At 65.6% G+C, this 57,671-nt stretch carries 49 protein-coding genes (2 of these 49 running past the window's edge); 24 read left to right on the top strand and 25 right to left on the bottom strand.

The features are described from left to right. Nucleotides 1-1,698 carry the 3' portion of an Hsp70 family protein gene (locus tag BH93_RS27830; protein ID WP_197914472.1) on the top strand. Its footprint begins 351 nt before the window's first position, so 1,698 of the gene's 2,049 nt are visible here — the last part of the coding sequence; its start codon lies off the left edge, out of view; it ends in the stop codon at nucleotides 1,696-1,698. 6 nt (nucleotides 1,699-1,704) lie between these two features. Here BH93_RS27830 and BH93_RS23400 read toward each other — a convergent pair whose 3' ends face one another. Further along, nucleotides 1,705-2,229 (bottom strand): Lrp/AsnC family transcriptional regulator, encoded by a 525-nt coding sequence (locus tag BH93_RS23400; protein ID WP_037172859.1) that lies wholly within the window; start codon nucleotides 2,227-2,229, stop codon nucleotides 1,705-1,707. 116 nt (nucleotides 2,230-2,345) lie between these two features. On the opposite strand from BH93_RS23400, the gene ald reads away from it, so the two are divergent. Next, the gene (ald, locus tag BH93_RS23395; protein ID WP_037172858.1) at nucleotides 2,346-3,428 is read left to right on the top strand and encodes an alanine dehydrogenase; all 1,083 of its coding nucleotides are present in this window, start codon (nucleotides 2,346-2,348) and stop codon (nucleotides 3,426-3,428) included. A 74-nt stretch (nucleotides 3,429-3,502) separates the two neighbouring features. Here the strand turns inward: ald and BH93_RS23390 are convergent, their stop codons facing one another. Further along, nucleotides 3,503-4,849: a YibE/F family protein gene (locus BH93_RS23390; RefSeq protein WP_052064972.1), complete on the bottom strand. Its 1,347-nt coding sequence runs from the start codon at nucleotides 4,847-4,849 to the stop codon at nucleotides 3,503-3,505. 229 nt (nucleotides 4,850-5,078) lie between these two features. Next, the gene (locus BH93_RS23385) at nucleotides 5,079-6,329 is read right to left on the bottom strand and encodes a pyridoxal phosphate-dependent aminotransferase (protein ID WP_032376196.1); all 1,251 of its coding nucleotides are present in this window, start codon (nucleotides 6,327-6,329) and stop codon (nucleotides 5,079-5,081) included. A gap of 102 nt (nucleotides 6,330-6,431) precedes the next feature. On the opposite strand from BH93_RS23385, the gene BH93_RS23380 reads away from it, so the two are divergent. Beyond that, nucleotides 6,432-7,136: an SOS response-associated peptidase gene (locus tag BH93_RS23380; RefSeq protein WP_032376197.1), complete on the top strand. Its 705-nt coding sequence runs from the start codon at nucleotides 6,432-6,434 to the stop codon at nucleotides 7,134-7,136. Between the two features lie 7 nt (nucleotides 7,137-7,143). On the opposite strand, the gene BH93_RS23375 is transcribed toward BH93_RS23380, so the two are convergent. Further along, a complete protein-coding gene (locus BH93_RS23375) occupies nucleotides 7,144-7,371 on the bottom strand; it encodes a DUF3263 domain-containing protein (protein WP_032405525.1) in 228 nt (75 codons plus the stop codon). A gap of 101 nt (nucleotides 7,372-7,472) precedes the next feature. Here BH93_RS23375 and BH93_RS23370 point away from each other — a divergent pair, with 101 nt between their 5' ends. After that, nucleotides 7,473-9,386 (top strand): prolyl oligopeptidase family serine peptidase, encoded by a 1,914-nt coding sequence (locus BH93_RS23370; protein ID WP_037173392.1) that lies wholly within the window; start codon nucleotides 7,473-7,475, stop codon nucleotides 9,384-9,386. Here the strand turns inward: BH93_RS23370 and BH93_RS23365 are convergent. From BH93_RS23365 to BH93_RS23355, 3 genes are all read right to left on the bottom strand, one after another. After that, the gene (locus BH93_RS23365) at nucleotides 9,379-9,648 is read right to left on the bottom strand and encodes a hypothetical protein (protein WP_141215907.1); all 270 of its coding nucleotides are present in this window, start codon (nucleotides 9,646-9,648) and stop codon (nucleotides 9,379-9,381) included. The genes BH93_RS23370 and BH93_RS23365 overlap by 8 nt on opposite strands. 162 nt (nucleotides 9,649-9,810) lie before the next feature. Next, nucleotides 9,811-10,731 (bottom strand): hypothetical protein, encoded by a 921-nt coding sequence (locus BH93_RS23360; RefSeq protein WP_037172856.1) that lies wholly within the window; start codon nucleotides 10,729-10,731, stop codon nucleotides 9,811-9,813. Nucleotides 10,732-10,931: 200 nt separating this feature from the next. Further along, nucleotides 10,932-14,375 (bottom strand): (Fe-S)-binding protein, encoded by a 3,444-nt coding sequence (locus tag BH93_RS23355; protein WP_037172855.1) that lies wholly within the window; start codon nucleotides 14,373-14,375, stop codon nucleotides 10,932-10,934. Between the two features lie 592 nt (nucleotides 14,376-14,967). On the opposite strand from BH93_RS23355, the gene BH93_RS23350 reads away from it, so the two are divergent. Continuing rightward, complete coding sequence (locus BH93_RS23350) at nucleotides 14,968-15,630, top strand: hypothetical protein (protein ID WP_037172853.1); 663 nt, start codon at nucleotides 14,968-14,970, stop codon at nucleotides 15,628-15,630. A gap of 65 nt (nucleotides 15,631-15,695) precedes the next feature. Here the strand turns inward: BH93_RS23350 and BH93_RS23345 are convergent, their stop codons facing one another. The 6 genes from BH93_RS23345 to BH93_RS23320 all read right to left on the bottom strand — a co-directional run bounded on the left by BH93_RS23345 (nucleotide 15,696) and on the right by BH93_RS23320 (nucleotide 25,384). Then, on the bottom strand, nucleotides 15,696-16,823 hold the full coding sequence (locus BH93_RS23345; protein ID WP_037172852.1) for a S1 family peptidase: 1,128 nt from the start codon (nucleotides 16,821-16,823) through the stop codon (nucleotides 15,696-15,698). Between the two features lie 78 nt (nucleotides 16,824-16,901). Further along, nucleotides 16,902-18,200, bottom strand: a complete 1,299-nt coding sequence (locus BH93_RS23340; protein WP_032405530.1) for a S1 family peptidase — start codon at nucleotides 18,198-18,200, stop codon at nucleotides 16,902-16,904. 75 nt (nucleotides 18,201-18,275) lie between these two features. Continuing rightward, a complete protein-coding gene (locus tag BH93_RS23335; RefSeq protein WP_037172851.1) occupies nucleotides 18,276-19,916 on the bottom strand; it encodes an Hsp70 family protein in 1,641 nt (546 codons plus the stop codon). Next, nucleotides 19,913-21,034 carry a hypothetical protein gene (locus tag BH93_RS23330; RefSeq protein ID WP_052064970.1) on the bottom strand — a complete coding sequence of 374 codons (1,122 nt, stop codon included), beginning with the start codon at nucleotides 21,032-21,034 and terminating at the stop codon, nucleotides 19,913-19,915. The genes BH93_RS23335 and BH93_RS23330 overlap by 4 nt, the downstream gene beginning before the upstream one ends. 59 nt (nucleotides 21,035-21,093) lie before the next feature. After that, on the bottom strand, nucleotides 21,094-23,601 hold the full coding sequence (locus tag BH93_RS23325) for a helix-turn-helix transcriptional regulator (protein WP_052064969.1): 2,508 nt from the start codon (nucleotides 23,599-23,601) through the stop codon (nucleotides 21,094-21,096). Nucleotides 23,602-23,608: 7 nt separating this feature from the next. Then, nucleotides 23,609-25,384 (bottom strand): Hsp70 family protein, encoded by a 1,776-nt coding sequence (locus tag BH93_RS23320; RefSeq protein ID WP_052064968.1) that lies wholly within the window; start codon nucleotides 25,382-25,384, stop codon nucleotides 23,609-23,611. A 261-nt stretch (nucleotides 25,385-25,645) separates the two neighbouring features. Between BH93_RS23320 and BH93_RS28160 the strand changes: the two genes are divergently transcribed. The 3 genes from BH93_RS28160 (at nucleotide 25,646) to BH93_RS23305 (ending at nucleotide 31,576) form a co-directional block, all read left to right on the top strand. Further along, the gene (locus tag BH93_RS28160) at nucleotides 25,646-28,198 is read left to right on the top strand and encodes an IniB N-terminal domain-containing protein (protein ID WP_037173386.1); all 2,553 of its coding nucleotides are present in this window, start codon (nucleotides 25,646-25,648) and stop codon (nucleotides 28,196-28,198) included. Between the two features lie 112 nt (nucleotides 28,199-28,310). Next, entirely contained in the window at nucleotides 28,311-30,119 is a 1,809-nt protein-coding gene (locus BH93_RS23310; protein ID WP_037172850.1) for a dynamin family protein, read from the top strand. Then, a complete protein-coding gene (locus BH93_RS23305; protein ID WP_037172849.1) occupies nucleotides 30,116-31,576 on the top strand; it encodes a dynamin family protein in 1,461 nt (486 codons plus the stop codon). Before BH93_RS23310 ends, BH93_RS23305 begins: the two co-directional genes overlap by 4 nt. A 17-nt stretch (nucleotides 31,577-31,593) precedes the next feature. Here the strand turns inward: BH93_RS23305 and BH93_RS23300 are convergent, their stop codons facing one another. Next, nucleotides 31,594-32,169 (bottom strand): hypothetical protein, encoded by a 576-nt coding sequence (locus BH93_RS23300; RefSeq protein ID WP_037172848.1) that lies wholly within the window; start codon nucleotides 32,167-32,169, stop codon nucleotides 31,594-31,596. An 83-nt stretch (nucleotides 32,170-32,252) separates the two neighbouring features. Here BH93_RS23300 and BH93_RS23295 point away from each other — a divergent pair, with 83 nt between their 5' ends. Continuing rightward, nucleotides 32,253-32,636 (top strand): bleomycin resistance protein, encoded by a 384-nt coding sequence (locus BH93_RS23295; RefSeq protein WP_037172847.1) that lies wholly within the window; start codon nucleotides 32,253-32,255, stop codon nucleotides 32,634-32,636. Nucleotides 32,637-32,652: 16 nt separating this feature from the next. On the opposite strand, the gene treS is transcribed toward BH93_RS23295, so the two are convergent. Then, nucleotides 32,653-34,833 carry a maltose alpha-D-glucosyltransferase gene (gene treS, locus BH93_RS23290; RefSeq protein ID WP_037172846.1) on the bottom strand — a complete coding sequence of 727 codons (2,181 nt, stop codon included), beginning with the start codon at nucleotides 34,831-34,833 and terminating at the stop codon, nucleotides 32,653-32,655. A gap of 295 nt (nucleotides 34,834-35,128) precedes the next feature. On the opposite strand from treS, the gene BH93_RS23285 reads away from it, so the two are divergent. The 6 genes from BH93_RS23285 to BH93_RS23260 all read left to right on the top strand — a co-directional run bounded on the left by BH93_RS23285 (nucleotide 35,129) and on the right by BH93_RS23260 (nucleotide 41,644). Further along, nucleotides 35,129-35,626 carry a Pro-kumamolisin, activation domain family protein gene (locus BH93_RS23285; protein WP_032376211.1) on the top strand — a complete coding sequence of 166 codons (498 nt, stop codon included), beginning with the start codon at nucleotides 35,129-35,131 and terminating at the stop codon, nucleotides 35,624-35,626. A 304-nt stretch (nucleotides 35,627-35,930) separates the two neighbouring features. Continuing rightward, entirely contained in the window at nucleotides 35,931-37,775 is a 1,845-nt protein-coding gene (gene dnaK / locus BH93_RS23280; RefSeq protein WP_032376212.1) for a molecular chaperone DnaK, read from the top strand. After that, nucleotides 37,772-38,419: a nucleotide exchange factor GrpE gene (gene grpE / locus BH93_RS23275; protein WP_037172845.1), complete on the top strand. Its 648-nt coding sequence runs from the start codon at nucleotides 37,772-37,774 to the stop codon at nucleotides 38,417-38,419. The genes dnaK and grpE overlap by 4 nt, the downstream gene beginning before the upstream one ends. 31 nt (nucleotides 38,420-38,450) lie before the next feature. Further along, nucleotides 38,451-39,626: a molecular chaperone DnaJ gene (gene dnaJ, locus BH93_RS23270; protein ID WP_032376214.1), complete on the top strand. Its 1,176-nt coding sequence runs from the start codon at nucleotides 38,451-38,453 to the stop codon at nucleotides 39,624-39,626. Beyond that, nucleotides 39,626-40,042, top strand: a complete 417-nt coding sequence (locus tag BH93_RS23265; RefSeq protein ID WP_052064967.1) for a heat shock protein transcriptional repressor HspR — start codon at nucleotides 39,626-39,628, stop codon at nucleotides 40,040-40,042. The genes dnaJ and BH93_RS23265 overlap by 1 nt, the downstream gene beginning before the upstream one ends. Before the next feature lie 855 nt (nucleotides 40,043-40,897). Next, entirely contained in the window at nucleotides 40,898-41,644 is a 747-nt protein-coding gene (locus BH93_RS23260; protein WP_037172844.1) for an FAD-binding oxidoreductase, read from the top strand. A 17-nt stretch (nucleotides 41,645-41,661) separates the two neighbouring features. On the opposite strand, the gene BH93_RS23255 is transcribed toward BH93_RS23260, so the two are convergent. After that, nucleotides 41,662-42,063 (bottom strand): MarR family winged helix-turn-helix transcriptional regulator, encoded by a 402-nt coding sequence (locus BH93_RS23255; RefSeq protein ID WP_037172841.1) that lies wholly within the window; start codon nucleotides 42,061-42,063, stop codon nucleotides 41,662-41,664. Then, complete coding sequence (locus BH93_RS23250) at nucleotides 42,060-43,475, bottom strand: DHA2 family efflux MFS transporter permease subunit (RefSeq protein WP_037173385.1); 1,416 nt, start codon at nucleotides 43,473-43,475, stop codon at nucleotides 42,060-42,062. Before BH93_RS23250 ends, BH93_RS23255 begins: the two co-directional genes overlap by 4 nt. Nucleotides 43,476-43,629: 154 nt before the next feature. Here BH93_RS23250 and BH93_RS23245 point away from each other — a divergent pair, with 154 nt between their 5' ends. Further along, complete coding sequence (locus BH93_RS23245) at nucleotides 43,630-43,860, top strand: hypothetical protein (protein WP_037172831.1); 231 nt, start codon at nucleotides 43,630-43,632, stop codon at nucleotides 43,858-43,860. Between the two features lies 1 nt (nucleotide 43,861). On the opposite strand, the gene rsgA is transcribed toward BH93_RS23245, so the two are convergent. From rsgA to BH93_RS23230, 3 genes are all read right to left on the bottom strand, one after another. After that, entirely contained in the window at nucleotides 43,862-44,878 is a 1,017-nt protein-coding gene (gene rsgA / locus BH93_RS23240) for a ribosome small subunit-dependent GTPase A (protein WP_037172830.1), read from the bottom strand. 157 nt (nucleotides 44,879-45,035) lie between these two features. Then, nucleotides 45,036-46,487: an alpha,alpha-trehalose-phosphate synthase (UDP-forming) gene (locus BH93_RS23235; RefSeq protein WP_032376219.1), complete on the bottom strand. Its 1,452-nt coding sequence runs from the start codon at nucleotides 46,485-46,487 to the stop codon at nucleotides 45,036-45,038. Between the two features lie 53 nt (nucleotides 46,488-46,540). Next, the gene (locus BH93_RS23230) at nucleotides 46,541-46,714 is read right to left on the bottom strand and encodes a hypothetical protein (protein ID WP_008710019.1); all 174 of its coding nucleotides are present in this window, start codon (nucleotides 46,712-46,714) and stop codon (nucleotides 46,541-46,543) included. Between the two features lie 104 nt (nucleotides 46,715-46,818). On the opposite strand from BH93_RS23230, the gene BH93_RS23225 reads away from it, so the two are divergent. The 4 genes from BH93_RS23225 (at nucleotide 46,819) to BH93_RS23210 (ending at nucleotide 51,438) form a co-directional block, all read left to right on the top strand. Continuing rightward, nucleotides 46,819-48,567 (top strand): ABC transporter ATP-binding protein, encoded by a 1,749-nt coding sequence (locus BH93_RS23225; protein WP_242459043.1) that lies wholly within the window; start codon nucleotides 46,819-46,821, stop codon nucleotides 48,565-48,567. Further along, nucleotides 48,564-50,312: an ABC transporter ATP-binding protein gene (locus BH93_RS23220; protein WP_037172828.1), complete on the top strand. Its 1,749-nt coding sequence runs from the start codon at nucleotides 48,564-48,566 to the stop codon at nucleotides 50,310-50,312. The genes BH93_RS23225 and BH93_RS23220 overlap by 4 nt, the downstream gene beginning before the upstream one ends. Before the next feature lie 69 nt (nucleotides 50,313-50,381). Next, nucleotides 50,382-50,948, top strand: coding sequence for a TetR/AcrR family transcriptional regulator (locus BH93_RS23215; protein WP_037172825.1), 567 nt, complete (start codon nucleotides 50,382-50,384; stop codon nucleotides 50,946-50,948). Between the two features lies 1 nt (nucleotide 50,949). Then, nucleotides 50,950-51,438 (top strand): FBP domain-containing protein, encoded by a 489-nt coding sequence (locus tag BH93_RS23210; RefSeq protein WP_037172823.1) that lies wholly within the window; start codon nucleotides 50,950-50,952, stop codon nucleotides 51,436-51,438. Here BH93_RS23210 and BH93_RS23205 read toward each other — a convergent pair whose 3' ends face one another. Beyond that, nucleotides 51,439-52,206, bottom strand: a complete 768-nt coding sequence (locus tag BH93_RS23205; RefSeq protein WP_037172822.1) for an NAD(P)H-dependent oxidoreductase — start codon at nucleotides 52,204-52,206, stop codon at nucleotides 51,439-51,441. Between the two features lie 89 nt (nucleotides 52,207-52,295). After that, complete coding sequence (locus tag BH93_RS23200) at nucleotides 52,296-52,475, bottom strand: hypothetical protein (protein ID WP_143545235.1); 180 nt, start codon at nucleotides 52,473-52,475, stop codon at nucleotides 52,296-52,298. Nucleotides 52,476-52,601: 126 nt separating this feature from the next. Here BH93_RS23200 and BH93_RS23195 point away from each other — a divergent pair, with 126 nt between their 5' ends. Both BH93_RS23195 and BH93_RS23190 read left to right on the top strand, forming a co-directional pair. Beyond that, the gene (locus tag BH93_RS23195) at nucleotides 52,602-53,558 is read left to right on the top strand and encodes a GlxA family transcriptional regulator (protein WP_197914470.1); all 957 of its coding nucleotides are present in this window, start codon (nucleotides 52,602-52,604) and stop codon (nucleotides 53,556-53,558) included. A 103-nt stretch (nucleotides 53,559-53,661) separates the two neighbouring features. Next, a complete protein-coding gene (locus BH93_RS23190; protein WP_052064966.1) occupies nucleotides 53,662-54,960 on the top strand; it encodes an HNH endonuclease signature motif containing protein in 1,299 nt (432 codons plus the stop codon). Nucleotides 54,961-55,049: 89 nt separating this feature from the next. On the opposite strand, the gene BH93_RS23185 is transcribed toward BH93_RS23190, so the two are convergent. Together BH93_RS23185 and BH93_RS23180 are read right to left on the bottom strand one after the other, a co-directional pair. Further along, nucleotides 55,050-55,703: a hypothetical protein gene (locus BH93_RS23185; RefSeq protein ID WP_032405548.1), complete on the bottom strand. Its 654-nt coding sequence runs from the start codon at nucleotides 55,701-55,703 to the stop codon at nucleotides 55,050-55,052. A 30-nt stretch (nucleotides 55,704-55,733) separates the two neighbouring features. Then, nucleotides 55,734-56,261 carry a hypothetical protein gene (locus tag BH93_RS23180; RefSeq protein ID WP_037173378.1) on the bottom strand — a complete coding sequence of 176 codons (528 nt, stop codon included), beginning with the start codon at nucleotides 56,259-56,261 and terminating at the stop codon, nucleotides 55,734-55,736. A 92-nt stretch (nucleotides 56,262-56,353) separates the two neighbouring features. On the opposite strand from BH93_RS23180, the gene BH93_RS23175 reads away from it, so the two are divergent. Together BH93_RS23175 and BH93_RS23170 are read left to right on the top strand one after the other, a co-directional pair. Continuing rightward, a complete protein-coding gene (locus BH93_RS23175) occupies nucleotides 56,354-57,163 on the top strand; it encodes an alpha/beta fold hydrolase (RefSeq protein ID WP_032376225.1) in 810 nt (269 codons plus the stop codon). Between the two features lie 90 nt (nucleotides 57,164-57,253). Further along, nucleotides 57,254-57,514 (top strand): MbtH family protein, encoded by a 261-nt coding sequence (locus BH93_RS23170; RefSeq protein WP_032376226.1) that lies wholly within the window; start codon nucleotides 57,254-57,256, stop codon nucleotides 57,512-57,514. Between the two features lie 8 nt (nucleotides 57,515-57,522). On the opposite strand, the gene BH93_RS23165 is transcribed toward BH93_RS23170, so the two are convergent. After that, nucleotides 57,523-57,671, bottom strand: the 3' end of a protein-coding gene (locus BH93_RS23165; protein ID WP_032376227.1) for a threonine/serine ThrE exporter family protein. The gene runs 1,315 nt beyond the window's last position; 149 of the gene's 1,464 nt are visible here — the last part of the coding sequence; its start codon lies off the right edge, out of view; it ends in the stop codon at nucleotides 57,523-57,525.

The following is a 57,671-nucleotide window of genomic DNA, read 5'->3' as shown; positions in this document are numbered from 1 at the left end:
GGCGAGGCCCGTGACCACAGATCGGTCGCGTTGTTCGATCTCGGCAGTTCCGGACTGACGGTCAGCGTCGTCGACCTGGTGCAGCGCACCGTCACCGCCTCGCAGCGATCGGGTGAGTACAGCGGCGATCTGCTCGACGCCTACGTACGCAACAACCAGCTCCAGCGTCTCGGCAAGAAGACGACGGACCCCGACATCGCACTGTTCGAGAAGCGCTGCCGAATCGCCAAGGAACGCCTGTCCACCCAGGATGCGGTGTGCCTGCCCGATGCGAGCGGAATGATTCTGCTCTCGCGCGAGAATTTCGAGCTGTTGATCACCGACCTGCTCGACGAAGCCATCGAATTTGCGCGCGGAGTGTTGATCGGCGCGAACGTGCCCATCGACGCCGTCGTGCTGATCGGTGGAGGCGCACGCATGCCGATCGTGCAGAATCGCGTCGGGCCGCTGCTGGAACTGCCGTCGATCGTGCCTCCCGAGCCCGAGACCGTCGCAGCGCGTGGAGCGGCTCTGGCCGCGCGACCTCACTCGCGCACTCGAACCGATCCGCGACGGAGCCTCGACGCGAACCGGCAGGTGGTACCGCAACCCTCGGATGGGGTCGACCCCGCGACTCGAGTCGACTCGGCCCTCACATCTGCGCCGGTTCCACAGCACCGACCGGCACCGCCGCGTCCGCCGCAGTCTCGGGTGGCGCGGCCTCGGCCCCCGCAACCTACTCCGCCGCCGGCGGCGCCGGTCCGACCGATTCCGGCTCGCACCGAATCGATGCACGCCGCACCGCCGGTGCCTGCTCCGGCTCCGATCGCAACCCGTCCGGTGCCCGCGCGTCCCTGGGTCGCGTCGGCTCCGGACGACACCACGATCGCCGACGCGGTGGACCCCACGAGTACGGTCGGCGGGTTCGAATCCTCGAGATTCACCGATTCCCTTGTCGATTCTCCCAATTCTCTTGCTGTCGAGCCGGAGTCGTCTCCGGCTGTAGCGGATGATGTTCTCGACGACCACGTGCAGGGGGCGCGGGTCGACGGGGAGGTCGTTGCGTTGAGCACGAATGCCGGGGAGGGCACCGTCGAGGACGCGGTCGAGGACTCGGTCGATGACTCGGAGGTGGCCGAAACTGCTGTAGCGCACAGTGTTACGCAGGCACCCGAGAAGCGGGTCGACACCGAGGCGACGGTCGACGACGACGGTAAGCCGGTTCCGTTCCAGCTGAAGAACATCTACTGGCTCGATGCCGACTACGACGACGACGACGGTGAGGACGATCGAACCCGTGCTCGGCGCAGGCTTCGCACCGGGGGTGTGCTCGCGCTCGGCCTCGCCGCAGTGGTAGGCGTATCCGGGTTCATGCTCACCCATCAGAACACGCCGCAGGTGGTCGACACCTCGGTGAGCCGCACTCAAACTCAGGCTCCGGCCGTCACGACGGTTGCGCCCACGTCGGAGACACCTGCTCCGGTGTTGCCGCCCCCCGCGCCGGAAACCACCGTCGAACCGACCACCGAGCCGACGGAGACCGAGGTCTACCAGGAGCCGTGGACGCCGGAACCGACGACGACCACCACGGCCGAGCCCGCACCGCCGCCGCCGGTCGAGTCCGTCCCCCCGACGACGCAACAGCCGCCGCCGCTGATTCCGGGCTTCCCGGACTTCACGCTGCCCGGCTTCCCGCCGATCGCTCCGGCTGCTCCCTGACCCGACTCACCTCTCTCCGTGAGTGTTTCGCGGTCTGATGTGTTCGAAGATCAGGATCGTCTCGGTTGCGGCGACGGCAGGGTCGGCGCTGAGATTCTCGACGACGAAATCGCGGAGCGTGGCGGTGTCGACGGTTGCCACGTGCACGAGGAAGTCGTCGGCACCGGCAATGAAGTAGATGTTCAGCGTCTCTTTTCGGGAGGCGATCTTCGATCCGAATTCGCTGATCCGCCGTCGAGCATCTGCTTGGAGCCGGACCGAAATCATGGCCTGGATGCCTTGGCCGAGGGCCTCGGGATCGATGTCGGCGTGAAATCCGCGGATGACACCGCGTTCGACGAGCGCACGAACCCGGGCCAGTGCGGTGGACGGAGCAACACCGGCGGCGGCAGCGAGTGCGTTGTTGGGTGTACGGGCGTCGCGGCGCAGCTCGTCGAGCAGGATGTGATCGATCCGGTCCAACGGGATGGGCCGAACATCGTTCGGCTGGGACCCCGTGCCGCCCGTCTCGAACGAACTATTGCTCACCATTCCAGGAGCTTACAGAATTATGTTCACTTCCGTTGCGGGTATTCCGTAGATAATTCATAGTTGGCCTACACGGATGGAGCCACTGCTTCACGTCACCCACCACCGAGGAGGCCGCCATGAAGATCGGAATTCCACGCGAGATCAAGAACCACGAATACCGGGTGGCCATCACCCCGGCAGGCGTGCACGAACTGGTCTCGCGAGGACACGAAGTGATCATCGAAACCGAGGCAGGAGCCGGATCGTCGTTCACCGACACCGACTACAAGGCCGCCGGTGCACAGATCCTCACCGATGCCGCCGAGGTCTGGGAAACAGCCGAGCTGCTGCTGAAGGTCAAAGAACCTATCGCCGAAGAGTATTCACGCCTGCGCAAGGGACAGGTGCTGTTCACCTACCTGCATCTCGCGGCGTCGAAGGCCTGCACCGATGCGCTGCTCGATTCGGGTACCACGGCCATCGCCTACGAAACGGTCACTGCCGCAGACGGTTCGCTGCCGCTGCTCGCGCCGATGAGTGAAGTTGCCGGACGCCTCGCGCCGCAGGCCGGTGCCTACCACCTGATGTCCAGCGAAGGAGGACGTGGAGTTCTCATGGGCGGAGTGCCCGGAGTACGTCCCGCCAATGTCGTCGCCATCGGAGCCGGTGTGTCCGGAAAGAATGCCACCGCAATCGCTTTCGGAATGCACGCCGACGTCACCGTTCTCGATCTCGATGTGAAGGCTCTGCGTGCCATCGACGATCAGTACCGCGGCGCCGTCAAGACTCTGGTGTCGAATGCGTACGAACTCGAACAAGCCGTTCTCGCCGCGGATCTCGTCATCGGTGCAGTGCTGGTGCCCGGAGCCAAAGCTCCGAAGTTGGTATCCAACAGCCTGGTTCAGCGTATGAAGCCGGGTTCGGTTCTGGTCGACATCGCCATCGATCAGGGCGGCTGCTTCGAGGATTCGCACGCCACCACCCACGCCGATCCCACGTACAAGGTGCACGAGTCGGTGTTCTACTGCGTCGCCAACATGCCCGGAGCCGTTCCGCGCACGTCCACCTACGCGCTCACCAATGCCACCCTGCCGTACGTCGTCGCACTCGCCGACAAGGGTTGGGAAGCTGCCTGCGAGGCAGACGCAGGTCTGAAGGCAGGACTGAGCACGCACAACGGTGCACTGTTGTCGGAGACCGTCGCAGCTGCATTCGCCTGAGGAGCGGCTCCGCCGCACGTGAGCGGAAACTCGTAGTCCACTACGAACTTTCGTGCACGTGCGGCGAAGCCGCTCTACGCGCTGTGGCGACCCGAGCCCCGCGATCGAGCGGGCTTGGGCGTCCGAGACGACGACGCGCCTTTCTTGGACGAGTTGATCGGCCGGGCCAGGAGCACGGCGATCGCGGTGGTGAGGGGCACCGACAACGCGAGGGCTACACCGCCCACGGAGGATCTGACTATTTCGATCGACACGGCGTCGCCGGTCAACACGTCCTGGATCGACCGATCGGCGACGCTGAAGAGCAACAGCAGCGGCAGCGCGCCACCGGCATAGGCGAGGACGAGGGTGTAGACGGTACTGGCGATGTGATCGCGCCCCACCCGCATCGCGGCGGTGAAGATCTCGCGCCGCGACGCGGTCTCGTCGACCGATGCCAGCTCGAAGGCCGCCGAGGCCTGAGTGATCGTCACGTCGTTGAGCACACCGAGCGAGCCGATGATGAAGCCGGCCAACAGCAGCCCCGTGACACTGACGGTGCCGATGTACGTCTGCACTGCGGTGTTCTGTTCCTCCGACAACCCGGTCAGGTGCGTCATCCGAATCGCGACGTACGACAGGACTGCGGCCAGGCCCATCGAGGTCAGTGTGCCCAGTAGCGCCGAGCTGGTGCGCAGATTCACCCCGTGCGCCAGATACAGCACGGCGTAGAGGATCACCGCACCGGCGACAAGAGCGACGGGAATGGCGGGTGCGCCGTCGAGCAGAGCCGGCAGCATGAACACCACCAGCACGGCGAACGCGATGAGTAGGCCGACCAGCGCGCGGAATCCCCGCCATCGGGCAACGACGCAGATGACCACGGCGAACCCGCCGACGATCAACCCGAGCGGAAGCCCGCGGGAATAGTCGTTGAAGGAGTACCGGATTCCACCGGAAGGATCTGACTGCAGAACCAGTCGGATGTCCTCACCGGCGCTCAGCGTCGGTTGGCCGGGACCCGGCGCGATCTCGAGCACCGTCCGCTTGCCCGCGTCCTGGCCCGACGTGATGTCGACGATGCTGCGCTGACATTCGTACGAGTCGTTGACCGCAGGCGTCGGGTTGCCCGTGAACGCTCTGCCTGCGTCGGGACTCCCGCAGGGCCCGATGCTCTGCGACGTGATGGTGCCCGCCTCGGTGGACACCGCACCTCCGCCCGAGGTCTGGAACGGCAGTGGGATATCGATGTTCTGTTTGCTGGGCCACAGCGCGAATGCACCGGCGATGACGGCTATGCCGATCACGACGAGCAGCCCGACGACGACCTTGGCGGCTACCGGGCCGAGCGGCACCGGACTGTCGCTGTGTCCGTGCCCGTGGCCCACATGGGAGTCGAGGCCCGGCTTGGTGCCGTCGGGATGATTGCCGTGTGGTTCCACGGTGCAAGGCTAGTACGGGGCCATCTCGGTGGCCGATGCGAGGAGCTAGGTGGCGGGGAGCAGGGGGGGCGTCCCCCGCCACCACCTGACCGCCCCGGGGGGGAGGGGACGACCAGGGCTCGCGGGCACCGAAGTGCCGTCCGCCAATCTACAGATCATTCGGCCTCAGGGCGCGCTCCCACCCAAGTTTCTTGCGTCACTTTCAACTACTTGCGCGTAACTTTCGACGTCACTGCTTGTAGGAAGCGAGAAAGTTGCCGAACCTTTCGATGGCCACGGCCAGATCCCGCGCCCAGGGCAGAGTCACGATGCGCACGTGATCGTGGCCGGGCCAGTTGAAGCCGGTGCCCTGAACCACGAGGATTTTCTCCTGTAGCAACAGATCCTGTACCAGCTTTTCGTCGTCGTAGATTTCGTGCACTTCGGGATCGAGTCGCGGAAACGCGTACAGCGCTCCCCGCGGCTTGACGCACGAGACGCCATGAATCGCGTTGAGTTTCTCCCATGCGACGTCGCGCTGCTCGAGCAGGCGTCCGCCGGGCAGGATCAGATCCTCGATGCTCTGGTAACCACCGAGTGCGACCTGAATGGCGTGCTGCGCAGGCACATTGGGGCACAGCCGCGTCGACGCGAGAAGGTCGATTCCCTCGATGAACCCCGCTGCGTGCTTCTTCGGCCCGGTGATCGCAAGCCACCCCGCGCGGTAACCGGCCACGCGATACGCCTTGGACAGACCGTTGTAGGTCAGGCACAGCAGATCGGGAGCCAGGCTCGCCAGCGAGGTGTGCTGTGCGTCGTCGTAGAGAATCCGGTCGTAGATCTCGTCCGCGAGCAATAGCAGCTGGTGCTTGCGCGCCAGATCGACGATGCCCTGCAGAACTTCCTTCGAGTACACCGCGCCGGTCGGATTGTTGGGGTTGATCACCAGCAGTGCGACGGTCTTGGGAGTGATCTTCGACTCGATGTCGGCCAGATCGGGATTCCACCCGTTCTCCTCGTCGCACATGTAGTGCACGGCCTTGCCACCGGACAGCGTCGTCATCGCCGTCCACAGCGGGTAGTCCGGGGCCGGGATCAGCACCTCGTCGCCGTCGTCGAGCAACGCCTGCATCGTCATCGTGATGAGCTCGGACACCCCGTTACCGAGATAGATGTCGTCGACGTCGAGCTCGGGGAAGCCCGGTTCGAGCTCGTAGCGGGTGACGATGGCGCGTCGCGCAGACAGAATGCCCTTCGACTCCGAGTAGCCCTGGGCGACGGGCAGTGCGGCGATCATGTCTCGCACGATCACATCGGGGGCTTCGAAGCCGAACGGAGCCGGATTACCGATATTCAGCTTGAGGATGCGGTGCCCCTCGGCTTCGAGTCGGGCGGCATGGGCGTGTACCGGTCCACGGATCTCGTACAGCACGTTCTGCAGCTTGGTCGACTGCTGCAACGTGCGGTAACGCGGCTGGGAGTTGATCTGTGGAGTGGTCACCCGTCATATCGTGCCAGGCGAGCGGTGTCGGTTTCCACAAGGTTGTTTTTCGCGAGAGGTTGTTTCGGCCGGCTTGTCGGTGGCGAGTGGAACAATCGACTCATGTGCGGACGGTATGCCAGTACCCGGAGTGACACCGACCTCCAGGCGGTGTTCGACATCGCCGAAACAGTGGGCGAGGAGGTGCCGCCGTCGTACAACGTTGCCCCGACGCAGACGGTGCGGACCGTGCTCGAACGCGCGCCCAAGGACGAACCGGAGTCCGACGCCGTGCGGCAATTGCGTTCGGTGCGTTGGGGCCTGATCCCCTCGTGGGCGAAGGACGCGAAAATCGGTTCCCGGCTGATCAACGCCAGGTCGGAGACCATCACCGAGAAGCCGTCGTTCAAGAAGGCCGCGAGCCGTCGACGCTGCATCGTGCCTGCAGACGGGTACTACGAGTGGGAGAAGCGCGACGGGGGGAAAGTGCCGTACTTCCTGCATACGGAAGGCGTGCTCGCGATGGCAGGCTTGTACGAATTGTGGCGAGACCCCACCAAGGCAGACGACGACGAAAACCGCTGGGTCTGGTCGGTCACGGTCCTCACCTCGCCGGCAGCCGATGCGCTCGGCCACATCCACGATCGCTCGCCGGTCGTGCTCCCGCCGGATCTCCGCGCGAGCTGGCTCGATCCCACCGTGACCGACCTGGGGGCGGTACAGGACATGTTGGCGGCAATCCCAGAACCCCGGCTCGCGCCCTACGAGGTGAGTACCGCGGTGAACAGCGTGAAGAACAACAGCCCGGAACTGTTGACGCCGGTGTGACGGTGGCTCAGGTGAGTCTCGTTCGGCAGATGTCGAGGATCGCCGCCCGCTCGTCGGGGGACAGATCCTCGGCCACCGGCGAATCGAGAATACGACGCAGCCGCTGGAAGTAGGTGCGCCCGTCGACACCGAATGCGACGTAGATGTCCTCGTCGCTGCCGCCGCCGTATCCCTGCCAGGTTCGGCCGAAAGTCAGAATCTCGTGGTCCACCGATTGGGTAGTGGTCCGGCGCATGGTGTTCCCCCTACTGCTGCTTGTCCTCCATCATCCGGGTCACTGTTGAAGGGCCGGTGAACAACGCGTTACGGCCACGTCAGTTCACTAGGGTGGAGCTCGTGACTGCACTCGCCTTCGGATCCTGGCCTTCGCCCATCACTGCAGCAGACCTGTCGTCCGCGGGCCATCCCGTCGAGGGCGGTCGCTACGTCGGCGACGAGATCTGGTGGTCGGAATTGCGACCTGCCGAGCAAGGTCGGACGGCGATCTGTCGCCACGTGGACGGAGAAGTGCAGCCGATTGTGCCCGCACCCTTCAACGCCCGCACCCGAGTCCACGAATACGGCGGCGGGGCATGGGCTGCGACGGCAGACGGCGACCTGGTGTTCGCCGAGTTCTCCGATCAACGCGTCTATCGCCTCACCCCCGGCGGGTCACCCGTGCCGCTGACTCCGAAACCGGCTGTGGCGTCGAGCATCCGGTACGCCGAATTGTCGGTGGTCGGTAACGACGTCATTGCCGTCCGCGAGATGCACGACGCCGGTGCGGTATCGCGAGACATCGTGGCGATCGACCTGAGCGGCGGCGGGGTGCGCTCGTTGGTGGCGGGCTCGGACTTCCTTGCGTTCCCGCGCTTGTCGCCCGACGGCACCCGCATCGCCTGGATAGCGTGGAACCATCCGCAAATGCCATGGGACGGAACGGAACTGCGCGTGGCTTCGCTGGCCGATCCGTCGTCCTGGACGGTGCTGCTGGGTTCGACCGAGGAATCGGTGATGCAGCCGGAGTGGATCGACGACGAACGGTTGTACGTCATCAGCGACCGAAGTGGTTGGTGGAACCTGTATTCGGTCACGCTCGACGGTTCGGTGGCCCCGCTACTGACGCTCGACGCCGACTTCGGGGCCCCGCTGTGGCGACTCGGATCGAGTTGGTACGAGGTGCTGGGCGACGGAAAGCTGCTGACCGTGCGGACCGTCGGTACCGATACCCTCGCCGTGCTCGACCCTGCATCCGGCACTCTGGACGACATCGCGCTCGAGGGTGTGACGTCGGTCGGTCTCGGTGGGCGCCATGGATCGACCGTGTTGATCAAGGGCGGTGGCGCGCAAGTGGCGAGCGGGCTGTACGCACTCGATCTCGGAACCCGTGAACTCACGGCTGTGCGTTCGGGTTTCGAGTCCGTCCCCGACGCTGCGTATCTGCCGGAGGGGCGTCAGGTGACGTTCCATGGACCGAATCGTGAGGTGCACGCCATCGCCTATGCGCCGCGCAACCCGTCCTACGACGGGCTCGACGGCGAACTCCCGCCGTACGTCGCGTTCGTCCACGGCGGCCCGACGGCACACGTGGCACCCGCACTGAACCCGCTGTTCGCGTACTTCACCAGCCGCGGCATCGGCGTCGTCGACGTGAACTACGGTGGGTCGAGCGGGTACGGCCGCGAATACCGCAACCGACTACGTGGACAGTGGGGCGTCGTCGACGTGGAAGACACCATCGCCGCCGTGCAGGGGCTCGCCGACAGCGGCCTCGCCGACCCGCGCCGGTTGGCCATCGAAGGTGGCTCCGCAGGTGGTTGGACGGTATTGGCGGCACTGACGTCTTCGGATGTATTCGCCTGCGGGGCTTCGTACTTCGGTGTCGCCGAGCTCGAGTTGTTCGTCGCCGAGACCCACGACTTCGAATCTCGCTACATCGACGGCCTGATCGGACCCTTGCCCGAGGCCATCGACCTGTACCGAACCCGTGCACCGGTCAACAACGTCGACGGACTCTCGTGCCCGGTGCTGTTGTTGCAAGGACTGGACGATCCGATCGTGCCGCCGTCACAGGCCGAGCGATTCCGAGACGCCATGGTGCAGAAAGGAATTCCGCACGCCTACCTGGCCTATGCGGGCGAGTCGCACGGATTCCGCAAACTCGACACTCAGGTGAACGCACGAGAGTCCGAACTGTCCTTCTACGGCCAGGTCATGGGATTCACGCCGCCCGGAATCTCCGAGCTGGAGCTGTGGCGTCCGCCTAGCTGAGGGGCGGGTGTGCGCGCTTCGCCTCGAGAAACTCGAGCAGCGCGCTGGGGATGGCGCAGTACTTGCTGTTGCCCACGGACAACTTGCTACCTGCCTCGAACGCTGCCTTCGACGGGCCGTCGTTCTCGAGGATCAGTGCGCAGAGTCGCTCGTCGGTGCGGCCCGATTCGCAACACTTCTCGACGTGAGCTCGGTCGTCGGGGGTCAACGCTGCCCACCACGCGTCGTAGCGTCGCCAGAGCTTGTCCGCGTCGTCGGTCATGCCTGCTCCTACTTGTCGGGTATGCCGTGCGTTTCCGACCATACTCACGGTGCCCGATTCGTCCACGTCGCGGGGGGTACGACACGAACTTCACACCGCATTTGCTGGGTGCGCGCCCCTGCTCCGACGTGAGCGGGGGCGCGCAGTCGGTAGAAGAGGCGCTCACTTACGGTTTCGGGCGCGCTCGGCAGCGTCGAGAATCATCCGATCGATCAGTTCGGGACGGTCGAGGTCTGCCCAGGCGATTCGCACTACCTGACGGCCGGTTGCACGAATGCGATCCTCGCGACGCTTCTCTTCCCACACCACGTCCGCCGCGGACTTTCCCTCCGGCACATAGCGTCCGTACTTCACCTTGCCGTCGAATTCGAGAACGGTCTCGATCTCGGGCAGGTCGAAGTCCACGCGCCCGACGAAGCCACGGGGATCTGTGATCGGTACCTGCAGTTGGGGGGTGTGACCCAGGTGATGCAGCAACACCCGGGTACGCGATTCACCCACACTCTCGGACCGGCCGTCCATGAATCGCGCAACCTTGTGGGCCATCCGATTCCCGGGATGGTTCGGGCATGAATCCAGCACTGCAACAATCTGTTCCACGGTCACGCCTGCGGTTCGCGCGGCTACATCCGCAATGCACACCGCCGTCTCGAACGGAAGAGTGCGAGCGCAATCGGCGACGGTTCGCGCGAGCCCCGTTACCCGCACACCGTCGAAGGTCGTGACTTCCTCGTCCGTGTAAGGAGACGTGTGCAGACTTCTGACGGCGCTGCTGCGCCCACCGCCACGGGCGCGATTGCGGGTGATGTGCACTCGGCTCAGATCGGCATTCCATACGTCGAGACCGTGAAAGACGGCCGCGCTCACATGACTGACGACTGCGTCGGGTGAGGTGGCCGCGTCGAACACAGCCTCCGCGATGACGCGGTGCTTTTCTTCAGTTGTGAGCGAGTCGAACTGTGTCCTGCTGACGAACCGCCCGGGTCGCAGTCGACGCCAGACTCGCGTTCGGCAGTACCGCTGCAATTCGGCGTCGGAGGTGCCGCGGGCGAGAGCGTCGGATCGCGAGACGATGCGGGTCATGCAGGAATGCTCTCCAGCGCAATCGCTTTGGACAAGCCCCCTGTGCCCGATTGTGGATAACTCGGTGCCTGTGGATAACGGTGCCGGTTTACAGCGTGGCCGGTGTACAGCGTGGCCGGGGACCTCACACCCCTACTGACGACTGCGCGCCCCTGCTCTGAGGTGAGCGGGGGCGCGCAGTCGGTAAAAAGGGTGTGAGGTTACTTCCGGCGGCCCGGAACCTTGGCTCCTGGAGCGAATCCGAGTCCACCGGCCTTCGGCTTGGGCGGAGTCCGATCATCCGAACCGCCGGACGCCGCATCGGCCGCAGTGTCCGACGCTTCTGCCTTCGGTGCTTCTGTCTTCGGTGCCACGGCCGCTGGTGCCTCGGTTTCCGGTGCGTCAACGGCCGGTGCTTCGGTGGCCGGTGCCTCGGCCGCTGGTGCCTCGGTTTCCGGTGCGTCAACGGCCGGTGCTTCGGTGGCCGGTGCGTCGGCCACAGGTGCCTCGGGTTCCGGAGTCGGCTCGGCCTTCTCCGGCTCTGCGTTCTTCGGCTCAGCGGGTGCAGCTGCTGCCCCACCCGGTGTCCGTGCGCCTGGCTTCTTGAATCCGGACTTCACGGCCAGACCCTTGGGCTGGACGGTCGGCTTGGATTCTGCTGCAGCGGAATTCGTTGCAGCAGGCTCTGCGGCGGCGGGTGCTTCCGAGGTCGCGGCCTCAGCAGCTGGTGCCTCGGAAGCAGATACCTCAGCAGCAGGTGCCTCGGCAGCCGGAGCTTTCGCCGCAGGGGCACTCGCGGTCTTGGCTCCCGGCTTCTTGAATCCGGACTTCACGGCCAGGCCCTTCGGCTGGACGGTCGGCTTGGATTCGCTTGCCGCAGCACCGGATTCCGCGGATTCACCCGAGGTCTCCGGGGCCGCTGCAGCCGCCGGTGCAGCTTCGGCGGGCTTGCCCGGTGCCTTGGCTCCCGGCTTCTTGAATCCCGATTTCACGGCCAGACCCTTGGGCTTGACGGTGGGGGTCGACTCGGAAGCCTCGGCTGTGGCGGGTGCGTCGGACGCAGCGGGAGCATCGGCAGGTGCAGCTGCAGGTGCCGACGCCTTCGCGCCGGGAGCCTTGCCCTTCATCTGCAGACCCTTGCCACCGGGTGCCTTGCCTCCGGCCATTCCGAGACCCTTCGGCTTCGGAGCAGCGTCGGCGGGAGCAGCCCCTTCGGCGTCAGGCTCGGCGGTGTCGGTCTTGGCAGCCGAACCGGGTGCCTTCGCCCCTGGTGCCTTGGCCAGACCCTTCATCTTCAGACCGCCGCCGGCCTTCGGAGCGGGCGCGGCCGGAGCGGACTTCGCTTCCGCAGGCTCCTCGACGGGTGCGATGCGCTCGGCCTCTTCGACCTCGGCTGCGTTCTCGGTGTCCAGCTCCTCCTGAGGGGTGCGCTCGCGGGGGATTACCTTGATGTTCTCGGCCAACACCGAGGACTCGACGCGGGTGATCGACTCGAGCATCAGCTGCGCGACATCGACAACCTCGACGCCTTCGTGCGCGCCGCCTTCCTGCCGGGCAGTGACACCGTCGGTGAGCATCACACGGCAGAACGGGCAACCTGTGGCGATCTTCTTCGGGTTGGTCGCGAGTGCCTCGTCGACCCGGTCGATGTTGATGCGCTTGCCGATGTTCTCTTCCATCCACATGCGAGCGCCACCGGCACCACAGCACATGGACCGCTCACCGTGACGCGGCATCTCCTTGAGGTTGGAGCCCGACGCGGCCATGAGCTCACGCGGGGCGTCGTAGACCTTGTTGTGACGGCCGAGGTAGCACGGATCGTGATACGTGATGTCCTGGCTGACCGAGGCCACCGGGATCAGCTTCTTCTGGCGCACGAGGCGGTTGAGCAGCTGCGTGTGGTGCACCACGTCGTAGTCGCCGCCGACCTGCGGGTACTCGTTGCCGAGTGCGTTGAAGCAGTGGGCGCAGGTGACGACGATCTTGCGCTTGGTCTGCTCGACGCCGTCGAACACATTGTTCAGCGTCTCGATGTTCTGCATCGCGAGCTGCTGGAACAGGAACTCGTTGCCCGCACGGCGAGCGGAGTCGCCGGTGCAGGTCTCATCGGCACCGAGCACCATGAACTTCACGCCTGCGGTGGCGAGCAGCTCGGCAACGGCCTTGGTGGTCTTCTTCGCGCGGTCCTCGTAGGCACCGGCGCAGCCGACCCAGAAGAGGTACTCGTAGTCCTGGAACGAATCGGCGTCCTGGCCGAAGACCGGGATGTCGAAGTCCATCTCGTTGATCCAGTTGAGGCGGTCCTTGGAGTTCTGGCCCCACGGGTTGCCCTTGTTCTCGAGGTTCTTGAACAGACCTGCGAGCTCGGACGGGAACTCGGATTCGATGAGCACCTGGTAGCGGCGCATGTCGATGATGTGGTCGACGTGCTCGATATCCACCGGGCACTGCTCGACGCAGGCACCACAGGTGGTGCAGCTCCACAGCACCTCGGGGTCGATGATGCCGCCCTCGATGGCGTCGGCGACGAGCTTGCGATCGGCCTCGTCCCGGGCGGCCTGCGGGATGGCGTCGAGCTTGGCCTGATCGACGTTGCCCTCGGAGTCGACGAGTCCGACCTCGTCACCGGCCATGTCCTTCTTGCCGCCGGCCAGCAGGTACGGGGCCTTGGCGTGGCTGTGGTCGCGTAGCGACATGATCAGCAGCTTGGGGGAGAGGGGCTTGCCGGTGTTCCACGCGGGGCACTGCGACTGACAGCGGCCGCACTCGGTGCACGTGGTGAAGTCGAGCCAGCCCTTCCAGCTGAAGTCCTCGATCTTGCCTGCGCCGAACGCGTCGACGTCGGGATCGGCCTCTTCCATTTCCAGGACCTTGCCGCCGGACATCATCGGCTTGGCCGGTCCGAGGGCGACGGTGCCGTCGTCCATGCGCTTGAAGTAGATGTTCGGGAACGCGGTGAAGCGGTGCCACGCGACGCCCCAGTTGATGCGGGTGCCCACGATGTAGAGCCAGATCATGCCGGACATCAATTTGATCAGGGCGAAGATCGAGACCATGTTGGAGTTGGCCGGCAGCAGCTCGGCGAGGCGCATCGTGAAGAAGTCGGTGTACGGGTTCGAGTGTCCGTAGGTGGCGATCTTGCCCGCCTTGACGAACACCATGCCCAGGCCCTCGATGAGCACGACGGCCTCGACGAAGTAGGCGGCCTTGAACCCGGAGCCGGCGAAGCGCGACTGACGCTCGGGCTTCCGCGGGTGGTTGAGCTGGCGAATGATGATCAGCGTGGTGATGCCGATAACCGTGCCGAGCCCGAGAATCTCGTCCATCAGGTGGTAGATCGCGGTGTCACCGACGATGGGCCAGTGGAACTCGGGGTTGAACGTCTGTCCGTAGGCCTCGAACCAGAACACGGACCCGACCATGAAGCCGATCATCACCAGCCAGTGCGCCCAGCCGACGGTACGGAACTTGACCATCTTGGTGTGGGCGGCGAACTCGATGATCATCTGCTTGAAGCGGGGGACGATCGGTCGCCAACGGTCGGGTGCCGGCTGACCCAGCCTCACGATGTTGAACATGCGCAGGGCCCCGCGGATGAAGGCGAACCAACACACGAGGCTGAGCAGAGCACCGACTGTGCCCAACGTGATCGTCAGGGCGTTCATGTCGTGGCCTTTCGCTGTAGGTGGCAGCTGGGACAGCTACCGCTGGTTCAACCCGTCGATCAGGATGACGGTCTAAGTTACTCGCCAGTAGCTTTTAGAACTGTACTGATGGGTAACTTAGCATCGTTCTGGCAAGCGACGCTGGTGGGCGTCGAAATGAGGCCATCCGACGGGCGGGCTGAACTCGTCAGTAGGTTGTCTCGTAGGTCACGTTATGCGTAGGCCTCTCAGGTGCTGTCTAGAAGGCAGTCCTAACCTGCCCGTTGCGTTGCCGAATCGTCGCCACGGTGGGCCCGATTCCGTGTGGGAGCCGGTGTCTCTCTCCGGGCTGTATTCGACCGATCGAACGACATTTTTCGCGACATGATGAGGCCCCACGGCCCCGTGTGCACCGGAAACTGAAAATGTTTGTGACAGTTGGTAACTGATAGGTGTCGGAGTAGTTGCAAAAGGACAACGAACGGTACGATTCGTGCGCTACACTTCGGTCGCACCAAAAGTCGCAAAAGGGTCATCGGGGTGACTTTGCGTTTGACGGTTGCCTAGCGGTACTGCCAAGCACTCCATGCACAGAAACGGAACAGAACTCCACATGAAACTCAGCAAACTGGTCGTCACTTCGGCCCTCGTAGCAGCGGCTATGGGTCTGGCCAGCGGAACCGCTTACGCACAGCCCGATTCCAGTTCGACGACCCCCGACACGAACTACTCCGTCGAGCTCGAAGACCGCACCATCGTCACCACCATCGATGCGGGCGTCTTCAAGGTTGCCGACGACGGAAAGACGGTCGACGTCCTCGATGCCGCCGACAAGATCCTCGTGACGCTCCCGCTCTCGTTCAACCTGGGTGGACTGAACTTCCCGTACGAGCAGAACGTCGATGACAACGGCAAGACCCTGCGCCTGATCCCGAACCTCGACTTCACCAAGGCTTCGGCGAACTCGCGCAGCATCGGTGCCACGACCGTCGCATCGCCCGAGGAGAACCTCGCGGCTCAGCAGAACTTCGCTTCGCAGCTCGGAATCGCGACCGCGGTCGGCGGCTTGACCGGTACTGCTATCGGTGTGGGTGTCGGCTTCTTGGCTGGTCTTCCACTGGCGGGTGTCGGCGGGGTTGTGACTATTCCGATCGCCGCAACCGTCGGGGGAATCATCGGCACCATCGTCGCCGGCGGCCCGACTCTCGTCGTCGCGGGCATCGACTTGATCAACACGCTGAATGCGGCACCCGGCACCACGGTGTACGCCAAGTAAGAAACGTTCCACACAAGAACCCGCATCCTCGTCGAGGGTGCGGGTTTCTTGTGCGCTGCGTACGGCTACGACGTGCGAACCGTCAGACCGGGGTTCTCGGCCAACACATCGTTGATGGGGGTGGCGAACAGCTCGGGTCGCTGGCCCTGCAGCATGCTGAACACCATCGCGATTTCGCAGGACGGTTGATCGCCCACGTTCGATGCGCTGGCGATGCCGACGGCGAGGGTGCCGCTGACGATCGGTCCACCGCTGTCGCCGCGGAGGGCGCAGATGGAGGTGGAGAAGCTACGGTCCATGGCGGCCTCACCCATGGCGACGCTGCGGCCCGTGGACAGGATTGTGCCGCAACTGAATCCGGTTCTGGAACCGGACTTGCAGACCGGTGCACCCACGATGGGGTTCACCGTTCCGGTGACGTGCAGCGGTCCCGAGCCGGGCACTCGCACCGCATTGCTCTCGAATTCTCCGACGTTGGCGTCGTCGATGTCGATCAAGGCGTAATCGTTGTGCGACTGGCTGGTTCGGTAGAACGAGCCGAACTTCGATCCGACGAGGCTCCCGTACATCGGATACGCGCCGGTCGACGCTGCGGAACCGGTGTCGGCTGCGCCCGGATCGCAATGGCCCGCAGTGATGTTGACCGAACCACGCGTCGGGTCGACGGCATTGAATCCGAGTGAGCAACGCAGACCGAGGCCGGCCGGGGTGCCCGCGAGGAAGCTGTCTCCGCCGAGATAGGAACTGGCGCGAATCGGACCGGCAGTGGGCGCGAGGTCGAAGGGAAGCAACTCCAGCAGCGGGTCGACGGCGTCGCGCACTCCCTGCGGGATCTCTATCCCGGGCGCGACCGTTACGAATCCGTTGGCCGATGCGGCGTCGGTCACCTCGGCGTAGGTGGGGCCGTCCGCGACCGCGACGACAGGCCGACCGTCCGCATCGAGCCAAGTACCCGTGACAGCCTCGGAACCGACGGCGGAAGCGAACTCCGCCAACCGGCGAGCCGCGTCGGCTCGGTCGAGGAACTGTTGCGGATTCAGCGCAAGATCACGGGCGACGGCGTCGGCCAACTCGGGCGGCAGCACCTGATCTGCGTTCACCATGGGCGCTGCAGTGGCGACAGGAGCAGACACCGCCATCGTGATCAGGCACGACACTGCAACCATCGACAACCCCAGCGCACGGCGACGCATCGAAACCCCTCCCCCAAGGCATCCGCGATGTGATGCCGTTCACGACTATAGGGGGTGCGCAGCTGTCGACGTACCGGCTTACTCGGTTCGCAGGGTGGATTCGGTTGCGTCGACGACCTGATCGATGGGAATGCCCAGGCTCGCGGTGCCGCCGTACTGCGCCAACGCCAGGTTCGCCTCGTTGCAATCGGGCGCGCCACCGCTGTTGGATCCGCTGGTGATTCCGAGCGCGAGTGTTCCCGTCACGATGGCACCGCCACTGTCGCCCGCCAGAGTGCACGCGGTACTGGCGAATCCACGAACCGTGCGGGAGGTGCCGTCCTCCATGTAGAGCTGTGTCTCGACGCGGTCGGCGGCAACAACGCCACACGTGAACGACGAGGACTGACCGGACTTGCAGACCGGCGCTCCGATCACGGGTGCTGCGGTTCCGGTGATCGTGACGGTGCTGCCGTTGGCTCCGCGGACGGTGGGACGGTCGAGGCCGGACGCAATGCCGCTGTCGTTCAGGGCGATCACCGACCAGTCGAGGCCGTCCTGTGCGCCCAGGCTCGACCGATCGAACGACCCGATCTGGGTGCTGCGCGCAATGTCCGCCGGGTCGGGAAGGTACACCGGTGCACCGCCGGCTCCGGTGGCCTTGTTCGGATTGCAGTGTCCCGCAGTCAAGTTGACGGCTTCGCCGGACTTGTCGACGGCGTTGAATCCGAACGAACAGATGCTGATGTCGGTGGTCGGAGCGTCCGCGATGGGCCCGGTGCTGGTGACATAGGTGTCGCCGCCCATGGGAGTCGGGTCGACCGGCTTGTTTCCGCCGGGGGAGAGGATGACCTTGATGTTGGCCAGCAGAGTCGGCAGGTTGAGCGCGCTACCGATCGGGCTGTTCACCAGGTCGATGACCACCTGGTTGTCGATGAAGTCGATGGCCGTTCCGTTGATCTGCTCGGAGATCTCACGGGGGAGGCCGGCGATCCAGCCGTTGAGGTCTGCGAGCGATTTCTCCAGCCCGTCCGCCGACACGGGTGACTGAGCAGTGGCATATCCGTCCTTGGCCACTGCCTGTGCTGCGGCAGGGGAGGTGACGGCGACTACGGCGTTGCCGTCGGGTCCGATCCATGCGCCGGCGAAATCGGCGGGGCGGCTGGCACGGAAGTCCGATGCGTAGGCGGACAGTTCCTGCGCACGAGCGGCTCGATCGAGATACTCCTGCGGAGAGATCTTCAGATCGCGCTGCACGGCCTCGACAAGCTCTGCGGGAAGCCGATCGGCGGGAGATTGGACGACGGGCTCGGCGGCCGCTGTTCCGGAGAACGAAGCGAACAGTAGGAAAGCCGTCGAGCACAGCACTGCAGCACGCAGAGCCCCGGTGTTACGCATGAAATCCCTTCATCGGGTGCTTGGTATCAGCGCCCCACCCTAGGGCATCAGTCGCTGAACCAGTGTTTGCGCAGGTCAGGGCTGAGCTGCCGTCGTCGTTGTGGTTGTCGTCGTGGTGGTGGTAGCTGTCGTTGTGGTCGTCGCGGCCGGGGTGGTCGTCACCGGGGTCGTGGTCGGCACCGGGACTGTGGTGGCGACCACGGGCGGGGGCGTGGGGATCGGTGCCGGCGGCGGCGCAGGCTGCGGTGTGGGTTGGGGCGGGGTGTACGGCTCGTACGTCGGTTCGTCGACCTCCTCCGGCACGACGACGGCTGGAGCGGGAGTGACGGTAGTGGTCGACGGCGTGCGGGTCGAGGTGACGACCGGCGAGCCCGCGTCGGTGACGGCCGGGGGCGTCGGAGCCGGCGAACTGCCGAACACGCCGCTGACTGCCGCGATCGCCAGCACGATCACCACGCCCGCCGCAGCACCGGCAATGACGGTGGTGATGGTGCGCGAGCGTTCGCTGCGTTCCTTCTTGGCCTCGGTCGACGCGACAGCCGGGGCAAGAACAGCCGGCACGTCACCGGTGTTCGACGCGTTCTCCTCGGCCGGTTCGACCGGGTGGGACCGGAACTCCGAGGGCTCGAACATCGGTGCCACCGCCGGCAGGGCCTCGGAGAATGCGAGGGACTTCTCCAGCGGGACAACAGGAATGGCGTCGGTGTCGAGCGAATCGGTGCCGTCGTTGCGGGTGACGATCGGCGCGGCACCGGTGACGAGAGAATTGCCGTCGACATCGTCGACCTCGGCCAGCAGCAGTGCGCCTCGGGGCGCTGCGAGTGGCTCGACAACCAGCCGGCCCGACGTCCGTTCGGCAATCTCCGCCGCCACCGACTCCAGTTCGGCGCTGCCTCCGGTGAGCACCACGGTGCCGGTCTGCGGCACGTCGAGGGTGCGGACCGAAGGCGCGACCAGGTTTGCGAACTCGGCTCGCGTCACGGTCGTGGTCTGCGACAGGCCCGGCAGATCGACCGAGATGGTGGCCTGCTCGTCCGTGCTGAGCGCATGTTTGGCTGCCTCGCAGGAGGCAACGACGCCGGTGAGGGCGGCCAGGACTGCGGCGTCGGACAGATCGATGTGTTCGCGATCGGTCACCACGTGATCGAACAGTGCGTCGGTGAACACGTCTCCGCTGACGGCAGTGGTGCGAACCGTTCCGCCTCCGGGATACGTCGAGACATCGGTGCCGGTGGCACCGATGTCGATCACCGTGGCGGCCGTGCCGGGGTTGCGCTGCGCGAAGGTGCTGGCGGCCTTCGCGTCGGGCACCAGTGCGATTGCGGTGAGGCCGGCGTGATCGAGGGCATCACGCAGCAGCGCAACGCTCTCGCGCGGCCATCGCGTCGGGTACGTCATGGTCGTGACGGGTGCGTCGGCCGACTCGGTTGCCGAAGACATCATGGTGACGAGGCAATTGGCCGCGTTGGCCATCAAGTCCTCGGCGCGGTACGCGGCGGCGTCGGGTTCGAGGTCCTCCTGCTGACCGACCAGGTCCACGAACCGGGTGAAGGGCGCTGTGTCGGCGGGTTCGCCGAGATGGGCGCGACCGTCCTCGTCGAATCTCAGAGTTGTCGGTACTACGACGACCGTCGGCTCGTCGTCGGCGCGGACGCGGTGGACCGCCACCGACCTGGTGTTGCCGACGGTGATTCCGAGATGCCCCGCACCGCTCATCGAGTTCCCTCTGTCGCTGCGTCACGTGCCTGCTCGGTCACGGTTTGTGGTTCGGTCGAATCCGGTTCGGTCGTCTCGCCGGTGTCGTCGCCCGGTCCCTCGACCGGGACCTCCGGTTCGGGTTCGACCGGATCGACGGTCTCACGCGGTTCTTCGGGGTCTCTGGTCTCGGGCGCTTCGAGCGCCGGGCGGGTGTCGATCTCGGTCGGGTCCGGCTTGCTTCGAGGGTTCTCGGAGGTTTCGGCCGGGCGCGTGTCTTCGGTAGTTTCCAGCGGAAGAGGTGCGACCGGGGCAATCTCGGCGGCCGGCTCCACGACGACGGTGGGGAAATCGATCGGGCCACCGGCTCCGGCCCCGGACGACGTCGTCGGCGGTATCAGCTGGGCGTTGCCGATGGTGGGCACCGTCGTGTCGGTGGAGGTCCCCAGTTGCAGCGCGATCAGGGACGCGCCGACGATCAACGCCGAGGCGAACGCCGCCGCCGCGAACAGAGGGCGACGGTCGGATCGTGTGGGTGACAGCACCGCGATCCGTTCGGTGACGGCGTCGACGGGGAATTCCGAGGCCAGAATCGCAGCACCGCGCGCTGCGGCGACGGCTGTGTCCCTGCTCTCGAGGGTCGCTCGTACCGATGCATTCCACGCAGCGAGCGCCTCCGCTTCGGCCACCAGCGACACGTGCGCGAGGCCGTGCGCATTCATCGCCGAACGCAACGCGAAGACCTGATCGGCCGTCCAGCGGGCCGGGTAGGTGGCGGCCGCGGCGAGGTCGCCGGGTTGCAGATCGATCGACGACGCCACCTCGGTGAGCAGGCACAACAGGGCCATCGACGTCAGCTGCTCGGCCGGGAAGACGGTGCCCTTGCTGCCGGTGACGCCGACGCCGTCGGCAAGAGAGCCGAGGAAGTGCGTGTACGCCTCCGACTTCTCGTCGGGTGCGTCTCCGAGCGAGACGGTGCCGTCGGGATAAGTGTTGAGCACGGTCGAGTGCAGCGACGCCAGGTGCAGCGACGGGCCGGGCGCAATGGGATGCGACACCGCGGCGACGGCGCGTTCGTCGTCCAGATAGAGGCCGACGTCCGGCGTGCCGATCCTCACACTGCCGGGCTGCTCGGTCATGGGGGTGCTGCCTGTTCTGATCGGTTACCGGTGGTCGGTCGTTATGTCGCTTCGGGCCCTCACACAGTTACAGTGCCGGTCGCCGCGCTGGTGGAGCCTCCGTATCCCATAGCGCGCAGCATCGAGATGAGCTCGGAACGAGACTCGGCCCCGAGTCTGCGTCGTATTCGAGCCACATGATGTTCGACGGTCTTCGGGGAGATGTAGAGGCGGCTGCCCACCTCGCGGTACGTGACTCCGAGCACGAGCAACTCGGCGACCTCGGCCTCGCGTTCGCTCAGCGAACCCGTCGGTGTCGGCGTGGTTCCCGAACTGTCGCGTCGGTGCGAGTTGGGCGGCTGCGATCCGGTTTGACGCAGCGACCTGGCGATGTGCAGCAGTGCGGTTGCGGTCGCGGTATCGCTGACGGTCAGCGCCGCCTCGCTGGCCAATCGGGCTCCGTCCCAGGGCAGTCCGAACGCGGTCAGCGTTCGTGCCGAATTCTCCACATCGGTCGGGTCGGGCCTGCCCTGCAACACGCCGAGCCAGGCGCGACCGGCCGCGGCGAGGGCGGCGCTGTAGGGGTGGGTGGGAGCGGCTGCCGCGAGAGCCTTGGCGTGCGGCACCAGCGCGTCGGGAGTCTGCGCCACGATGGCCGCCTGAACCTGATACCAGTGCAGCGCCGATGCCCACACGGGCGGATCTCCGAGCGCGGCGAGCAGATCGGAGGCCTGCCCCACAAGATGTTCGACGCGGTCGACCTGGCCGAGTCGGGTTGCAGCCAAGAGTAATTCGCCCAGAGGTAGTAGTGCGAACAGATCTGCGGAGTATTCGGCGATGACGTTCTGTGCACCGGTCCATGCCGTCATCAGCGATCCTGCGTCACCCGATCTGCGTGCCAGGCCCACCCTGATCGCGTGCAGGAAGAGCTGATTGCGCATGTGGGACAACGGAATCCGGAGTGTATCGAGCGTAGAGCTCGCCTCGGTTGCATCGCCCCGCAGCATGGACGCCCATGCCCCCAGGAGGATCAGTCGGGTGTGTGCCTCGGATCCTGGACGCCGGTCCGGCAGCGCCCGCGCCAGGATGGAATCGACGCGAGCGAGGTCGCCGCAGTGCACTGCATGAAGGGCCGCGACGGCCGCGGCGGTGTCGGTGGCACACGAACGATCGGATACATTGCCGGTCAACGACAGTGCGCGCATCAACGAGTGTGCGGCAGCGCTCGACTCGGCTGCACTGCGAGAATCGATCGACCCGAGGACGCCGGCCACCAGTAAGGTGCCCGACGCAGTGCTCGATGTCGGCGCAAGCGCGGATACGGCGGTCATCGACCGGTCCGCGCCGCTGCGATCACCGGCTGCGGCAGCGGACAGAGCGGCCCACACCCCATCGGGCCCGAGTCGATCCTCGCCGAGCCAGACGAACAATTGCGCGCTGCGGGAGAGCATTCCGCGCTGTGCGGCAATCGAGGCCGAGACTCGAACAGCCGTCCGCAGATCCGAGGAGTCGCAGACGGCGGCGCTGTCGAGGATCTCATCGGCGTAGCGCCCCGCCTCGTCCAGATCGCCGGCGGCGGCCGCGACCTCGGCCCGCCGGGCGGCGAGCGCCGGCGGATCGAAACCGGCATCGACGGCGGCGTCGTACAGCGCGCCCGCAGTCTCGACAGACGCCGAATCTGCTTGCTGCACAAGAAAGTCGGCCAGACCGGCATGAACGACGCCTCGCTGCGCCAGCGCACGCGCGGCGGTGGCGTCGAGCAGGCGGGATCGGGCTGCTACGTCGGTGACGGAATGGAGCAGGACGCGGCAGCGCCGATCGCCGATCAGCTCGGTCAAGGGAACCTCGGCGGCCGGAATCAACGTGCCGGTGGAGTCGAGCAAGCCGGAGCTGCAGGCGAGGTCGACGACAGATTCGACCTCGTTCGAGCGCGAGACGAGCTGCGCGGCCGTCGCGGGCTCGGGAGCGATACCGAATCGAGCCGCGAGCAGCAGTGCCCGTGTGTCGTCGGCGGTGTCGAGCAACATCCGACGATGCTGTGCAGCAACGGCTTCGGAAACCACTCGCAGGGGAGCCGGGTCGGAGAGTTCTGCGCCGAGCGCGGCAAGAGCCGCGTCGACGGCGGCAAGAATTCCCCCGGTGGACTTCGCGATCGCATTGGCCAGTGCCGCAGAGATGGGCCGTGCAGTGGCGGCTGCTCGTGCGGCGATCGATGACTTGTCCAGCGGAACCAGAGTCAGTCGACCGGAACCGGCCGACGCGATCAACTTCTCGATGCGAGAGTCGAACTCGCGCGGAGCCGTCGCCACGACCAGTGTGATGTCCGAGCGAGTCGCCGCCGCAGCGATCTCGTCCAACCTCTGCTCCGACAGCAGATGCGCATCGTCGACGAGAACCGTCGAGCCGGACGGTGCATCGGCGATGCTGCCCGGATGCGGATCCACCGACGCCGCGATCGCGTCGAGAACAGCGGAACGACCGGACCCGTTCACTCCGACGACAACATGGAAACCAGTGGTGTCGAGGACATCACGGACGAAACGATCGGCGCGTTCGACGCCGACGAGGGATGGTCGGATGCTGATCACGGTCGACTCAGCGGCCGGTCAGGCCGCCGACGACTCCGCCGAGCCCGTCGCCGACGCCACCGACCGCACCGCCGAGCCCGTCACCGACTCCCCCGACGACTCCGCCGAGGCCTTGACCGACATCGCCGAGATTGGGGCCTTGGTAGCTGGGAACCTGCACGCTCGGAACCTGCACAGCAGGTGGTTGGTAGCTGGGAACCGTCGGGGCCGCGACCGACGGGATGGTCGGCACGGTTGCTGCGCCGTTGTCGGCAGGGGCCGCGGCGGGGGCAGGGGATCCCGCAACCGGTGCTCCGGTGGCCGGATCGATCTGCGTCACCGTGCCGTCGGCGTTGACGACCGTGGTGGGGGTGCCCTCGGATCCGACTGCAGCAGCGTCGTTCTCGCCGGGAGCAGCCGTCGTGGGCTGGGCGTCCGCAACTGCGGAGGTGGTTCCCGGTGTTTGTGTGCTCGAGATCTCGGCGTTGGACTCGGCCGGAGCGGTGTTGTCGGAGGTCAACGCTGTACCCACCGACAGGCCTCCGCCGGCGAGAAGCGCGAGGACGACCACGGATCCGGCGACGAGGCCGGCCTTCTTACGGCCCGACATGCCTGCGTCGGATTCGACGGCGGTAGGCGTCGGTGCCGGTCTCGGAGTGGGGCGCGGCATCGGCGCGGCGGCAGCGGTAGCCACGGACGCGGTCGGGACCGCAGCCAGGGACGCTGCGTCTTCTGCGGCGGTGGCGTCGGCGATGTCGCTTCCGAGTATCGCGGCTCCGATCGCGACGGTCAGTTCCGGACGAGGTCCGGCTACTACGGGGGCGCGCAGTTCGGACGAGATGAGTTCGGCAACGAGGGGGATGGCCGAGCTGCCGCCGACGAGCACCACCTGGTCGATGTCGGTGACCTCGAGTCCTGCGGCGGCCACGGCGTCCCGAACGACCCCCACGGATGCCAGCAGCGATGCGCGTACCAGCTCTTCGATCTCGGAGCGCACCAGGCGAACCTCGGTGTGCAGGCCGGGCAGGTCGACGGTGAGCGAGGTGGACGTGTCGTAGGAGAGTTGTTCCTTGGCCTGGCCACACCGGGCTCGCAATTCCACCAGCGCACCCACGGTGTCGGGGTCGAACGGATCGAACTCGAACGACTGACTTCCCGAGACGGTATCGAGGACGTACTGCATGATCGCGTGATCGAACTGCGCACCGCCGAATTCCTGCGAATGGACGCCGCTGCCGACGACTCCGGCGTCGGTGCCGGTCCGGATCAGGGTCACGTCGAGGGCGCTGGCACCCAGGTCGTAGATGACGGCGAGGCCGTCGGACTGTGTTCCGCGGGTCACCTCGAGCCAGCGCATCGTGGCAACGGAGTCGGGTACCAGCGTGACATCGGCCAGGCCGGCGCGGTCCAATGCCTCGCCGAGGGCCTCGGCTGTGTACGCCGTCCAGCGGGTGGGGTGGGTGACGACGACCGTCGGGGCGGAATCGGCTCCGGCGGAGACCTCGGCCACGAGTGCGCGAGCGGCTGTGGCGTACAGATCCTCGGCGCGGTGACTGCGGCCGTCGTCGTCGATGAGTTCCACCGGGTCGCCCACTCGGTCGGCGAATCCGCTGATCAGGTGGCGGGCCGATCGGTCCCACAGCTCGGCCAGGCTCGGGGCCGCGCCGGGGCGAAGATCGAGTGCCGAGCGCTTGACCACCGAGGTCACGGGGTCGGTGTCGAGTGCAGCAGCCGCTGTCACCGAACCGATACGTATGCCGAGCCCTGTCCCTGTCGTTCCGCAGGCTGCACTCTTGCCGTTCATAGTGGTGTCGCCGCCTTCATCTCGCCCCAGCCGTCAGTGGTACTGCCGTCACTCGCACTGTCGGACTGGGTTCGTTGTTCGTTACGTCTCACAGCAGGTTAGAGCGCGAAACGAGTGAAATCCCCTAAAGCGCCCAGATCCCCTAACGACAGCCCCCTGGCGACCCCCGGGGTAGTAGGGGGATCGGCCCCGTTGGGCGGGGGCTCTCCGATGCATAGCTTTGTGATCAACCACGAAGCACCACTCGTCAAGGAGACCCAGATGGCTACCAACGCCGTACTCGATTTCATCCTCAGCCTGCTGCGCGACGACCAGGCCGCAGCGGCCTACTGCGCCAACCCCGAGACGACGCTGGCCGCTGCCGGCCTCGGCGACGTGACCCACGCAGACATCGTCGCCGTGGCACCCCTGGTCGCCGAGTCGGGTCTGTTCGCAGGAGCGGGCAGCCAGCTGTCGGCCATCTTGGGTGCAGGCGGATCGGCAGGCCTCGAGGGCGCACTCGCCGGAGGCGCGAGCCTCGGCGGCGGATTGTCGGCCGGACTCGGACTGGCTGCAGGCGCAGTCGCCGGCGGCGGACTGGCTGCAGGCGGCAGCCTGACCGGCGGAATCGACGTGACGGGTGAGATCGCCGCGTCTCTGCAGGCAGCCCTCGCCGCCGCGCTGGCGGTCGGTGGCCAGATCGGCGTGGAGCTCGGCGCTGCATTCGGTGGTGCCCTCGACGCCTTGATCGGCGCAGGTGCAGGCATCGGTGGCGGAATCGGCGGCGGTGTCGGTGGAGGTCTGGATCTGGACCTCGACGGCCTGCTCGGCGGAACCGTCGGACTCGGCGCTGCGTTGACCGGTCTTCTCGGAGCAGGCGCGGGCATCGGGGGAGCGATCGGCGGCGACATCACTGCACAACTGCAGGCCGCCCTCGACGCCGCCCTCGGCGCGACCGGTGCCGTCGACCTCGGCGCACTGGCCGACATCCAGGGTGGACTGAGCGGCGCGCTCGGCGCGATCTTCGGAGTCGGCGGAACCGTCGGAGCCGAGCTCGGCACGGCGCTCGGTGGCGTCTTCGACGCCGTCCTCGGTGCCGGAGCCGGCCTCGACATCGCAGGTGACCTCGGTGCCGCTCTGACCGCGGGCATCGGCGGCGCACTGGCAGGCCTCGGCACCATCGGTGCAGATCTGACGACCGATGTCGGTGCAGCCCTGGACGGAGCACTCGGTGCCGGTGGCGCACTGGTCGGCGACATCGCGGGTGGCGTCGGCGCCAGCCTCGGTGGGCTGTTCGCAGCCGACGGTGCCATCGCGGGATCCATCGGAACCGCACTCGGAGCCGTCCTCGACGCCGGTGCGCTCGCAGACCTGGACGTCGACGCCCTGCTGGCTGCGGGCGGCAGCGTCGGCGCGGTCGTCGGCGGCGCACTCGGAACGGCACTGGACCTCGACACCAGCGCGATCGGCGGCCTGACCGCTGCCCTCGACACCGCAGTGGAGGGAGTCCTCGGCGCAGGTGCCGGCATCGGCGGCGACATCGCCGGCGGACTTGCAGGTGGCCTGGCCGGTGGAGTCGCCGGTGCCGGTGGAGTTGCCGGGAACCTCGAGGGCCTCCTCGGAGCCGCATTCGGCGTCGGCGGCACCGCCGGAGCCCAGCTCGGCACCGCACTCGACACAGTGCTCGACACCGGCGCAGCCCTCGACCTCGGAGCCGTACTCGGTGCCGGAGCCGACCTGAGCGCAGGACTGTCCGGAGCGATCGACACAGCAGTAGCCGCCGGAGCCGATCTCACAGGAACCGTCGACGCAGCACTCGCCGGAGTGGGCGGAGTCGGCGCAGATCTGTCGGGCGGTCTGGCCGGAGTGGGCGGCGTGGGTGCCGGCCTGACCGGCGGGCTCGCCGGACTCGGCGGCGTAGGCGCGGGCCTGACCGGCGGACTGGCCGGACTCGGCCAGGTCGGCGCAGATGTGGCCGGCGGCCTCGGAGCCGTCGGAAACGTGGGTGCGGATGTCACCGGTGGGCTCGCAGCCGTCGGGAATGCCGGTGCGGGCCTGACCGGCGGACTTGCCGGTTTGGGCGACGCGGGAGCCGGCTTGTCGGGTGGCCTCGCCGGACTCGGCAGCCTCGGTGGCGGTCTCGCAGGCGGGGTTGCCGGCGGAGTTTCCGGCAGCGTCGACGCCGCGGCTCAGGCCGGAGCCGGACTCGAAGGAGCTGTGACCGGTGGCATCAGCACCGGAATCGATGCGGCAGCATCCGCAGGCGCAGGCCTCGAAGGAGCTGCGAATACGGCAGGATCCGTCGCAGGCGGCCTCGAAGGTGCGGCAGGCGGAGTGGTCGACGCGGGAACCTCGGTGGGCGGCGAGATCGCCTCGAACGTCGGCGGCGGACTCGACGCCGGTGCGTCGCTCGGTGGAGGCATCGCCTCCACCGTGGGTGGGGGAGTTGGTACGGGTTTGGATGCTGGTGCCGACGCTGCGGCGTCCGTGGGCGGCGGGTTTGATTCCGCTGCCGACATCGGTGGCCAGGCAGCGGGCAGCGTCACCGGTGGTCTGGAATCCGGTGCGGAGGGACTGGCGAGTGCAGGCGGCAGCCTTTCCTCGGCCGCGAACGGTGCAGCGTCGGGATCGTTCGAGCACTCCAGCTCCTTCGACGGCGGCGCAACCGCGTCCGGCACGGGCTGGTCGAGTGTCGACTCCAACGTCTTCGGACAGGCCGAGAGCGATTCGAGTCTGTTCAGCGACGGCAGCCTGCACGGCTCGGTGGACTCGGCAGCCGATTCTCTCGGCCACGCAGTGACGGTCGATCACGACATCGATCCGCTGCACCCCTGATTCGGTCAGCGACACCAGTGCTCGGCCCCGAGTGTGTTCGTCACACTCGGGGCCGTGTCGTCGCTAGAGTTCTGGTGGGGACGTCGACGAGAACGGGTTGTGAAGCGAGAGTATGGACGGGCACACAACGGAGCTGGCCGAGCTGTTGAATCGCACCGCGGCGGTGGCGACATCGGCGGGAAGATCCGACCTGGTGGATCGGGTCGAGGCGGCGCGGTCGAGAGTCCTGGATCCACGCCGACGCATCATCGTGGTCGGACCGCTCAAGCAGGGCAAGAGTCAGTTCGTGAATTCGCTGCTCAATCTGACGGTGTGCTCGGTCGGCGACGACGAGACCACGGCCATCCCGACGGTGGTGTCCAACGCCGAGAGCTTCTCCGCGCAGCTGGTTCTCGCAGATCCGGGTAGTGAGCCCATCCGCGTCGACGTGCCGGCCGACGAGGTCACGACCGTCACCCCGGCGAGTCCCCGAGCTCAGGGTCGTGAAGTGTTGCGGCTGGACATCGGAGTGCCGAGTCCGCTGCTCGCCGACGGTCTGGTGCTGGTCGATACACCGGGTGTCGGTGGGCACGGAAATCCGCACGCTGCAGGAACATTGGGACTCATTCCGTCCGCCGACGCAGTGCTCGTCGTGTCCGACGCCTCCCGCGAATTCACCGAGCCCGAACTGTCCTTTCTCCGGCAGGTGCAAGGGCTCTGCCCGGCCGTGGCCGTACTGATCACCAAGATCGATCTGTATCCGCACTGGCGGCAGATCGTCGAGGCCAATCGTGGGCACCTCGATCGCGGCGGCCTCGAGGTGCAGATGCTCCCGGTGTCGTCTCTGTTGCGCTCTCACGCACTGCGTTTGAACGACGAGGAGCTCAACGCCGAGTCCGGTTTTCAGCAGCTCTACGCGTTTCTGCGCGACGACGTGGTGGCCCGCGCGGATGTGCTGGCTCGCGCGTCGGTTTCACTCGACGTTCGCTCGGTCACCGAGCACCTGTCTCTGTCGTTCGGCAGTGAGCTTGCGGCGCTGAAGGATCCGGAGCGGGCGGCCGCGGCCGTCGCCGGTCTGCAGCGCGCCAAATCCGCTGCCGAAGAACTGCACAAGCGCTCGTCCCAATGGCAGCAGACGCTCGGTGACGGCATTGCCGATCTGGCGTCCGATATCGATCACGATCTACGCGACCGGTTGCGCCGCGTCACCCGGGAGGCGGAAGAGACCGTCGACGAGGGGGATCCGGGCAAGGACTGGCCGCAACTGGGCGAATGGCTCGAAGAGCAGATTGCCGCGTCGGTGGGCGACAACTTCGTGTGGGCGCACGAGCGGGCACTGTGGCTCTCGGAGTTGGTGGCCGAGCACTTCGCGTCCTCCGGGGCTGCGGCGCTGCCGGATCTCGATCTCGGCGATCTGGACAACGTTCTCGAACCCGTCTCGTCGTTGGCCGAGCTGGAATCCGGTCGTGTCGGTATCACGCAGAAGGTTCTCGTGGGAATGCGTGGCTCCTACGGCGGTGTCCTCATGTTCGGTCTGATCACCACATTCGTCGGGTTGAGTCTGCTCAACCCGATCTCGATCGGCGCGGGTGTTCTGCTGGGCACCAAGGCATACAAGGAGGACAAGGAAAACCGCGTCAAGGCACGTCGTTCCGAGGCCAAGATGGCGATCCGCCGCTTCACCGACGACGTCAGCTTTCAGGTCGGCAAGGAGTCGAAGGACCGGCTGCGGCAGATCCAGCGGGTGCTGCGCGATCACTTCACCTCGATCGCCGAACAGACTCTGCGGTCGCTGAACGAGTCCCTGCGCTCGGCGCAGGAAGCTGCCGCGGCCGACAACACGGACCGCGCCGCCCGCATTGCTCAGCTGGAGCAGGACCTGCGAGTGGCAGCCGATTTGAACTCTCGGGCAATCGCTCTCGTCAAGGAAACCGCGGTATGAGCGTGACGGCTCTGAACCGGGCACGTGATCTGATCTCGGCTGCACGATCGACGTACGCGGGGGACGCCGAAGCCTCGTGGATGCTCGACGAATGTCTGTACCGCCTGGACGAGCCGCTGCGGGTGGCGTTGGCGGGATCGCTCAAGGCCGGCAAATCGACACTGCTGAATTCGCTTGTGGGGCAGGACATTGCTCCGACCGACGCCACCGAATGCACCAAGGTCGTCACGTGGTATCGCAACGGCGTCACTCCCGCCGTCACGGCCTGGTACGACGGTGATCGGGCCGCGAACGTTCCGGTGCAGCGACGGGATGGCCGATTGACCTTCGATCTGGGGTCGTTGACGGCCGCGCAGGTCGATCGCCTCGACGTCGAATGGCCCGCCAGCACGTTGGCGCAGACGACGATCATCGACACCCCCGGCACGTCGTCGCTCTCGCGCGATGTCTCGGCACGCACGCTCGCGATGCTCACTCCCGAGAACTCGTCGTCGGGAGCCGACGCCGTCGTCTACCTGCTGCGCACGCTCAACGCGTCGGACGTGTCGTTTCTCGGGCAGATCGGCGCGCACGTGGGCGGTGATTCCGGGCCCCTCGGCGTGATCGGGGTGGTCTCGCGGGCCGACGAGGTCGGCTCGGGCCGGATGGACGCGATGATGTCGGCCAAGGAGGTGGCCGCGAGGTTCGCGTCCGAGCTGGAGGCCACCGGTTTGTGCCAGGCGGTGGTCCCGGTTGCGGGTCTGCTCGCACTCGGCGCGGAAACGTTGCGGCAGAACGAGTTCGCTGCGTTCGAGACATTGGCGACGGTACCGACAGAGGATCTGCAGTTGGCGATGCTCTCGGCCGATCGCTTCGTGCGACCCGAGAGCACGCTCCCCGTCGACGCGGCGCTGCGGGCCAGCATCGTCGACCGCTTCGGTTTGTTCGGAATTCGGATGGCGGTCACTCTCATTCGGTTGGGGGTGCGCGATTCGCCGACGCTTGCAGCCGATCTGGTCGAACGCAGTGGCTTGAGCGAACTGCGCTCGGTGATCGACGTGCAGTTCGGTCAGCGGGCCGACCAACTGAAACTGCATTCGGCTCTCGTTGCGCTGCAACGAATTCTGGAGTTTCGACCGGAATCGCACGCCCTGCGTACCGAAGCCGGGCGGATGCTGGCGGACGTGCACGGCTTTGCCGAACTGCGTCTGCTCGGCCGATTGCGTTCCACCACACCGAAACTCCCGGAGGGTGCCCTGCTGGACCTGCAGCGCGTCATCGGCGGGTTCGGCATCTCCGCCACCGAACGCCTGAATCTGCCGGCCGATGCCGGTCGCGCCCAGCAACGCGAGGTCGCGTTGGCGGCAGTACACAAGTGGCGGGGGTTGTCCGAGCACCCGCTGCTGGATCAGTTCACCTCTGGCTCGTGCGCCCTCGCCGCGCGCAGCGCCGAGGGAATACTCGCCTCACTGGCCTGAATCTTATGGGCTGAGTCTTATCGGCCCGTGTCTTTTCGGGCTGAGGACCGCCGGGGGAGTAGCGCGACAACGGTGGCAGCGGCTGCCGCTGCTGCGACGACGAACGGTCCCCACTGCAGAACACCGCCGAGCAGCGCGGGGGCGTCGGAGACGAAGGTCGAGAACGTGATGGCCGCACCGATGGTCAAGATCCCGACTGCGCCCATCAGGACCTTGGACGACGTCGCCGCGCCGCGCAGCAGGTTCAGCGCGACGAATCCGAGCAATACGAGTACTGCCGATGCAGCACCACTGGACAACAGCGTGGCCGAGGCGGTGTTGCGAACGTCGGCCGCACTCGCCGTCGAGTCCTGCTGCGAGACTGCATTTTCCACACCGGACAGCACGGACTCCCAATTGAGTGCGATGACCGCCGCCAACAGCAGGATGATTGCGAGCGTCGCTACCCACAGTCCGGTCGCAATCTTCGGAAGAACCGAGTGAGTGGGCTCCTGCCGTGGCCGAAGAGGCTCGACGACTACATCCGGCCGCGGCGGTTGCGGACGCGCAGGCCGGGGCCTGTGCGCTGTCGGATCGTTCGGTTCTTCGGCCACGATGCAGCAGTCTATCGGGGGAACTGCACAGGCACCGGCAAGGCCGCTGCGAAGTAGACCGAGAGGTCGTAGGCTTGGCTGCCGTGACCGACCATGCCGTACCGAACCTGCCATCTCGCGACTTCGATGACACGCTCGCGTTCTACGGCAGTTTCGGGTTCGAGCTGGCTTACCGAGACGATGGTTGGCTGATTATCGGCCGTGGCGCACTTCGGTTGGAGTTCTTCCGGTTTCCTGATCTCGAGCCCGAAGACAGCTCGTTCATGTGCAGTATCCGTGTGGACGATGTCGATGAGCTGTATCGCAAGATCAAGGCTGCGGGTGTCGTGGAGAGGCCGTCCGGTAGCCCTCGACTAGCTCCTGTGCGGCTTCAGCATTGGGGGCAACGCGTCGGGTTTCTCGTGGATCCGGACGGGACCCAGTTGAACTTGATCGAGAACCTCGGCGCGCCGACCGACGCCCCCTAGCTGAGCGAGATTCCGCTCAGCGCAGCACCACCGCCACGCCCTCGTACGGACGCAGTGTCATCGGGAAGCTGTTCAGCTCGTCCACGGTTGCGATCTCGTTGTCGTCGTACACGTCGATGGCGCACGTGCCGGGCACCAGGTGCTTGGACTGAATGGTTGCGCTGATCTCCTCGGACGAGAAGTTGAGCACAGTGGCCTGGATGGTCCCCTGGCTGAGTTCGTGCACCATCACGAGCAGGCCCTTGTGCGAGACCGTAGGAATGTCGATCTGCTGGGCGGTGGCGATACCGAACCGCTTGCGCAGCTCGATGATTCGCGCCAGTTGGCGGGCGAACGACTGAGGGTCGGCCAGCTGCTCGGGGAGCGAGCCGTAGAGGCTGCGTCCGCGCGGAATGCCGGACTCCGAGCGCACGGCCTCAGGGAAGTATCCCATCAGATCGTGAGCGCCGCGGTTGATCCACCGGGTGTCGCCTTCCCGAATGAGATCGTCGACCTCGGCGGCATCGATGGGCAGGATGCCCAGCAGATCCCAGCCCGACAGGGCGAACACGCCCGGCTGCCACGCGTTGTACATCGCCAACAGCAGGTGGGCACGCTTGACCGTCTCGATGTCTGCCTCGTCCATTCGGTCGAGGTCGCGAATACCGAGCGATGCGGTGATGACACTTGCTGTGGTGCAGGCGATTCCGTTGGTGGTGAACGTCCGGTTGTACGGTGCCCAGCGTCCGGTGAGCCGATCGGTCAGTTCGCCGCGAATGCGATCGCCCAGGTCGCAGCCCTTGACCGTCTCGCCGCCGTAGGAGAACTCGTCCTCCGCATGCAGGGTGGCGAAGTGGATGAGCTCGAACGTCATCTCGTCGTGATTCTGCAGCGCATGCACCAAAGATGCCGTGTCGACTCCATGATCACGCGCCAAAGTCATGGTGAGCCTGAGGAATTCGGTGTTCCCCATGACCAGCGCATGCTGATAGGCGGGGCGGTTGATGAAGTCGTACGACAGGTCGGCACCGTTGGTGCCCATGGCCTTGATGTCGTCGATCGTGAGGTTCAACTCCTGGAAGGTGAACCCGCCCATCTTGCGCACCACGCTGGCGATCAGGTGGTTGGCGGCCTCGGACAGGGGATGGCCCTCGGACCAGCCCGGGCCTTCTGCTCGACGCTCGACACCGAGAAAACCGTTGGCGTCCAAGCGCAGTGCGCCTGCGCCGAGGTCTGCGATGGAGTGGCAGGCGTCGCCGATCACCAGTCGCATGCCGGCGAACGAGGGGTCGAGCCAGTTGATCGACGGCTGACCGGCCTTGAAGTAGTGCAGGTACACCCAACGACGCTCGACGCCGTCGATGCCGACGACGGGAGGTGTTGCGCTCCAGTTGGTTTCCTTCACGCCGAGCTCGTAGAAGATCACTCGCTGCAGCTGGCCGATGATGTAGCCGGCGCGAGCGAGATTTGCCTCGGCCTCCGCGTCGATGTTCTGCGAATCGGCTCCGGCGCGCACTCGGGGCAGCAGGTGCCAGTCCTGTGGTTCGATCTCCACCATGTGATAGATGCCGGGGTAATCGGCCACGGCCATCTCGGCAAGGCGGAAGTCCGCACCCTTGCCGGTGTGTCCGGGCACGATGTCGTCGATGACGATGCCGTCGTATGCCGAGGCCACCACGCACAGGCGTCGGAACTCTTCTTCCGATCCGAATGCGGGGTCGATCTGCATGCCGATGCGGTCGAAGTGGCCGTCGACCGAGGGGGTCGGCCGCCAGCCGTGAATGCCGCCTGCCACCTTGACGGGGCCGGTATGCACTGCGGTGACACCGATTTCGGAGAATGCCTGCCACAGCTTCTCGTCGCCGAGGGTGCTCAGAAAGCTCGTCTGCGGAGCGTTGATCACCGAGATGGGGTAAGCGGTGAACCACACCGGTGCGCGCTCGACGGCGGCGCGAGGATCGGGATCGGCATACGGGTTCTGCCACATGCTGCCCTTGCCCGAGAGCTGCTCGGCAATCAGCTTGGCGTCCCGCAGCATCGACTGTTCGGTGAGCCAGTCCACGTACTCCGGGTTCGACGCAACCGGTTCGCTGTCGGGAGTGGGACTGTTGCTTCGATTGGCGCGGCGCACCGAGGGGCGAAGTGGTTTCGGCCGAGCCGGGTAGAACTTCTCGTCGTAGGTGATCTCGCTCGGTTCGTGCTGCACTTCGGGATCCATGTGCCTCCGTAGCCTCGCTTTTCTTCAACCCTACGTAGGGCGCGGCCGATCCGCAGGGTTGTGGTTCCCCTGATCCTCGACGGGCGAAACCTTGCCGGTCGACCGGTGAAACCTACGCCGAACTACACGAATGTCATTCGGCGGGGGCGTTTCCTTCGATATGCGAACGTCATCGAATCGAGACCGCCTGGTGTGGAATGTCTGATTCCGATAGGCCATAGTGAGTCAAGTACCAACTGCCCCTCCAGTCACATCAGACTCACGGGTCACATCCCCTCAGCTACAGGAGTTGTCCATGCGACGTCTTGCCCGCACATCGATCCTGGCCTCGACGGCCGCCCTGGCCGCCGGCATCGGTGCGGTCGTCCTCGTGCCCATGGCCTCGGCCGAACCGGAAGAGCCGGTGGGTCCGCTCGGCTCGGTCGTGCTCGAAAGCCCCGACCTGGTGGTCGCCATGTCCGCGGTCTGCGACACCACGGTGAAGGACGCCCCCGAGGGTGGCGTCGTGGCATTGCAGGTGAAGGTCGACAACGTCGGCGCGGACGACGCCTCGAACGTCAACGTCAACTACGGCGCACTGCCGGGCGTCCAGGGTCAGAACACCGAGACGACCATCAAGGCAGGCGAGTCGGCGACGTACACCGTGCCGTCGGTCGATCGTGAGTGGGTCGCTCGTCCCGCCGGTGCCGCGGCCTTCGCGAGCGCTCTCGACGCCGACTTCATGAACAACATCACGGCCGGACTGCTCAGCCACAGCTGCATCCCCGCGCCGGCCGAGGAGCCTGCCGAGTAATTCCGTCCGCCCTACTTTCTCCCCGCTGCGCCGCGACGATCCCCGCTGATCGTCGCGGCGTACTGCTGTGGAGGGGCTTCGCCCCATGTGCGCAGAACCTCGTAGCAGGGGTCGAGTTTCCGCGCACATGCGGCGCAGCCGCTCCCTTGGGGAACAAATTCGCCACACCCTCCGTTGTGCAGGTCAGCAGCCTTGAGTGGATGAGGCTCAAGTTGGAAGTTGACGCGATAGATCGCGTTGTGCAAACTTGAGCGGAGTTCGCTCACCCAGGGACTGAATCCACGCAACAACAGGAGGAAACATTATGGCTCGTGCGGTCGGTATCGACCTCGGGACCACCAACTCGGTCGTGTCCGTCCTCGAGGGCGGCGAACCGGTTGTCGTCGCCAACTCCGAGGGATCACGCACCACCCCGTCGATCGTCGCTTTCGCCAAGAACGGTGAAGTGCTGGTCGGCCAGCCCGCGAAGAACCAGGCGGTCACCAACGTCGATCGCACGATTCGTTCCGTGAAGCGCCACGTCGGCACGGACTGGACCGTGGAGATCGACGGCAAGAAGTACACCCCTCAGGAGATCTCCGCGCGCACGCTGCAGAAGCTCAAGCGCGACGCCGAGGCCTACCTGGGTGAGGAAATCACCGACGCGGTCATCACCGTTCCCGCGTACTTCGAGGACGCACAGCGTCAGGCCACGAAGGAAGCCGGCCAGATCGCCGGCCTCAACGTCCTGCGCATCGTCAACGAGCCCACCGCGGCAGCTCTCGCATACGGCCTGGACAAGGGCGACAGCGAGCAGACCATTCTCGTGTTCGACCTCGGTGGCGGCACGTTCGACGTCTCGCTGCTGGAAATCGGCGACGGCGTCGTCGAGGTTCGCGCGACGTCCGGCGACAACCACCTCGGTGGCGACGACTGGGACGAGCGCATCGTGACCTGGCTCGTCGACAAGTTCAAGGCTCAGAACGGCATCGATCTGACCAAGGACAAGATGGCGCTGCAGCGTCTGCGTGAGGCCGCCGAGAAGGCGAAGATCGAACTGTCCTCCGGGCAGAGCACCTCGATCAACCTCCCGTACATCACGGTCGACGGCGACAAGAACCCGCTCTTCCTCGACGAGCAGCTCAGCCGCTCGGAGTTCCAGAAGATCACCTCCGACCTGCTCGACCGCACCCGTGCGCCGTTCCAGGCAGTGGTCAAGGACTCCGGCATCGCCGTCAAGGACATCGACCACGTTGTGCTCGTCGGTGGTTCGACGCGTATGCCCGCCGTCTCCGAGCTGGTCAAGGAACTGTCCGGTGGACGCGAGCCCAACAAGGGCGTCAACCCGGACGAGGTCGTGGCCGTCGGTGCTGCACTGCAGGCCGGTGTGCTCAAGGGTGAGGTCAAGGACGTTCTGCTCCTCGACGTCACGCCGCTGTCCCTCGGTATCGAAACCAAGGGTGGCGTCATGACCAAGCTCATCGAGCGCAACACCACCATCCCGACGAAGCGTTCCGAGACCTTCACCACCGCTGACGACAATCAGCCCTCGGTGCAGATCCAGGTCTTCCAGGGTGAGCGCGAGATCGCATCGCACAACAAGCTCCTCGGCTCGTTCGAGCTGACCGAGCTGCCCCCGGCTCCTCGCGGCGTCCCGCAGATCGAGGTCACCTTCGACATCGACGCCAACGGCATCGTGCACGTCACGGCCAAGGACAAGGGCACCGGCAAGGAAAACACGATCAAGATCCAGGACGGCTCCGGCTTGTCCAAGGAAGAGATCGACCGCATGGTCGCCGACGCGGAAGCTCACGCAGACGAGGACAAGGCTCGTCGCGAAGAGGCCGAGGTTCGCAACCAGGCCGAGTCCCTCGTCCACCAGACGGAGAAGTTCGTCAAGGACAACGAGGACAAGGTCGACGCCGAGCTCAAGGGACGCGTCGAAACCGCCATCGCCGACGCCAAGACGGCTCTCGCGGGCAGCGACATCTCGGCAGTCAAGACCGCCGTGGAGAAGCTCTCGACCGAGTCGCAGGCTCTCGGCACCGCCATCTACGAGGCTCAGGCCAAGGAGCAGGGCGGCGCAGAGGGTGGCGCGCAGGCCGCTGACGACGGTGTTGTCGACGCAGAGGTTGTCGACGAGCCCGCCGACGACACGGACAAGAAGTGACGTCGGAGAACACCGAGCAAGAACCGGTCACTTTCGTGGACAAGCGAAAGATCGATCCCGAGACCGGTGAAGTACGGGAAGGTGACGCAGTTCCGGAGCCCCTCGTGGGCACCGGGGCTGCGCCCCAGCCCGACTCGGTGGACGAAGGGACCTTCGACGGAGACGTAGTCGAAGACCCGCGTGACACGCAGGTCGCCGAACTCACCGCAGATCTGCAGCGCGTGTCGGCGGAGTACGCCAACTACCGGCGTCGCACCGACCGAGAGAAGCAGACCGGAGCGGAGAACGCGAAGGCGTCCGTCGTCTCGCAGCTTCTCCCGGTTCTCGACGACCTCGAGCGAGCTCGCCAGCACGGTGATCTCGAAACCGGACCGCTCAAGGCAGTGGCAGACAAGTTGGCAGGGGTGTTCTCGAACATCGGCCTGACCACCTTCGGAGCCGAGGGCGACGCCTTCGACCCGGCCATTCACGAGGCCGTCTCCCACGAGGGCGACGGCAGCAGTCCCGTCGTCGGGACGTTGATGCGTCCGGGCTACAAGCTCGGCGAACGCGTTCTGCGGACCGCGATGGTCGGAGTGGTGGACAGCGCTGGTCAGGACACGGCAACACAAGAATCGGATGCACCTGCGTCCGACGAGCAGTAAACAGAAGTAGCGCGAGAGGAGGAAACGCCCGGTGAGCCAGCGGGAGTGGATCGAGAAGGACTTCTACAAGGAGCTGGGCGTTTCCTCCAGCGCGACTGCAGAAGAAATCAAGAAGGCGTACCGAAAGTTGGCCCGGGACAACCATCCCGATGCCAATCCCGGCAACGCCTCGGCCGAGAACAAGTTCAAGGCGGTCAGCGAGGCGCACGCCGTGCTCGCCGACCCGGCCAAGCGCAAAGAATACGACGAAGCACGACGGCTGTTCGCCTCGGGCGGGTTCGGTAGCCGCGGCGGCGGTGGATTCTCGCCCGGCGCAGGCGGATTCGGCGGTGGCGGCCAGACCTTCGACGTCGGCGACATCTTCGGTCAGGGTGGCGGCGACGGCGGAATCGGCGACCTCTTCGGTGGCCTGTTCAATCGCGGTGGCGCGCAACAGCGCCCGCAGAGCAACCGGCCCCGACGCGGAAGCGACGTCGAGACCGAGACCTCGCTGCAGTTCCGTGAAGCGGCACAGGGCGTTACGGTCCCCTTGAAGTTGACCAGCCCGTCCTCGTGCACCACCTGCCACGGCAGCGGCGCGAAGCCCGGAACCAGCCCGCGCGTGTGCCCCAAATGCAACGGCCAAGGCGTCGTCAACAGAAATCAAGGCGCGTTCGGCTTCAGTGAGCCGTGCGACGACTGCCGCGGCAGCGGGTCCATCATCGACGACCCGTGCGTCGATTGCCGTGGAACCGGAGTGCAGAACCGCACCCGCACCATCACCGTGCGGGTACCGGCCGGCATCAGTGACGGACAGAAGGTCCGGCTCGCCGGTCAGGGCGAAGCGGGTCTGCGCGGAGCGCCGTCGGGCGACCTGTTCGTGACCGTACGGGTCAAGCCCGACAAGGTGTTCGGCCGCAACAACGACGATCTGACGGTGACCGTGCCGGTGAGCTACGGCGAACTGGTGCTCGGCACCACGCTGTCGGTGCCCACCCTCGAGGGGCGCGTCGGAGTGAAGGTGCCACCGGGAACCGTCGACGGCCGAGTGCTGCGGGTGCGTGGACGCGGTATCCCGAAGAAGTCCGGTACCGGCGACCTGATGGTGACCGTCAAAGTTGCCGTCCCGCAGAAACTGGACGATGCTGCTACCGACGCTCTGAAGAACTATCTGGAAGCCGAGAAGGCCAGCGGATTCGACCCGCGGGCCGGGTGGGCAGGTGTGTGATGTCGGTCCCTCCCGAGGGCGGTTCCCCGAAAAACGGTGGAGCACAGGCTGATCCCGACGCGCAGATTTTCGTGATCTCCATCGCGGCACAGCTGGCCGGTATGCACGCGCAGACGCTGCGCACCTACGACAGGCTCGGACTGGTCACCCCGCATCGCACCACCGGCGGCGGGCGACGCTACTCCCCGCGTGACGTCGCACTGCTCCGTGAAGTGCAGCGACTCTCGCAGGACGAGGGCGTCAACCTCGCCGGCATCAAGCGCATCATCGAGCTCACCAATCAGGTCGAGGCTCTGCAGTCGCGAATCAGCGAACTGGCTCAGGAGTTGGCAGCCGTGCACGCAAGTTATCGCCGCGACCTGGTGCCGATTCAACGCAACGCCCTGGTGGTCTGGAAGCCGAAGCACCAGCGCTAGGTTCGCCGCCTCTTTGCGGGCTCAGATCCTCGCAAACGCGCGCGCATTCGTCAGGTGCGCGCAGATTCGTCAGCGGTTCGGTCACTATTCCGCGCGCATCCAGCAAACGCGCGCGCATTCGTCAGGTGCGCGCAGATTCGTCAGCGGTTCGGTCACTATTCCGCGCGCATCCAGCAAACGCGCGCGCGTTTGCGCCGGCGAGCCGCGCGGCGGTGGCGAACCTCGCGCCGGTCTGGCCCACCGGGGTTGAAGCGAGCCGCGAGAGAAGGGCGGCGGGTGCCGGGCGCGCATCCCCACAAACGCGCGCGCATTCGTCAGGTGCGCGCATTGTCGTCTCTGATTTGCTCGCTATTTCGCGCGCGTTCAGCAAACGCGCGCGCGTTTGCGTTTGCGAGCCGCGCGGCGGTGGCGAACCTCGCGCCGGTCTGGCCCACCGGGGTTGAGTCGAGCCAGTCCACCGGAGCCGCTTCGCGGGTCTCTGCCTCGCATATCCTCGCAAACGCGCGCGCATTCGTCAGGTGCGCGCAGATTCGTGCCTGATTCGCTCACTATTCCGCGCGCGTTCAGCAAACGCGCGCGCGTTTGCGAGGTCGAGCGGGGCGGCGGTGGCGAAACTCGGGCAGGTCTGGCCCACCGGGGTTGAGTCGAGCCGCGAGAGAAGAGCGGCGGGTTCCGGGCGAACATCCCCACAAACGCGCGCGCATTCGTCAGGTGCGCGCATTGTCGTCTCTGATTTGATCACTATTTCGCGCGCGTTCAGCAAACGCGCGCGCGTTTGCGACGTCGAGCGGGGCAGCGGTGCCGAACCTCACGCGCGTTGCGAGACACCCGCCCCCGACCCCTATCCTGGTCGGCATGCAGGCGTGGAGTTCGACGGTCGTTCAGTATCACCGCCTTCGGAACGACCTCGCGGTCATCAGACTCGAGGGCGACGTGGTTCCGTTCACGGCAGGCCAGTCGGTGTCGGTGACAGTTCCCCAGAACTCAGCTCTGACGCGGCGATACTCACCCGCGCTGCCGCCCTCGCTCGACGGCAAACTGGAATTTCACGTCCGGGCCGTTCCCGCTGGATGGGTGAGCGGGTCGATCGTCAACGAGACGCGGCCAGGGGATGTGTGGCAGATCAGCGATCCGAAAGGCGGTCTGCACGTCGACGACTCGGGTCGCGACGTCGTGATGATCGCGGGCGGCACCGGCCTCGCTCCGTTGCGGGCAATTCTGCTCGATCTCACGCGCTGGGAGCAGCCACCCAACGTCACGCTGTTCGTCGGCGGAAAATCGCCTCGCGACCTGTATGCCGGGGACATGCTGTGGTTGATGGCGTCGCAATTGCGGTGGTTGACCGTCGTTCCCGTCGTCGATCAACTGAACGAGCCGTGGGCTCCGGATCGATGGAACGACCGCATCCGTGACGAAATCGGTTCCACCACCGCGTTCTTCGAGCCCGAGCACTGTTGGGAAGGCAGTATGGCCGACGTCGTCGCCACCCAGGGGCCATTCCTGGACAGCCAAATTCTGTTGTGCGGATCCCCGGGAATGGAAGCGGCGACCGTGCGCGCCCTGGTCGAGAGCGGAACCCCGCCCGAGACCATCCGCCGCTGAAGCGCTGTCCCACGAGATCAGGGCAGCTGCAGAATCCGTCGTAGATGTGCCAGATCCGCAGCGGATACCGTCGTGAATTCCGGCGGCGGGGCGTCGGCGATTGTTCTGGCTTTCTCGGCAAGGCGACGGCCGGCATCGGTGAGCCCGATGATGCGGCGTCGGCGATCGTCGGGATCTTCGGTGCGCACCACCAATTCGCGCTTCTCGAGCTCGCGAACGTTGAGGGAGACGTACGGCGCATCGGACGCAAGAATCTCGGCCAGCTCGGTCACCGTCCGATCACCTGCGAGCAATTTGGTGAGCAATTTGGCCCGCAGAAAGCTCATGCCGGTGGCGTCGGCGACGGCCCGTCGGGTGTCGTGTTTCTCTAGCATCAGTGAGCGCATCTCGCGCCAGACATGCGCTGCGTCGGCGGTCATACGAGTACCGGACGGCCGATGTTCTCGGCGGTCGAGCGGGCCCACCGGCCGGTGGTGACCAAGGCGAGCGCGGTGACGACCACGCCTGCGCCTGCGATGACGAACCACGCGGGCACGGCGGCGGCGGTGAAACCGTCGGAGATCTCACCGACGATGCTCGCGGTGACGATGGAGCCGACGACGGCCACGCCGAGCGACTGACCCACCTGCCTGCTGGTCGACGCGATGGCGGATGCCACTCCGGCCTGGCTGCGCGGCATTCCGGACACCGCGGTGTTGGTGATCGGAGCATTGACCATGCCGAAGGACATTCCGAAGATCACGTATGCGACCGCCAGCCACGCGAACGACGTCGTCGGAGTCAGTCGGGTGAGCATCAGCGCCGATGCCACGAATCCGATTCCGGCAACGAGCAGCGGAATGCGCGCCCCCAGGGTGCCGACGATGCGGCCGGAGATCGGCGCGAAGATCAGCGTCATCAGGGCCATCGGCAGAGTGTAGAGACCGGCATGCAGCGGGGAGTAGCCGCGCACGTCCTGCAGGTACAGGGTGTTGAGGAACAGAAATCCGCCCAGGGAAGCGAACGCGCACACGGCGATCACTGTCGCTCCGCTGAACGGTGCGCTGCGGAAGAACCTCAGTTGGATCAGCGGTTCCTCGATGCGCGACTCGACCACCAGCAGGCCGACGAGGGAACCCACGGCAATGGCACCGGTGAGCACGATCAGCGGCGATCCCCAGCCCTTCGCCGGCCCTTCGATGATGGTGAACACCAGCGAGGCGAGAAACGCGAAGATGAGGAATTGACCGGCCGGGTCGAACTTTCTCGCGTGCTCGGCTTTGGATTCGGGGACGAACTTCACCGTCATCGCCAGTGCGAAGATGCCGACCGGGACGTTGATCCAGAAAATCGATTGCCAGCCGGCTCCGGTGACGAGGATGCCGCCGAGCGCGGGGCCCGCCGACATCGAGATCCCGACGACAGCGCCCCACATTCCGATGGCCCCGGCACGCTCTTTCGGGTCGGTGAAGGTATTGGTGATGATCGACATCGCGACGGGATTCATCATCGAGCCGCCGACGGCCTGCAGCATGCGGAAGGCGACGAGCCAGCCGAGCGACGGTGCGACGCTGCACAGCAGGGAGCCGAGTACGAACGTTCCGGTGCCGATCAGGAAGAAACGTTTGCGTCCGAACTTGTCGGCCATCGAGCCGCCGAGCATCAGCAGTGAGGCCACGACCAGCGTGTATGCGTCGATGATCCACTGGAGGCCCGATACCGATGCGTTCAGATCGGCGCGCATCGACGGCAGTGCAACGTTGACGATCGTGTTGTCTGTACTGACGAGAAACAGGCTCAGGCAGCAGATGCCGAGCACGAGATACCGGTGTCGTCGAGTCAACTCGGCCACGTTCACCTCCGCGATAATGCTTGTATATCTATAACTATTACATGAGTACTCCTAATTTGTTCACCGAGCAAGTGAGTGTGCTCATGTGCGTGCCCGATAGGGTGTGTGTCACAGACTTGCTCGAACCCGATCGCTCGCCGAATGGAGAACAACAGTGGCTTCCGAGATCGCACCAGGCGACCTGGTTCAGGCGTCCGGGCACGCCGGCCCGTGGAAGGTGCTCGAGATTCGTCAGGGTTTGGCGTTGCTCGAACACCACGACGGGCATCGGTTGTCGGTGCGCACCACCACGGTCGAGGTGGTACGCAAGGCGTCGAGCAGTGAAGGTTCGGCTCGGCAGGCCGAGGCGGAGACCGACAGTCCCTCACTGTTCGACGAGGGCTGACCTACCTCCCTCTACCGTCGGCTGCGTATTTCCGACGTAGTGACTTCGAGATCTGCTTGTACTCGCGCAACTTCTCGCTGCGAGTTCGAACGTCGTGCCTCGAGGTGGCCCAGGCGTTCTCCCGCAGCAGCTTTCGGTAGTTGCCGAGTCTGCGTTCGGTGAGCTCGCCCGCGTCGACGGCGGCAAGCACTGCGCATCCGGGCTCGTGTTCGTGTGCACAGTCACCGAACCGGCACAGTGCGGCCAGCTCTTCGATGTCGGAAAAGGCGCTCGCCACAGCGTCTTCCGATCCCTGGATCCCCACCGACCGCAGGCCCGGGGTATCCAGCAGAACGAGGCCGGACGACGGAATCGGCACCAACTCCCGATGCACCGTTGTGTGCCTGCCCTTGCTGTCGGCGCTGCGGGTGGCACCGGTGGCGAAAGTCGAGCCGCCCAGAAGAGCGTTTCCGAGCGTCGACTTTCCGGATCCCGACGGCCCGATCAGTGCAACCGTGCCTCGCAGATGTTCTGTCAGTGAGTCGATTCCGCCGTTCGACACAGCGCTCGTGCTGCACACGGTGACACCCGGTGCGGCTGCCAGTATTCGTTCCTCGTCGATACTGCCGCTGTCGTTCTTGGTGATCGCGAGAACGGGGACGCCGCCGCTGCCCCAGGCGAGGGTGATGTAGCGCTCGACGCGACCGAGGTCGAGGGCCGTGTCCGACGCGACGGTGACCACGACGGTATCGACGTTGGCTCCGAGAACCTGTGTCTCGGAGGTGGATCCGGCGGAGGCGCGTTCGATGGCCGTCCGGCGGGGGAGGATGGCGATCAGCCGGAACGAGTTCTCGGCCAGTGTCACCCAATCCCCGGTGCAGGTACTGCTGCCGGTGCCTCGGACGATGCCGCTGTCGGTGACGGCGTCGAACTCACCGCGGTCGACGCGTACGACGCGGGCGAGAATTGTGTTCCTAGAATGGTTTTCGAGTTCGGTCAGCCAGTGCTGATCGAGACCGTAATGGTCGAGTGGAGACATGCGAGATCCTTCGGGGAGGAGGAACGAGGGTTCGGGGGTGCTGTCGTCCAGGTGGCCACGATGCCCACCTCCTCACGTGAAAACGCATGAACTCGATACATGAAAAGAAACCGTCGACGGCAAAGTTACAGCCGTCGACGGTCGGAAGGAAAGCGATTTATCGCTGCGTGGGGTTCGAGCCTTCCGCAGGTTGGGCGAGTGCGGTCAGGAAGGAGCGGGCCCAGCGGTCGACGTCGTGGGCGAGAACCTGCCTGCGCATGGCGCGCATGTGTCGCTTTCCTGCCTCGGGTTCCTGCTCGAGCGCGCCGATGATGGCGTCCTTCACGCTGTCCAGGTCGTGTGGATTGCACAGGTACGCCTGGCGCAGTTCGGCTGCCGCACCGGTGAATTCGCTGAGCACCAACGCGCCACCGAGATCGCTGCGGCAGGCCACATACTCCTTGGCAACGAGATTCATGCCGTCGCGCAACGGGGTGACCAGCATGACGTCGGCGGCGACGAAGTAGGCCAGCAGGTCGTCGCGGGGGATCGGTCGGTGCAGGTAGTGCACCACCGGATGCCCCACCTGGCCGTATTCGCCGTTGATCCGGCCCACCTGCTGCTCGATCTCGCCGCGCATCGCTACGTAACTTTCGACGCGTTCCCGGCTGGGCGTGGCCAACTGCACGATGACGTTCTCGGCGGGGTCGACGCGGCCCTCTTCGAGCAACTCGCGGAAAGCGTTGAGCCGGACGTCGATTCCCTTGGTGTAATCGAGTCGATCGACGCCGAGCATGATGCGCTTCGGGTTTCCCAGGTCCTTGCGGAGTTGCTTCGCACGATCACGGACGGCCTTGGAGCGAGACTTGGTGTCGAGGTCGCCCGAGTCGATGGAGATGGGGAAGGCCCCGACACGCACGGTCCGGAAGCCGACCTGCACGACGCCGAGCTTGGACCGCACTCCGACGGTTCCGCGGGACGTGGTTCCCCCGGCGAGGCGTCGGGCAAGGTAGAGGAAGTTCTGTGCGCCGCCGGACAGATGGAACCCGATGAGGTCGGCACCGAGGAGTCCTTCGACGATCTCGGTGCGCCACGGCATCTGCATGAACAGCTCGATCGGCGGAAACGGGATGTGCAGGAAGAACCCGATGGTCAGATCGGGGCGCAGCATACGAAGCATCTTCGGGACGAGCTGGAGCTGGTAGTCCTGGATCCAGACCGTCGCGCCCTGTGCCGCCGCCTCGGACGTCTTTTCGGCAAAGCGGCGATTGACCTCGACGTAGGCGTTCCACCAGTCGCGGTCGTACTCCGGTTTGACGATGACGTCGTGGTAGAGCGGCCACAGGGTGGCGTTGGAGAACCCCTCGTAGTACTGGGTGTACTCCTTCTCGCTGATCGGGACCGGTCGCAGCTGCAGGTCGTCCTCGACGAACGGCTCGACGTCGACGTCGGACACGCCGACCCATCCCACCCAGGCACCCTTGTTGGCGCGCAGGATCGGCTCGAGGGCGGTGACCAACCCGCCGGGGCTTCGCTTCCATCGCGTGCTTCCGTCCGGAAGCTTTTCCAGATCGACGGGCAACCTGTTGGCTACGACGACAAAATCCGAACCCTGCGAGGCGTCAGCCACAACTGTCCAATCCGCTTGTAGATCTCTGGGGAAAACAGCCCTGCGAAAACCTGTCAGTCGGTCTTCGCTACGGGGTCTATACCCAGCATCGACAACAACATGCGGCATTCGTCGGCATCGGTCGCGTAGGCGGCGACGACGCGCTGAGCCTGGCTGGCCGTCTCGTACTCGAGTGGGACGATGTCTTCGTCGGCGATGTCGTTGTCGGTGGAGGTCTTGGCAGGCATGGTGTTCTCCGTACTCTCTGCTGGACTTACGTGGTGTTCCTGGCCACGACTCTATGTAAATGTGGCACCCCATCGCCAGTTCCCGATACCTTAGGCTGCAACAAATGACCGATTCTGTGCCGCTCCGCCCTGCTCGAACGGTGGTGGAGGGCCCTCCTCCAGCCACCGGCTCCGCGATTCTGCGCCGCACGGTACGACGCCATCGCGCTCGCTTGATCGGCTCGTCGATGCTGTTCGGGGTACATCAACTGTGCGAAACGATGGTCCCGGTGGCCATCGGTCTCATCGTCTCGCGGGCCATCGACACCGGCGACGTCACGGCGATGATCGTCTCGCTGATCGGGCTCGCGGCCCTGTTCGTCACGCTGTCGTACGCGTGGCGCATCGGTGCTCGCATCATCGTCGTCGCGATCGAGCGGGAGGCGTACCTGGTGCGTATCGAGGTTGCCGGACGCGTCCTCGATCCCCGCGGACTGCGGACCGAGCTGTCGGCGGGGGAGCTGCTGACGGTGTCGACGTCGGACGCCGAGAAGGAGTCGTGGATCCTCGATCTCATCGCGCGAGTCTTCGCGTCCGTCGTGGCGGTCGTGGCGTCGGCGGTGGCATTGCTGGTCATCGATATTCCGCTCGGCCTGGCCGTCGTGATCGGCACGCCCGTGATCCTGATCGCGCTGCAGCGCCTCGCTCCACTGCTCACTCGTGCGGCCACCGCGCAGCAGGCCGAGATCGCAGGGGTATCGGGGATGGCCACCGATCTGGTCAGCGGAGTACGGCCCCTGCGCGGTATCGGTGCCGAGAATGCCGCGACCGAGCGATTCGTGACGTCGAGCCGAACGGCATTGGCGGCAACGCTGAAGCTGGCCCGCGCCAACAACGTCTATCAGGGCCTCGCGGCGGCGATCAACGCGCTACTGGCCGTCGGAATCGCAGGAACCGCAGGGTGGTTCGCGTTGCAAGGCCGTATATCGGTCGGCGAGCTGATCACCGTCATCGGCTTGTCCCAGTTCGTCATCGAACCTCTCACCGGGTTGTCGAAGATTCCCGGTGTGGTGGCGATGGTGCGCGGATCCGCTGATCGGCTTGCCCTCGTGCTCGGCGCGGAACACGTTCTACCGCAGTCGGAGTCCGCGGATCCGATAGGCACCGACCTTGCCGTCGACGACGTTCGGTTCCGATCGCTCGACGGCCTCGCCTTCCGGGCTGCGCCGGGCGAGATGCTCGGCGTGGTCTGCTATCGGCCGCAGGACGGCGAAGCGATCGCCGCTCTGCTGTCCGGCCAGATCTCCGAGTCCGATTACACCGGAACGGTGCGTATCGGTGGCATCCCGACGGGGCAGATCGATCTCCGACGCGCCCGCGAGACCGTTCTCGTCGAGCCGCACCTGACCGACCTCTTCGCCGGCACCGTCCGCAGCAACGTCACCGCCGGACGCGAGCGGCCCGAGGCCGAACTCGACCGAGTACTGCAGGCCTCCGCGGCCACTGACGTCGTGGAACTGCACGAAGCCGGCCTCGACCACGCCGTCACCGACCGCGGAGCGAGCCTGTCCGGCGGACAACGCCAGCGAGTCGCCTTGGCCCGGGCGCTGTCGGTCGATGCCCCGGTGCTGGTGCTGCACGACCCCACGACGGCCGTCGACGCCGTCACCGAACACGCCATAGCCCGCGGTGTCGCCGAGCTGCGGCACGCAGGTAGCACGGCGCAGACGACGATCCTCATCACCACCAGCCCTGCGCTGTTGTCGGTGACCCATCGCGTGCTGGTCGTCGACGGCGGATGCGTCGTCGCCGAGGGAACGCACCACGATCTCGCGTCCTCGGACGCGCAGTACAAGGACACGGTGCTGCGATGACGACCCCCGAACTACTTCCGATCGCGACCGGGGCACGGTCCGGGAAGTGGCTGCTGGAACAGCTGCGACTGCGCAAGGCGCGAACGGCGGTGACGCTGCTCCTCGGCGCGATTGCCGCAGGGATGTCGCTGGTGCCGGTGTACGTGCTCGGTGTGCTGGTCGACCGTGTCCGGGACGGAGCCGACACCTCGACGATCATCGGCGTCGTCGTGGTGATCTCGGTAGCTGCGGTGATCGGCGGAATCGTCACCGGATTCAGCGGCTATCTGATCAGCACACTCGGCGAGGGAATCCTGGCCTCGCTGCGCGAAGCCGTCGTCCGTCGCGCTCTGCATCTGCCGGTGGCGACGTTGGAACGAGTAGGCAAGGGCGACTTGCTCTCTCGGGTTGGCGACGACGTCGCAGTGATGGCGAAGTCGATCGGTGAAGTGATCCCGCAGCTCGTCGGAGCATTCCTGCTCGTGTGCCTGAGCATGATCACAATGCTGGGAATCGACTGGCGTCTCGGCCTCGCCGGACTGGTGGCACTGCCGATGTACGTGCTGGCGCTGCGGTGGTATCTGCCGCGGTCGGCTCCGCTGTATGCGGCCGAACGCGTCGCGATGGGCGAGCGTGCGCAGTCGTTCGTCAGCAGCATGCAGGGCGCAAAGACGGTGCGCGCGTACGGACTCGAGTCGGCCCATCTGAGCGACATCGACCGGTCGTCGGCCAAGGCCCGAGACATCGGCCTCGAGGTCTTTCGACTCTTCACCCGCTTCGGCTCGCGCAGCAACCGTGCCGAATGCGTAGGGCTGTCGGTGATCCTGCTGGCCGGGTTCTTGCTCGTACGAGGCGATTACGTCACCGTCGGTGAGACGACGGCCGCGGCCTTGCTGTTCCACCGCCTGTTCAATCCGATCGGTACGTTGCTGTTCACGTTCGACGATATCCAGTCTGCCGGTGCGTCGTTGGCCCGCCTGGTCGGCGTCGTCGACATTCCCGACGAACGACCCGTGGGCAACGGTTCCGTGCCCGCCGACGCCACCCTGGACGTCACCGATCTACGGCACGCGTACGAGGAGGGTCACGATGTGTTGCATGGAGTGAACCTGCGCGTCGCTGCGGGTGAGACGGTGGCGCTCGTGGGGTCCACCGGTGCCGGCAAATCGACGATCGCGGCCATCGCGGCCGGTTCGATCGCGTCGACGTCCGGGTCGGTTCGCGTCGGCGGCGCAACGCTGGACGCGCTGGGCAGTGAGGGCTTGCGCCGACACATCGCAATCGTCAGTCAGGAAGTGCATGTCTTCGCCGGCCGGTTGATCGACGACGTGCGGTTGGCTGCGCCGGACGCCGAACGCGCCGACGTCGAAGCCGCGTTGCGGACCGTCGGCGCGTGGGGGTGGGTCGAGGCGCTCGAAGACGGACTCGATACCGCCGTCGGTGAGGGCGGGCACCAGTTGACCGCGGCACAATCGCAGCAATTGGCCTTGGCGCGACTGGTTCTCGCCGACCCGGCCGTCGCGGTGTTGGACGAGGCCACCGCGGAAGCGGGCAGTTCCGGTGCGCGAGAACTCGAAGCTGCCGCCGAAGCCGCGACGAAGGGTCGCAGTACGTTGATCGTCGCGCATCGCCTGACTCAGGCCGCTGCGGCCGACCGCGTAGTGGTGCTCGAACACGGAAAAATCCTGGAGCAGGGTCCGCACGACGAGCTGGTCGCGGCCGGTGGACGGTACGCACAGTTGTGGGAGGCGTGGCAGGGTCGCTGATTGGTTTAGCTATTTGCCTATAGGTATTAGTTTCGGCTACGGTCTTCTCGAACAGAGGAGGTGGCCGGCATGGCACGCGCAGGATTGACCGCGCAGCGCATCGTGGCAGCAGGAGCGGATCTGGCCGACGAGGTCGGCTTCGATCGCGTCACTGCCAGCGAGTTGGCGCGACGCTTCGACGTCAAGGTGGCGAGCCTGTATTCGCACCTGAAGAACTCACACGAGTTGAACGTCGGCATCGCGCTGCTGGCGTTGGAGGAACTCGCCGACCGGGTGTCGGAGGCTCTCGCGGGCCGGGCAGGCAAGGACGCGTTGGTTGCCGTCGCGAACGCATATCTCGACTATTCGCGTGAGCATCCCGGTCGCTATGCGGCGACGCAGTTTCCGCTCGATCACGAGACCGCTCTTGCGAGTGCGGGAGTGCGTCATTCGGCGATGATGAAGGCGATCCTCCGGGGGTACGACCTGGGCGAAGAGGATCAGGTCCACGCAGTTCGATTGCTCGGCAGTGTCTTTCACGGCTATGCCAGCCTGGACGCGTCGGGCTCGTTCGCTCACAGTGCACCCGACTCGCAGCAGTCCTGGGCACGCATCCTCGACGGAATCGACACACTCTTACAGCACTGGAGGCAGTGACATGGAACCCATCTCCGAACGCGACATCAGGTCGTCGTTCGTCAATTCGTCCAAGGGCGACGCCAAGCGGGTCACCCTTCCCGAGGCTTTCGACGCAGTACCGTGGGACGATCTCGACTTCTTCGGTTGGGTGGATCCCAAGCTCGCCGGAAGAAGCTACATCGTCGTGCCTTCCGGGGACGCTCCGCGCGGAATCGCGTTGCGCTACAAGCCCGGAGGGCCGCGCACGGCGCAGATGTGCAGCATCTGCCTCACCACACATGCCAACGGCGGGGTCTCGCTGATGGCTGCTGCGAAGGCCGGAGAATCCGGCAGGCGTGGCAATACTGTGGGTACCTACATCTGCTCGGACCTCGCGTGCTCGCTCTATGCGCGAAAGAAGAAGACCCCGGCGTTGGGTCGGCAGTTCAAGGAAGACTTCGATGTCGGGACCCGCACCGCTGCAGTCGAAGACAACATCGGTGCGTTTCTCGCTCGCATTCTCGGTTGATCAACTGATGGTGTGTACTCGGATGCCGGTGACCCCGGCCTGGACTTCGGCGCGCAGCACGAATCGCCGGTCGTAGTCGCCGCCGTTCTGGGTGCGGTAGGGGATGGGCTCCTCGGTGTGCAGACTCTTCACTCGCTGGAGGAGTTCCGATTCCGCTGCGGCGTAATCGGACTCGGCCATCCGGTCGGCGCTCGCCACGAGCATCGGAGGCAAGACGGACATGCCGGTATAGAACAGGATGCCGTGCTGAATCGGGTACAGCATCTCGTCCAGGTCGCCGTTGATGCCGCGTGGGGAGACGGTGTGTTCGCTGCCGCCCATGCTGACCACGACCATCGCACGCTTTCCGGCGAGCATTCCGTCGCCGTAGCGCCGGGTGCTGCCGTCGGATGTCCTGATGCCGTATCCGAATCCCTCGACGAACACGCGATCCACCCAGCCCTTTATGATCGCGGGCATCGAGAACCACCACAGCGGAAACTGCAGTACAACGGCGTCGGCGCGCAGCAGCTTCTGTTGCTCGGCGACGATCTCCGGGGCGAGGGTGCCGGCTGCGAGGGCTGTGCTGGATGCGGTCGCCACCTGGAATCGCTCGGTCGGATCGTGGGCGTAGTCCTCAGCGGTGACCACCGGATTCCACTGCATCGCATACAGATCCGACTGCTCGACGGTATGGCCGTCGGCGCGGAGTCGCTTCAGTGCTGCGTCTCGCAGAGAGCCGTTCAGTGAGCGGGCTTCTGGATGGGCGTAGACCCACAGGATGTTCATGCACTCGATCCTGGGTCAGTAGGCCTGCGGACAACAGTGGCATAAATGACAACTTGTGCAAGATTTCGGCCACAATCTGTGTGGCGCGGCTACCCGTGTCGGCTCGCGCGCCGCGGCCGCAGTGTTGTGATGAGCCAGGCCGCTGCCGCGACGAATGCCAGTCCCCAACCCGCAATTCCCGCCCAGGGCAGATCCAGCCGTGGGACGGCAAGAACCCCGACGATCACCAGAGCCGCGAATATCGGCGAAAGCGTGCGCTGTTCCCTCATCTTTCGAGCCAGCTCCTGTTCGTAGTGCCTGCATCGGACGACGCGGTCGTCCACGTCGCCGAGTCAACAGTAAACCGGGAGGTTGGTCGGAGCGCCAGAGGAAATGCCACGTGGCAGGATTCGGCCATGACGCATCGTATTGCTGTCTACGTGCGCGACGGCCTACTCGCCATGGAGTTGGGCATCGTGCACCGCCTGTTCGGGCAGGCGCAATCAGATTCCGGCGAGCCGTTGTACGAGGTGGTCACCTGCACTGACGTGCCAGGTCTGATCAGGACCGACTCCGATGTCCGGATACTCGTCGAACGCGGGCTCGACGCCGTGGCCGAGGCCGATACCGTGATCGTTCCGGCCTCCGACGCCGACTATGAGACCGACGTCGCAGCAGTCTCGCCCCTGTTCCGTGTGGTGACGAATCAGAGATTGGCGTCCATTTGCACAGGCGCGTTCGTTCTCGCCGCGGCCGGGCTGCTCAACGGCAAACGGGCTACCACGCACTGGAAGTCGGCCTCCCGATTCGCCGAGCTGTATCCGACGGTCCTGCTCGATCCGAACGTGCTCTATACCGAGGACGGCAACATACTGACGGCCGCAGGGGAGGCATCGGGAATCGATCTGTGTCTGCACATGATTCGTCAGGATTTCGGTGCGGCATTGGCCAATCGGGTGGCCCGAGGAACCGTCGTGCCACCCCATCGCAGCGGCGGTCAATCGCAGTACATCGACACCCCGGTACCGCGGACGCACGGCACATCGACGGCGGACGCGCAGGAGTGGTCGCTGAGTAATTTGGGTGCGCCACTGTCGGTGGAGGACCTGGCGCGACGGCAGTCGATGAGTGTTCGGACGTTCTCCCGCCGATTCATGGCCGAAGTCGGTGTCTCCCCGGCCCGTTGGATCGGGGCGCAGCGGGTGCAGCGAGCGCGAGAGTTACTCGAGAACACAGACCTGACCATCGAACGCATCGCGCACGACACTGGATTCGGCACCGCCACATCGTTGAGAAACCAGCTTGCCGCGGAGCTAGGTGTTTCGCCCAGTGCATACCGGGCGACGTTCAGGGTCGGCGGTCGACTCGCCTAGCACAGCTCACCGACAAGTTGCTTATCTCGAATCATGAAGCACGGCAATAGTTTTCAATTTGACTATCATTGCGAGTCGAACACATGTTCGATACACTTGGTCCATGACAACGGAGATCTGGCAACTGAGCGAGGCAGAACTCCTCGCCGACGCTGCTGATGTCTCCCACCAAATCCAGTTGATGGAAGCCCGACGCATCGCCCTCGTCGCCGAAATCGACACTCGCGTGGCCCGCGAGAAACTCGGATTCCCCGGACCCGCAGGGTGGTTGACTTCCACCACCCTGCTCACCCCCAGCAAAGCCACCAAGATCGTTGCCCTCGCCCGCGGACTGAAGAACTTCCCCGATATCGCCGACGCCGTCAACACCGGCGTGATGTCCGTCGACCATGCCGCGTTGATCCTCACCTTTGCCGAAACCCCACCCAAGAACCTCCCACAGGAGGGTCGCGACATCGCCCGCGCTGCCATGATCAAAGCTGCGACCGGACCCGGCGCACGCACCGACCGCATCCGCGAAGCGATCACCAAACTCGAGGACACCTACGGTGGCAAGAAGCCGCCACCCGAAGACGCCGACCGCAACGAACTCTTTGCCTCGAAGACCTTGAACGGGCGGCTGGCGCTCAAAGGTGACTTCGACGCCATCACCGGAGAAAAACTCCTCGCCGCACTCTCGCCGTTGACCGAACCCCGACCCGCCGCCGACGGCACCCAGGACGAACGCAGCCCCGCCAGGCGTCGAGCCGAAGCATTCGGGCACATCCTCGACCGCTACCTCGCCTCCAGTAATCGGCCCACCGAAGGCGGGGAGAAGCCGCACGTCAACCTGCACATCAGCCTGCGTGACCTCACTGACCTCCGCGGCGCTGCAGCGGGTGGCAGTGGCAGTGGCAGTGGTCGTGACGGCGCTACTGGCCCCACCGCGGATCGTCGCGCGTACAGGGACTTGTTCGGTGACGGCACCACCGTCGGGTGGCTGCCGTGGATGGGACCACTCTCTCGTGAGACGTCCCGGCAGCTGGCCTGCGATTGTCTTCTCACCGCGATCGTCATGGACGAGAACGGTTCCCCGATCAATCTGGCCCGCACCGCCCGCACCGTCACCGCGAAACAGAAACGCGCGTTGACCGCCCGCGATCACGGGTGCGCGTTCCCCGGTTGCGGGAAACCCGCAGCCTGGACCGAAGGTCACCACATCTGGCACTGGACCGATGGTGGCCCCACCGACATGAACAACCTCGTCCTGCTGTGCGGATTCCACAACCGACTCATCCACCACAGTGACTGGGAAGTGTTCATCGGCGCAGACAACCACCCGTGGTTCGTACCGCCGGCCACCGTCGACCCGTACCGACAACCCCGGCAATCCCACGCCCGAGCCGGCCCCCACATCGCATAACCAGCTGAACCGAGACCAGCCCCGCACCGGGAACACGGTGCGGGGCTGGAAGAGGTTGACCAAGAGGTCAATTCGAGTGAATTGAGAGCTCAGTCCTTGTTCTTCTCGGCGATGAACAGCTTCTCGATGCGCTCTGCTTCGTCTTTCTTGGCGTCAGCTTCCTTGGAACGCTCTGCAGCCTCGGCCAATTCGGCCTCGGACGGCGCTGCGGCCAGCTTCTCCTGCTTGTCGACCTGAGCCTGCTGAGCCTTCTTGCGATCCTCGGCTGATTTTGTCGCTGCCGCAGCCTGCTCGTCGGCCTTCTTCTTCTTGGCGGCGGCTTCACGCTCGGCTTCCTGAGCAGCCTCGCGCTTGCGCTGCTCTGCTTCCTGGCGAGCGTCACGTGCTGCTTCCTGGGCAGCGGCGTCGGCGGCTCGGCGATCTTTCTCTGCAGTCTCGCGAGCCACCTTCAGCTCGTCGTCCGCAGCGGCCTTCTTGGCGCGGGCCTCGGCGTCCAACCGAGCTGCCTCTGCTCGGTTCTCGGTGCTGTCGACCAACGTCTCGCCGCGATCCGCGAGGCTCTTGTCGCCCAAGAGGTTTCCGACGGCGCGGTCCAAGGACCCGAGTGTGTGCTCGTACACCAGGCGGGCGGGTGATTCCGCATTCATCTTCTCGACCACGTTGGTCTCGATGAGCTGCAACGGGATTCGAGCGATCTTGTACTGAATGCGAAGAATGGTCATCGGTATGGCTAGGACACTCATGAAACGAAACTCCTGGTTTGCGGTAGTGGTTCAGGCTTGGTTGCGGAGCTCTTCGGCCTTCTTGCGATCGGCCTCGGCTTGACGAAGTGCCTCCTGGTGCTTCTGCGCGGCCACCATTTCGTCGGAGTCCGCAGCGGCCTGCTCGATGCGCCTGTCCTCGTCGGCTTCGATCTGCTCGGCGGTGGCGTCCACCTCCGCGGCTGCGCGCTCCTGCGCCACGGTCTCGCGCTTGTTCTGCTCGGCCGCAGCCACCTGGGTCTCCCGTACGCGATCCGCGTTGGCCTCGGTCACCGCGGCGTTCTTCTCCGCAGCTTCACGCCGGCTTTCGGCAGCTGTGCGCACGTTGGCCAGTTCCTCGCCGGCATCGGTGGCCTGAGCCTCCGCTACCCGCTCGGTGGCGTGCGCCTCCTTGCGCTCGCGCGCTTGGGCGGCCTGCAACTGACCCTCTGCAGTCAATGAGTCGTTGCCGGTCACCGCGCCCACGACCTCTTTGGCTTTGCCCTTGATTCCGTCGAGCAATCCCTTGCGTGCTTCGCCCGCTACGTTCTCGTCAGTCATGTAACTGCAGGTACCCACTGGCTGTACGAGTAACCCCGTGTCGGTCCCGAACGATACGATCGCCGACGAACGCATCAGCAGTGAGGAGACCTATGCCTATCGCCAAGATCAACGGCATCGACATCAATTACCAGGTCAAAGGCAGTGGAGACCTGGTGGTTCTCGTTATGGGTACCGGCAGCCCCGGACGCGTGTGGGAGCTGCATCAGGTGCCCGCTCTCACAGCAGCGGGGTATCGGGTGTGCACGTTCGACAATCGCGGCATCGCGCCGTCGTCGGAGAGCACTCACGGCATCACGATCGAATCCATGGTCGCCGATACCGCGGGCCTGATCGAACTCGTCCGCAACGGCGAGGAGAAGGCCTTCGTCGTCGGCACGTCGATGGGTTCACGCGTCGCGCAGGAGCTGGCCTTGGCCAGGCCTGACCTGGTGCGCAAGGCCGTGTTCCTCGCCGGTCACGCCAGAGTGGACGAGTTTCAGAAGACCCTGGCCCACGGTGAGCGGGCTCTCTACGACAAGCGGGTCGAGCTCCCCGGCACGTACTCGGCGGCGGTGACGGCAGTGATGAACCTGTCGCCTGCGACGTTGCGTGACGGGCGCAGTGCCCGCGATTGGCTGGATTTGTTCGAGTTCTCGGCCTCCTCGCCCTCGGCCGGAGTGCGTGCCCAGCTTGGGATGGAGGACGACTTCGATCGAACTTCGGCTTACCGGGGGGTGTCGGTGCCGTGCCTGTCGGTGGGGTTCGCCGACGATCGGATGATCCCCGCCTACCTGGGCAAGGAGCTGGCGGACGCCATTCCAGGTGCCCGGTACGTCGAAATCGCAGATGCCGGCCACTACGGATATCTCGAGCGTCCCGAGGCAGTCAATGCGGAATTGCTCGGCTTTCTGAAGGCCTGACGGCACCACAGCCCGACCTGCGTTGCTAGGGTCGTGTGGCACCTCACGGTGCAGACTTACCAAACAAACGTTCGCGACGAGTGAGGCGAGATGAGTACCAACCCGTTCGATGACGAAGACGGACGCTTCTTCGTGCTGGTCAACGACGAAGACCAGCATTCGCTGTGGCCGACGTTCTCCGAGGTCCCTCAGGGATGGCGTGTCGTCTTCGGTGAAGACACCCGCGCTGCATGCTTGGAGTACGTCGAGAAGAACTGGACCGATATGCGTCCGCGCAGCCTTCGTGAGGCCATGGAAGCCGACGCTGCTGCACGCGCCTCTGCCGAAGGAACCCCCAGCGCCGAGGCCTGAGCTTCGCGTTACGAAGTACCCGTGCCGCGCCGCCGACGAACCGTCGGTCGGCGCGGTTCTTCTTTGCGGCGAAGCGTCGGGCGCAGTAGTTCCTCGGTGCGCGCCAAGATGCGCGGCCGGCGCAGGGTGCGGGCACCCCACTCGCCCAGGGTCACGC

This window comes from Rhodococcoides fascians A25f (assembly GCF_000760935.2).
Lineage (GTDB): Bacteria > Actinomycetota > Actinomycetes > Mycobacteriales > Mycobacteriaceae > Rhodococcoides.
This window is presented reverse-complemented; position numbering and strand designations above follow the sequence as displayed.

Coding starts and splice junctions, on each gene's coding strand:
- BH93_RS23400 (WP_037172859.1), bottom strand. CDS start 2,229: ATGGTGAGCAATAGTTCGTTCGAGACGGGCGGCACGGGGTCCCAGCCG.
- ald (WP_037172858.1), top strand. CDS start 2,346: ATGAAGATCGGAATTCCACGCGAGATCAAGAACCACGAATACCGGGTG.
- BH93_RS23380 (WP_032376197.1), top strand. CDS start 6,432: ATGTGCGGACGGTATGCCAGTACCCGGAGTGACACCGACCTCCAGGCG.
- BH93_RS23375 (WP_032405525.1), bottom strand. CDS start 7,371: ATGCGCCGGACCACTACCCAATCGGTGGACCACGAGATTCTGACTTTC.
- BH93_RS23365 (WP_141215907.1), bottom strand. CDS start 9,648: ATGACCGACGACGCGGACAAGCTCTGGCGACGCTACGACGCGTGGTGG.
- BH93_RS23360 (WP_037172856.1), bottom strand. CDS start 10,731: ATGACCCGCATCGTCTCGCGATCCGACGCTCTCGCCCGCGGCACCTCC.
- BH93_RS23355 (WP_037172855.1), bottom strand. CDS start 14,375: ATGAACGCCCTGACGATCACGTTGGGCACAGTCGGTGCTCTGCTCAGC.
- BH93_RS23350 (WP_037172853.1), top strand. CDS start 14,968: ATGAAACTCAGCAAACTGGTCGTCACTTCGGCCCTCGTAGCAGCGGCT.
- BH93_RS23345 (WP_037172852.1), bottom strand. CDS start 16,823: ATGCGTCGCCGTGCGCTGGGGTTGTCGATGGTTGCAGTGTCGTGCCTG.
- BH93_RS23340 (WP_032405530.1), bottom strand. CDS start 18,200: ATGCGTAACACCGGGGCTCTGCGTGCTGCAGTGCTGTGCTCGACGGCT.
- BH93_RS23335 (WP_037172851.1), bottom strand. CDS start 19,916: ATGAGCGGTGCGGGGCATCTCGGAATCACCGTCGGCAACACCAGGTCG.
- BH93_RS23330 (WP_052064970.1), bottom strand. CDS start 21,034: ATGACCGAGCAGCCCGGCAGTGTGAGGATCGGCACGCCGGACGTCGGC.
- BH93_RS23320 (WP_052064968.1), bottom strand. CDS start 25,384: ATGAACGGCAAGAGTGCAGCCTGCGGAACGACAGGGACAGGGCTCGGC.
- BH93_RS28160 (WP_037173386.1), top strand. CDS start 25,646: ATGGCTACCAACGCCGTACTCGATTTCATCCTCAGCCTGCTGCGCGAC.
- BH93_RS23310 (WP_037172850.1), top strand. CDS start 28,311: ATGGACGGGCACACAACGGAGCTGGCCGAGCTGTTGAATCGCACCGCG.
- BH93_RS23305 (WP_037172849.1), top strand. CDS start 30,116: ATGAGCGTGACGGCTCTGAACCGGGCACGTGATCTGATCTCGGCTGCA.
- treS (WP_037172846.1), bottom strand. CDS start 34,833: ATGGATCCCGAAGTGCAGCACGAACCGAGCGAGATCACCTACGACGAG.
- BH93_RS23285 (WP_032376211.1), top strand. CDS start 35,129: ATGCGACGTCTTGCCCGCACATCGATCCTGGCCTCGACGGCCGCCCTG.
- dnaK (WP_032376212.1), top strand. CDS start 35,931: ATGGCTCGTGCGGTCGGTATCGACCTCGGGACCACCAACTCGGTCGTG.
- BH93_RS23265 (WP_052064967.1), top strand. CDS start 39,626: ATGTCGGTCCCTCCCGAGGGCGGTTCCCCGAAAAACGGTGGAGCACAG.
- BH93_RS23260 (WP_037172844.1), top strand. CDS start 40,898: ATGCAGGCGTGGAGTTCGACGGTCGTTCAGTATCACCGCCTTCGGAAC.
- BH93_RS23255 (WP_037172841.1), bottom strand. CDS start 42,063: ATGACCGCCGACGCAGCGCATGTCTGGCGCGAGATGCGCTCACTGATG.
- rsgA (WP_037172830.1), bottom strand. CDS start 44,878: ATGTCTCCACTCGACCATTACGGTCTCGATCAGCACTGGCTGACCGAA.
- BH93_RS23230 (WP_008710019.1), bottom strand. CDS start 46,714: ATGCCTGCCAAGACCTCCACCGACAACGACATCGCCGACGAAGACATC.
- BH93_RS23225 (WP_242459043.1), top strand. CDS start 46,819: ATGACCGATTCTGTGCCGCTCCGCCCTGCTCGAACGGTGGTGGAGGGC.
- BH93_RS23220 (WP_037172828.1), top strand. CDS start 48,564: ATGACGACCCCCGAACTACTTCCGATCGCGACCGGGGCACGGTCCGGG.
- BH93_RS23215 (WP_037172825.1), top strand. CDS start 50,382: ATGGCACGCGCAGGATTGACCGCGCAGCGCATCGTGGCAGCAGGAGCG.
- BH93_RS23210 (WP_037172823.1), top strand. CDS start 50,950: ATGGAACCCATCTCCGAACGCGACATCAGGTCGTCGTTCGTCAATTCG.
- BH93_RS23205 (WP_037172822.1), bottom strand. CDS start 52,206: ATGAACATCCTGTGGGTCTACGCCCATCCAGAAGCCCGCTCACTGAAC.
- BH93_RS23200 (WP_143545235.1), bottom strand. CDS start 52,475: ATGAGGGAACAGCGCACGCTTTCGCCGATATTCGCGGCTCTGGTGATC.
- BH93_RS23195 (WP_197914470.1), top strand. CDS start 52,602: ATGACGCATCGTATTGCTGTCTACGTGCGCGACGGCCTACTCGCCATG.
- BH93_RS23190 (WP_052064966.1), top strand. CDS start 53,662: ATGACAACGGAGATCTGGCAACTGAGCGAGGCAGAACTCCTCGCCGAC.
- BH93_RS23185 (WP_032405548.1), bottom strand. CDS start 55,703: ATGAGTGTCCTAGCCATACCGATGACCATTCTTCGCATTCAGTACAAG.
- BH93_RS23180 (WP_037173378.1), bottom strand. CDS start 56,261: ATGACTGACGAGAACGTAGCGGGCGAAGCACGCAAGGGATTGCTCGAC.
- BH93_RS23175 (WP_032376225.1), top strand. CDS start 56,354: ATGCCTATCGCCAAGATCAACGGCATCGACATCAATTACCAGGTCAAA.
- BH93_RS23170 (WP_032376226.1), top strand. CDS start 57,254: ATGAGTACCAACCCGTTCGATGACGAAGACGGACGCTTCTTCGTGCTG.